Consider the following 57,671-nt stretch of genomic DNA (forward strand, 5'->3'; position numbering starts at 1 on the left):
ATGCGGATCGTCTTCAATAACCCGTACTGATTGAGATTGTCTGGATACCAATCCGGTGTATACTTGCCGCGAATATCTGCAAAATCCCCTGGGCTAGTCCATGTACCAAGCTCCACACCATTTAAGCTGAAGGTGATGTCTGACGGCCAGTTGTTATTGGAAAAAGGAAATTCAGACGAAACTTCCATTGAAATCTCCATCATTTCCAGTTTTTCTTCTCTTGCTAAGAAGTTTGGCGATTGGTATTCAACAAATCCTTTCGTAAACCACAAGATGCGGGCATCCATTCGTCGGGGATCCATGAAAAACTTCGGTTCATCCACCATTCCCACAAAATCAGCTGAAGTAGCAAGCCCGCACGTTGGTTCTACCGAATAATTTGTATAATGACCGATCGGTATCGCCGTTTCTTTTGTATCAAAGGCATTAAAGATTTTCTCAGGAAAGTTGATATCGATATGATCCACTCTTAAACTGGAAATCTTTTTTTGCCCCACACGCTCTGTTTTGATGATTTTGGCTTCTTCTAATTTTTTGATATGCATCGTAATGATGGCGCTGCTTAAGCCCAACTCCTGTGCCAACTCTTTGACATTCATCTTGTTTTTAGCCAGCAATTGAATGATTTTGATTCGCACGTTACTGGCAAGTGCCTCATAGACAGGCAATGCTTCTTGATTGATTTCTAATTGCATCGTGTCACCTCCGCTTAAACTGTTTGATTTACTTGAATGTTAACATATTTGCTAATTTGTGTAAATAGCGTTGTTTATTTCGCTAGTTATTAATATATTTATTAATTAATATAGATATTATCCTAAATAAATTAATCAAAATATTGTTGACAGCGATTACAAATCAAGTTATGATTTATTTGTAAATTGAAAGTGTTTGCAAACATCAATTTCTATGTTTTGTTTTTGTGAATTGTTTATAGGCTTCTTTATAGGAAATATCTTAGGTGTTAGGAATTATTATGAGCAGTTAGTAAGGTCTTTTTTAAGAGATGTCAATGAACAAATGTGATAACGTACCTGCAAATATCTATAAAACTTGAGAGGATGGAAAAGATGAACATCAAAAAGGTTATTTTTTCGGGAGCAGTTCTAGGTTTAAGTAGTTTGGTATTAGGGGCCTGCGGAAACAGTAATAATAGTTCAGGTGATGATAGCGGAAGTAAAGAAATTACGTTTATGTTTCGAGGCGGCGAGGACGAGAAGAAAGCCTATGAAACAGCAATTAAACAATTTGAGGAAGAAAATGATGTAAGCGTTAAGATTATCGCCACAGATGCTGATCAATATGCAACAAAGCTGCAAGCGGCAATCTCAGGCGGTAATATGCCCGATGTTTTCTATGTAGAACAAAGCAATCTAATGGCTTACGTTGATAATGGTGTTTTGCTAGATATTACGGATGAAATTGAGAATTCAGATTTTGATCTTTCAAACATTTGGGAATATGGGGTAAACAGTTATCGGTATGATGGTGAAAAAGTTGGTAGCGGTGCTTTGTATGGATTACCAAAAGATGTTGGACCATTTGCTTTAGGATATAACAAAGACATGTTTAAAGAAGCTGGTATTGATTTGCCAGATACAGATACGCCTTATACATGGGATGAATTCGTTGAAGTATCTAAACAGTTGACGAAGGATTCTGATGGAGATGGAAATCTTGACCAATGGGCAACAGGATTTAACGTAAACTGGAGTTTACAAGCTTTTGTTTGGAGTAACGGAGCAGATTGGATCAACGAAGCCAAAGATACCGTTACAGTCGATACACCAGAATTTGCGGAAGCATTGCAATGGTTTGCGGATCTGCAAAATGTGCATGAACTCACCCCTTCAATTTCTGATGCCCAAACATTGGATACGTATCAAAGATGGATGAATGGTGAGATTGCTTTCTTCCCTGTAGGACCTTGGGATATGAGTACGTATGCAGGATTAGATTTTGAGTATGACTTGATGCCTTGGCCAGCAGGCTCTACAGGCGAATCAGCAACGTATATCGGTTCTTTAGGAATTGGTGTTGCCAGCAAAACCAAACATCCAGAAGAAGCAGTGAAATTAGTTGAGTATTTAAGTGCATCTGAAGAAGGACAACAACAATTAGTAGACGCACAGATTCAAATTCCTAACCTGATTGATATGGCTGAAGAATGGGCTTCTGATACGGACAGTGTACCTAATAATAAACAAGAATTTATTGACATCGTCCAAGATTATGGTCGCGCTTTGCCAGTAGCAACAACCTACAATGCAGAATGGTACGATGAATTCTTTATCAATATCCAACCTGTGTTAGATGGAGATCAAACGGCAGCGGATTATTTAAAAGAAGTTCAACCTAAGATGCAAGAAAAACTAGACTCAGCGATTCGCCAACAAGAAACAGCAAGATAGACTCACTGGGGTCACATATCTATGTGACCCCAAAGATTTTTATGGAGGGACGCGTAATGGAACAAGTGGAAATAAAAAAAACAAAAAATAAAAATAGTCTTTATGCAAAAGAGCACAAAGTTGCTTTCTTGTTCGTTCTACTTCCAGTTTTAGGATTTATTTTGTTTTCATTGATACCTTTGGGCTATTCGGTTTATGCTGCCTTTACAGATTGGAACGGTCTAGGGCAAATGAATTTTATCGGTTTTGAGAACTTTCAGAAGCTTTTTAGAGATGAGTACTTCTATAAGACGATGTTTAATACCGTCTTTTTGATGTTAGGGATCCCAATCGGTTTGATTTTGTCATTTATGCTGGCATCAGCACTGAGCAGAGGAATTAAAGGAACGACGATTTTCCGAACGATCTATTATATTCCAGTTATCTCATCATTAGCAGCCATTTCGATTTTGTGGCAATGGGCTTACAATGGTGATTTTGGTTTAGTCAATCAGGTCTTGGATATCTTCGGTATCAGCGGCCCTAACTGGTTGCAAAACCCATCAACAGTCAAACCGGCAATTATTATTATGTCTGTTTGGAAGGGATTGGGCTATTCTATGCTCTTGTACTTGGCAGCGATTCAAAGTGTACCAAAAACCTTTTATGAAGCAGCAGAATTAGATGGTGCTTCTTCTTTTCAAAAGTTTCGCAATATCACTTGGCCGATGGTTAGACCAGTCACTTTCTTTTTAGTCGTTACGAATATTATCGGCGGCTCACAAATCTTTACGGAAATAAACATTATGACACCAACTGGCGGACCACAATATAGCAGTGCTACGGTCGTTTGGTATATCTGGCAAAAAGCTTTCAGAAATTGGCAAATGGGTTATGCAAGCAGTATGGCGTTGATTCTAGCAGTATTGGTTTTTGTGATAACAGCATTCCAATTCTATATGAACAATCGTTCAAGCTATAAATTAGATTAGGAGGGAAAAGAATGAAAAAACTGAAAGTAAGCAACGTACTCATTATTTTAATTCTCTCCCTTGGAGCAGTTATTATGGTGGGGCCGTTACTTTGGATGATCTCAACATCGCTAAAAGACCGAGCTGGCGTCTTCCAGCTGCCACCTCAATGGATTCCAGACCCAGTACAATTTGATGCGTACAAACGTTTATCTGAGCTGGACACTTTGTTCTCAGGAATTAAAAATACAGTGATCGTTTCACTTTCTGTGACTGTTGTAGGTACTCTGACATCCAGTTTAGCCGCCTTCTCATTTGCCAAATTACGGATGCCGCATAAAGATGCGCTATTTCTAATCCTTTTAGCCGCTTTGATGATTCCTTATCCAGCGGTGATGATCCCGCAATTTATGATGTTTTCCCAAATTGGCTGGGTTGATACGTTATTACCATTGATCATCCCAGGAATGTTTGGAAATATCACGATGATTTTCTTTTTACGACAATATTTATCTAATATTCCTGATTCGATCGTTGAGGCGGCGAAAATTGATGGTGCGGGCTATTTACAAACCTTTATCCAATTGATTTTTCCGTTGATTCGTCCAGCGGTTGCTGCTCAATTTATTTTATGGTTTATGGGCGCTTGGAATGACTACTTAGCACCCTTGATCTACTTGAATAGTCCAGAAAAACAAACATTGCAAGTAGTGATCGCAAACTTAAATGCCGCCTATGCAATTCAAACGGATTATCCGTTGATTATGGCAGCTTCCGTTGTTTCATTACTTCCGGTTTTGATCGTATTTATTATTTTCCAAAAGCAAATTATTGAATCAGTTGCACTTTCTGGAATGAAAGGGTGAGTAGATGTTTCTAAAAGCAATGAACTGGCTAAATGCATTGGTACTTCTGATAGAACTAAATATTTTGTGGCTTCTAGGTATTTTAGCTGGTTTTTTTGTGGTCGGCTTTGTTCCCAGTACTGTTGCTGTCTTAACCATTCTAAATAAAGAGGATCTATTTACAGGCTATTACTCTTATATAGAAGTATTGACTTTATTTTGGAAAAACTATGTGTCAGCCATTCGCTTATACAAATGGCGGGTCTTTATATTTCCACTTATTCTAGGCATTCTCTATTTGGAATTGCTGATTGTGCAGCAAAGTGATCTAATGAGAGCATTTTTCCAATGGCCACTTTTGTTTTTGTTCAGTTATGTGATTTTAGTATTGATCAATTTATCCTTAGTCACTCGATTGAGTAAAGATAAGTGGCGGAAAAAAGCCGTTTTTTCATTGACGAGTCCATTCTTGTTACCAAAAGAATCGCTTCTTTGTCTTTTGATGGTTCTCACATTTTCAATTGTTAGCATGGCGTATCATTGGTTCTTTTTTGTCGCAATTTCAATCTTTTTGTACAGTGCCAGCAAGTGCTTGTTGTCAGGCTATAGCAAGAAAGGATTGTTAAAATCATGATCAAAAAATTTCTTTTCTCGTGTGTTCCTCTAATGGTTCTTTTATCTGGCTGTACTGCTTCTGCAGTTGAAGAAGTCTTGTCCCCTCCTGAGTTTGCCGATGTTAGTGTCCATGACCCATCGGTGATCAAAGCGGATGATACGTTTTATATTATTGGATCACATATGCAATTTGCCAAGTCTCAGGATTTGATGAAGTGGGAGCAGATATCTAATTCAGTATCTGAAGATACACTATTTGAGAATATTCGAGAAGAATTGGCAGAAGAGTTTGAGTACGCACAGACAGATACTTTATGGGCTAGTGATATCCAACAGTTTAAGAATGGAAAATACTATTTGTACTATTGTTTGTGTCAAGGAACTTCACCGCTCTCCGTAATGGGAGTGGCGGTATCTGACTCTATTGAAGGTCCTTATGAAAAAGTCGAATCTTTTCTTTATTCAGGAACCTCTCCGCAGTTTGGTGAAGCGTACAATGCAGCGATTCATCCAAATGCGATCGATCCTCATGTTTTTTATGACAATGAAGGAAAATTATGGATGGTCTATGGATCATACTCAGGTGGGATTTTTATCCTAGAAATGGATGATGAAACGGGTTTGCCTAAAGATCGCAATTCATACGGAACACATTTGATGGGCGGAAATCACAGTCGCATCGAAGCACCATACATTCAGTATAATCAAGAAAATGGCTACTATTACTTGTTCACTTCATTTGGTGGGCTAGATGCAGACGGTGGATACAACCTTCGAGTCGCGCGGTCAAAGAATCCCGATGGTCCTTATGAAGACAGCCAAGGAAATCCAATGGCTGAGGTCAAAGGAAAATTTGGAACGGTTTTTGATGACGCAAGTATTCAAGACTTCGGAACTAAAATTATGGGGAACTTCCTATATACCGAAAATACGAGCAATGAAGGGGTTGGCTATGTTTCGCCAGGTCACAACTCGACCTATTATGATGAAGAAACCAATCAATATTACTTGATTTTCCATACACGTTTTCCAAATAGCGGAGAATACCATTCTGTGAGAGTCCATCAAATGTTTTTCACAGAAGCAGGCTGGCCGGTTGTTTCTCCATTGAGATACAGCGAAGAAACGATTGCTGACTATACAAAGAATCAAGTTACGGGTGCCTATACGCTGATTTCCTTTGACAAGTTTTTAACGGATGATTTGAAAGAACCACAGGAAATTACAGTTGAAAAAAATGGCACGATCAAAGGTGATCGCACTGGAACATGGGAACTAGCAGAAAAGAATAGTCAAGAAGATTCAAGTGTGGTTATCGATGACACTGTTTATAAAGGGAAGTTTCTTTCCGGCTGGGATGAAAATCAGCAAAAGCAAGTAATGACATTTACAGGTACCTCAGAAGCAGGAGTACCATTATTTATTGTTAGGAATGAGGAGTAAGGTATGGAAAAAGCAAATGCAGAGACAATACAAAATCCAATTGTGTACGAACGAGCAGACCCTTGGGTATATTTACATTCCGATGGTTACTATTATTTTACAGGTTCAGTTCCTGGGTATCAGTCGATTGAACTTAGACGAGCGAAAAGCCTCAATGAACTGGAAGATGCGGAAAGAAAGACAGTATGGCAGGCACATGAGTCGGGACCAATGAGTGAATTGATTTGGGCGCCAGAAATTCATTTTATCGCTGATAAGTGGTATATCTATTTTGCCGCGAGTGATAATGAAGAGATTAGAAATGAAAATCATCATCATCGAATGTTCGTGATCGAAAATAATGCAAGTGACCCTTTTGAAGGGGAATGGGAAGAAAAAGGACAGGTCATCACGCAATTTGAAAGTTTTAGTTTGGATGCAACGGTGTTTGAACATCAGGAGAAACTTTATTATGTTTGGGCGCAACAAGATCCAAGAATTCCAGGAAACTCTAATCTTTATCTATCAGAAATGGAAAATCCATGGACACTAAAAGGGAAGCAGCTTTTACTATCGATCCCTGAATACCCTTGGGAACAGATTGGTTTCATGGTGAATGAGGGACCAGCCGTGCTTAAGCGAAATGGTAAGATTTTTATCACTTATTCTGGCAGTGCTACAGATGAAAATTACGCTATGGGATTATTGTGGACAGACGAAAATAGTGATTTATTGAATGGATTTTCTTGGCACAAATCCCAAGAGCCAGTCTTTCAAACGTCAGAACGGAATTCTCAATATGGACCCGGGCATAACTCTTTTACAAAAGGGGCAGATGGTGAGGACATTTTAGTTTATCATGCAAGACCAGAAAAAAATCAGGCAGGCGATCCTCTGGCAAACCCGAATCGACATGCAGTTGCACAACCATTCACTTGGGATGAAAAAGGATTCCCAGTTTTTGGCGAGCCGGTCGCAAACAATAAATTAGAGATGAAGGTGAACTGATTGACGATCAACATTCAAAACACAAAATCAGGAACAACGATCAGTAAATATATCTACGGTCATTTTGCAGAGCATCTAGGCCGTTGTATCTATGAAGGATTATACGTTGGAGAAGATTCGCAGATCCCAAATAAAAATGGGATGCGGATCGATGTGGTTGAAGCACTGAAAAACATTCAAATCCCTGTGCTGCGTTGGCCAGGCGGCTGCTTCGCCGATGAATACCATTGGAAAGACGGGATTGGTCCTAAAGAAAACCGCAAAACGATGGTCAACACTCACTGGGGCGGCGTGACTGAAAACAATCATTTCGGGACCCATGAATTTTTTGAATTGATCAAGCAGCTGGAATGTGACGCGTATGTCAACGGCAATGTCGGCAGTGGAACGGTGCAAGAAATGTCGGAATGGGTGGAATACATCACGATGGATGGCATTTCTCCGATGGCTGATCTTCGCAGAGAAAATGGCCATGAAGATGCGTGGGAAATGAAATTCTTTGGCGTAGGAAACGAAAACTGGGGCTGCGGCGGCAATATGCGGCCAGAGTACTATGCGGATCTGTATCGCCGCTATCAAACCTATGTCCGCCAATACGGTGACAAAAAAATCTACAAAGTTGCTGGCGGAGCGAATGTCGCAGACTATCATTGGACAGAAACGCTGATGAAAAACGCCCATTGGTTGATGGACGGCCTAAGCTTGCACTACTACGTTCATCCGCAGGGCTGGGAAGAAAAAGGGAGCGCCTTGGAATTTGATGAGGCAGAGTGGCAAGTGACCTGTGAAAAAGCAGCCTACATGGATGAATTATTGACCCGCCACAGCGCGATCATGGACCAGTATGACCCAGAACAGCGTGTGGGAATCATTGTTGATGAATGGGGCACTTGGTTCTCAGCAGAACCTGGGACGAATCCAGGCTTCTTATACCAACAAAATACGATTCGTGATGCCATGGTCGCAGCGATCACCTTGAATATTTTCCATAAACATGCCAAGCGAGTGCATATGGCAAATATCGCACAAACCGTCAACGTCCTGCAGGCGATGATTTTGACAGATGGCGAACAAATGGTGAAAACCCCAAGCTATCATGTCTTTGATTTGTACAAAGTCCATCAAGATGCTGAAACCATTGATAGCCATGGAACTAGCAGTGATACCATTACGTATACGATTTCGAAAAAAGAGGATGCGATCCATCTATCGGTTTGTAATTTTGCTACCCAAGGCACGGAAGAATTAACCTTCTCCCTGGAAACAGCGATCAATGAAGTGAAAGAAGCTCGTTATATCGTGGGGGACAAAATGAACGCACACAATGATTTTGATCATCCTGAAGATGTGGTGATCCAAGACTTCACCGCTTACGATGTTGAAGAGAACAAAGTCAGCTTGCGGGTGCCAGCAATGAGTGTTCTAACGATCTCATTGACAGTCTGATCCCATGACTTGTAAAGGATGCGAAGTGAAAGATGCTGCTGCAGCAGCACAGGAAGACATTGAATCCTTGATTGCAGAACAACTTTCTTTAGAAAGCGACTTGGCTTCGCCGGAGATCGTCAGTAGGAGAATCGCTGTTTGTGAGACTTGTCCATTGCGATTGAATCATACCTGTACCAAATGCGGCTGCTTTTATCGGTTTCGCGCAAATTTAGCTAAGAAAAACTGTCCTGCAGGAATGTGGGAACAAACAGGACAGCTCGTCAAGTAGCTGTCCTGTTTTTATAAAATAGAATAAATCAATTAGGAGATGAGGGAAGACATGACAGCGATCAATGGGGTTCATGATCCTACGATTATTGAACATGAAGGTACCTTTTATTTATATTCAACAGACACACAACAGCCCAAAACGGCTGGTGTACCAATTCGTCGTTCAAAAGATTTGATCCATTGGCAATTTGAGAAACAGGCATTGTCAGAAATGCCTGAACCAGCAGTAAAATGGAGCAAAGCTCAAGGACTATGGGCACCGGAAGTTATCCGCTACAAGGACGAATTCCGTATGTATTATTCTGCTTCGACATTCGGCAGTACCACTTCTTTTATCGGCTTAGCTACAGCATCAGATCCTTTGGGCCCTTGGGAAGATCAAGGAGAGGTTGTTAAAACCAATGCAACTCTTGCACAGCATAACGCGATCGATGCCAATATTGTTTTTGACCGCTCGGGTGAGCAGTGGTTTGTCTATGGTTCTTTTTTTGGCGGAATCTATATTGCTCCATTGAACAAAGAAACTGGAAAACTTCAAGAAAAGAGTTATGGCCAACGGATTGCTTTTCGTCCGAAAACAGTTGATACTGCTATTGAAGGCCCATTTATCTATTATCATCCTGAAACCGATTATTATTATTTGTTTGTTTCTTTCGACTCCCTTAACGATTCGTATAACATCCGTGTCGCCCGAGCAAAAGAAATTACAGGGCCATATCTGGACTGGCATGGTACGGCCATGACGGATCAAGAAAAGACGCCAACCGAAGTAGGGACTAAACTGTTAGGCAGTTATCAGTTCTCAGAAGAACCAGTTGTATACGCTCCTGGTCATAACTCGATCTTTACGCAATCCAATAAAGAAAGCTTCGTTGTGCATCATGCACGGAGAAAACCATTCAGTGACCAATTCCATTTACAAATACGTAAACTCTATTGGCTGGAATCAGGCTGGCCAGTAATCTCTGCTTCAATCTATCAAGGAAGTGTTTCACGAATGCCAGAGCAGGAAACTCTGTTAGGGAAGTGGGAAATCATCCAATTTGATCATGAATCTCAAGTTATATCTTCTCAACTGCAAGAAATAACAGCATTAAAAAAAGAAGGACGAAGTTACTTGTGGGGAGAAAACGAATTTGTCCCATATTATGAGTACATCGACCAAAAAGAAAGGTTGTTTTTCTCTGGAATCAATGATCAAGGCGTTGCGTTTCTTGGTCGAAAAGTGTACGAAGAATAAAAAAATAATCAGCACAATGAGTAGGTTACATTGTGCTGATTATAAACGTATGCTGCTGCCCTTTTTACTAAATACTGCCTTTTAATAATCTGACACCATGAGTAGGAACCTCAGCATCGGCAATTGTTTGTTCTTTTTGTTGCCATAACTCAGTGCCGCTTTTAATTGGTAGGAAAGCAGCGATCGATTTTGGGATGGTTTGCGTTTGATCAGAAACATTGAAAATGGCATAGTAGACGGCTGTGTCGCTCAACGCCTCCCAAATGATCCACTCTTGATCACGATAGAACTCTTTTTTCGTATGGATTCTTCGATATATTTCTAAGACTTCAGTATTCGTCAATAAACGTAACGTAAAGGGATCGATGTCTGGTAAAGTACCACCGAACATCAATGGAGATTGGAAGATCGTCCATAAACTCATCAATAAGTATTGCTCGTCTTCCGTAAAACGTGTCCAGCTATCACCACCGCCACCATCAACTGCCCGAATGCCGATATGACCCAACGGCAGCATATCACAGTCAGGCCAGTTACCTGGACGGACGAAAGGTGCCCACTCTGCTGCTCGGTCAAACATGGCGTAAAGGGCGTCCCAATGATCCCAAAAGTCATCCGTCAAGCGCCACATATTGGCATGATTTTGAAAGAAACTACCATTTTTGAGGGCAGCTGGTCCGGGAGACAAAGAAAGGACGATCTCTCGACCCGATCGATCGATCGCACGGCGAATCGCTTTGATTTCTGCTTTATGGGCATCACCGTAAATTTTCGAATCGCCGATATCATCCACCTTTATAAAGTCAACACCCCAAGAAGCATATAATTCGAGCAAAGAATCATAATAAAGCTGTCCTTCAGGCAATGAAACATCGACCCCATACATATCGGAATTCCAAGGGCAGATTGAATTCATAGCAATGTCCCGTGCCCGTTTATCTGTTCCTTTGATCGGCGTATTTTGATGAACTGCTTGTCGTGGAATGCCGCGCATGATATGGATACCAAACTTCAGCCCTTTTTGATGCAGATAGTCACCAAGTTTTTTGAAACCAGCGCCATCTTTTGCTGAAGGGAAACGGTTCTCAGCAGGAATCAAGCGAGAATAGTCGTCCATACACAACGGATAAAAATCATTGTACCTTGTAGACTTTGCTTCTGGTTCGCTCCATTGAATATCCACGACGACGTACTCCCAACCATAAGCTTTCAAATGCTCTGCCATAAAATCTGCATGGGCGATCACTTCTGCTTCGGTTACAGAAGCGCCATAGCAGTCCCAAGAATTCCATCCCATTGGGGGTGTTTGTGCAAAATGTAAAAAAGACATTGATTTCCTCCTAGTACGTTTTTCTTATAGTATAGTAAGCAATAAAAAAGAGAGGGAAAGTTTTGTCTACTAGAAATAAAAAAGAAAGAAATCGTCAACTAATGAAAAAGGAGTTGATCAATGGTGTTTCCACAAGAAACAAACTATGCGAAGATTACAGCATACTATAGTGTTGCCCTTGAGCGTTTTTCCATGGATCCACATCAACACCCAGCGTGTGAGATCATGTTTGTGACCAAAGGGAAGTGTAAGATAAAGGTGCAAGATCAAGTAATTGTTCTGGAAAGAAATGATTTCGTTTTCATAAACGCGTTTGTGGAACACGCCTTACTCGTTGAAGGAGATTCCTGCACCTTACTGAATATTGAATTTCTTCTGAGTGAGACACCGTCCGGCCATTGTGTTCGTGATGTTTTTGCATACATCAAAGGAAATGTACAATTGAATGAGCCTTACGCGAAAAGTCGCGATGTCCGCCAATTTGGACAAGCGATCAAGTCATTGCTGCAGCTGCTAATGATCGATGATACTCAAGAGCAACCGTCTGCTGAACGGCAATTTACGATCGAGCTCTTGTTTAAGCGGATGTTGATGGAATTAGCCTTTTCATTACGTAAGAAAGAAACCAAACGGGGCAATTGCTATGTGAACGCTGCGGTCAACTATATTCAACAGCATTTTGATGAAGATATTCAAGTCTCCCAAATCGCAGCGGCTGTGGGGATTACGAAAGCCTACTTGCATAAACTCTTTCATGAGCAACTGGGAGTGACGGTCAACCATTTTCTCACCAGTGAGCGTCTGAAGCAGGCAGCATTTTTACTAAGCAATAGTCAGCTGCCAATCGTCGAAATTGCCGCTCAAGCAGGATTCAACAGTAGGCAGCACTTTACCAATACCTTTAAACAGAAAAAAGGCATGAGTCCTAAAGCCTACCAGCTCTTATATAAGCAAACGATCAAAGAGGAGGCAGGGCAACATATCACAGGAGATGATCCGGCCTTTTTATTAATGAAGTAAATATGAAACGAATGATCAAACATAAAAAAATAAAAGAACAGGAGAACGAAATGAAAGAATTCGCATTAAACAAGATCCAGCTCACGGACGAGTTTTGGCAAGGATACCAAGAGCTTGTTCGCAAAGAAACGATTCCTTACCAATACCAAGTCCTAAATGATGAAATCGATGTAGATGTTCAAGCAGAACGGGAAGATCCCAATTTGCCAGCTGGGAAAAGCCATGCATTGGCGAATTTTCGCATCGCTGCAGGGCAAATGGAAGGGGAACATTTTGGCTGGTTTTTCCAAGATAGTGATGTCTACAAATGGATCGAGTCGGCTGGGTATAGCTTGTTGAATACTAGCGATCCGCAATTGGAAAAGACAGTAGATGAAGTGATTGACTTAGTTGCTGCTGCGCAAGAAGCGGACGGCTACTTAAATACCTTCTTTCAATTGACCCGACCGAAGTTAAAATACCGTCAGCTGTATTTCAGTCATGAACTTTATTGTGCCGGGCATCTAGTCGAAGCGGCTATCGCTTATGATCAAGCAACAGGCAAGGATAAATTACTGACCGTGGCAGAGAAAAATATCGCCAATATTTGCACGTATTTTGGGCGGGAGCCTGGAAAAATTCAAGGTGCTGATGGCCATCAAGAGATCGAATTGGCTCTGGTGCGTTTGTATGAATACACCGGTAAACAAACCTATTTGACATTAGCTGATTTCTTTCTTGAAGTACGTGGGGAAGATCCTGCCTTTTACGAAAAAGAAATCTTGAAAAACCAAGCGGATGGCTTATCAGATGAAACGCCAAGGGTAGACCTCACCTATTTACAAGCCTACGATCAACCTAAAAAGCAGCATGAAGCCAAAGGGCATGCGGTACGAATGCTGTATATGGCAAGCGGGATGGCAAAAGTCGCCCAGCATACCCAAGATCAAGCATTAAGCGACGCTTGCGAAGCGATCTGGGAAGACATCGCCTGTAAGAAAATGTATGTGACCGGTGGCGTCGGCTCAACCGTTCACGGGGAAGCCTTTGTCGGTCCCTATGATTTGCCAAATGATACGATGTATTGTGAAACCTGTGCAGCTATTGCATTGGTCCAATTTTCTTTTGAGCTGTTCAAACTAACCAATGAACCAAAATATTTAGCGACGATGGAACGAGCGTTGTATAATAGCGTCCTTTCTGGTGCGGCAATTGACGGCAAACACTTTTTCTACGTGAATCCTTTGGAGGTCAATCCCCAACGAGATCAAGAAAATCCTGGCAAAGGTCACGTCAAAGCCCAACGACCTGATTGGCTCGGTTGTGCGTGTTGTCCGCCGAATTTTGCGCGGATGGTCGCTTCGCTGCAGCGCTTGGTTTACACTTGCGATCAGGAAAAGCTTTACGTGAATTTATTTGTGGCAAGCCGTTTAGAAGAACCTGATCAATTTACGTTTGAACAAACGGGCGGGTTTCCTTTTACAGAGGACCTCACGATTCGCTATCAAGGCATTCCAAAGACGCTCATCATCCACAAACCTAACGGACTAAGTAAGTTTCAAATCGATAGTGAACACGAATGGCAGGAGACGAACGAGGCAATCATCTTTGAGGCAGTCGAAAACGTGACGGCCAATATCCGTTTTGAACAACCATTGCAAATCTTGCGTGCGAATCCTCAGGTTATTCAAGCTATCAATCAAGTCGCATTGCAACGTGGCCCCTTCGTGTATTGCATAGAAGAAGCCGACAATGGTCAAGCACTCTGGCGTTGCCGCATCGACCCACAGGCGCTGGAGGCGACCTTTTCGAAAGAGGATACGTTGTTGCCAACTACTTTACGCTTGGCGATCAAAGGCTACCAAAGCGAAGAATGGTCGGGAACAACCCTTTACGAAGAACGAGCGGAAACGGTCATACCTCGTACGTGGCAACTGATTCCATACCATTTATGGGGCAATCGGGGTATAGGCGAAATGCGCGTTTGGCTGCCGCTCGTTGGAAAGAAGTAAGAAGTAAGCAGGGCCAAAGAGCTTCCCAAAAAGGAGGCTCTTTTTTTTCTAAACTCAACCTTCTTGGATTTGTTGCATGATTTCTTTAATTTGTTCCTATATTCCGGTCTTTGAAAGCGTTATCGTTTTAGTGTAGGAATGTTGGCGGGTTTATGTAAAACAAGGAGGAAGAAGTGTGACAAGGAAAATCAGTAAAGTTGGCGTATCTTTGTTGGTATTGGCAGCGGCAACGGCAATCGGTGGCTGCACCCAAAGTGAGGCGAAGACAACTGGAAAAGTCGTTTACCAAGAAACAGCCAAAAGTACGTTGGAAAAAGCGATGGACAATCAACCGGAGTCGTCTTATTGGTTCCCAGAGGATTTGTTGGCATGGTCTTTTGAAAAAGATCCAGATGCGAAATACAATACTAGCGTTGTTCCATTAGCGCAGCGGGCAGCTAAAGAGACGTTGCCGAAGATGAATGACACGCAAACGGCAGAAACCAAAGTCGTGGCGCTTTCGATCATGAATAGCAGTACGAGCGGCAATGCACCACGAGGGATCAATACCTTTGATGCCAATGTCTTTTCTTATTGGCAATACATTGATCAATTGGTTTATTGGGGCGGCTCTTCTGGCGAAGGGATCATCGTACCACCAAGTCCTGATGTGACAGATGCTGCTCATAGGAATGGCGTGCCGGTTTTAGGAACGATCTTCTTTCCGCAAACTGCCCATGGTGGGAAACTGGAATGGCTAGATACGTTTTTAGCTAAGGATGAGGATGGCAATTTTCCGATCGTAGAAAAGATGATCGAAGTTGCCAATACGTATGGCTTTGATGGCTGGTTCATCAATCAAGAAACCGATACGGCGGTCACTAGTTTTGATGATGCAGCGGAAGGTGTCGAACAATCGGGGGCTGATGGTAAAGGACTAAATGAAAGCCACGCCAAAGCGATGCAAGAATTGATCGCCCAATTCAAAGAACAAGCCGACGAGCATTTAGAGATCATGTGGTATGATTCCATGACGAGTGATGGGAAAATGGATTGGCAAAACGCTTTGACGGATAAGAACAAAGCTTATTTGGTGGATGCAGAGATGAACCCATTGGCAGATAGTATGTTCTTGAATTTCTGGTGGACCACTGACAAACTGGCGGACAAAGAGCTGTTGAAGGCCTCCAATGAAAAAGCCCGTGAAATCGGTGTCGATCCTTACGATCTTTTTGCTGGGATCGATGTACAAGAAAATGGCTATTCAACGCCTGTGCGCTGGGATCTGTTTACGGATGAAAGAGGCGTTCCTTATACCTCATTGGGCCTGTATGTGCCTAGCTGGACCTATTCTTCTGCTAGTACGCCGGATGATTTCCAAAGCAAAGAGAATGCTTTTTGGGTCAATAACACGGGCGATCCTCGGGAAAGCCAGCTGCCAGAAGCGACAGAGTGGCCTGGGATCTCCACCTATGCCCTGGAACAGACCGCTATCACAGAGCTGCCTTTTGTGACGAATTTTAGTCTGGGGAATGGCTACAACTATTTTATCGAGGGAGAAAAAGTGTCCAGCCGCAATTGGAACAACCGAAGCTTGCAAGCTGTTTTGCCGACCTATCGTTGGGTCTTTGATCATGGAAAAGACAATGATTTGGCTGTATCAATCAATTATGCGGATGCCTATAATGGTGGAAATGCACTGAAACTACGTGGACAGATGACAAAAGGCAGTACCAGTCACATGGCATTGTATCAGACAGCATTTCCTGTGACGAAAAAGACGAAGTTGACGACGACTGTCAAAGCAACGGTACCGACAGCTCTTGATTTGGTCGTGACTTTAGCTGATGGTTCAACACAAACGATCAAAGGAGACAAAGAGGTCGCAACAGACTGGACGACGATCACTTACTCATTGAAAGACATCAAAGGGGAAGTGACAGCGATCGGTTATGACATAACCACGAAAGAAACCAGTGATGTCTATGAGTTGAATCTAGGGCAATTAACGATCGGAGATCAGAAAGCGGAGAAATTCGCTGCCGAAGCATTGACGGTTGAGGATGTGCTCTTTGATGAAGAAGAGGGCAACTATGCGGGGGTCCGTTTAACGTGGGAAGCTGCCAAGGACAAGACAGCTGCGGTTTATGAGGTCTACCAATTGAACGATGACGGCTCACGCTCTTTCTTAGCAGCTACGCCAGCAACCAACCACTATTTGAATGCCGTTGAACGACCAAAAGGGACGAAAACCAAGTTCGCGGTGGTGGCAGTGGATCGCTATGGCAATCGCGGCAAGCTATCCGATACGGTGGAGATCACTTGGCCGAACAATCAGCTGCCAAAAGCAGCCTTTACAGCCTCTAAAACCTTAGCGGCACCGGGGGAAACGATCACCTTCACGAATACCTCATCTGCGAATGCCGAAGCATTTGAATGGACGTTTGAAGGCGGCGATATCACCAGCAGTACAGAAGAAAATCCCCAAGTGACCTATTCGGAACCAGGTACCTACAAAGTCACGCTTGTTGCCAAAAACGAAGCAGGAGAGACCCCTCTGGAAATGGCGGGATTGATCACGATTTCTGCTGATGCGCCAAAAGAGTTGCTGCTGCTTTCAAAAGATGCCGAAGCAACTGCTTCATCGTTTGTCAATGATGCCGAAGCACCAGCTTTTGCCCTCGATGGTGATTTGAGTACGAAGTGGTGTGCGACAGGCAATGCGCCTCATGAGTTGATGATCGATCTCGGTCGACCGCAAACGGTCAGTGAAGTACGCCTCGCCCATGCGGAAGCTGGTGGAGAAGGCCCAGACATGAATACGCGGGCGTATACGGTGCTCGTCAGTGAAGATGGCAAAGACTATGAGCCAGTTTCACGAACGTTGAAAAATGAAGCCGGCAATAGCACCAATACGTTTGCCGTCCAGAAGGTGCAATATGTAAAAATCAGTATCGATAAACCAACACAAGGAGCAGACTCAGCAGCCCGAATCTATGAAGTCGAAGTATACGGAATGGATAAATAGCAAAAAAGAGCAGGGCGTTAACCCTAAGAAGGGAAGCGTCTGAAGAGATACTTTTCTGAAAAATGACCGAACCAAAAAAGCCGTTGTGACCATTTATTGGTCACAACGGCTTTTGCTTTTTCCCAATAAGTTTAGCGTGACGTACGGCTGGCGGGATCTAAGCGGCGTTCAATAAAGCTTAGCCCAAGATCCGTAATGATCGCCATCAAGGCAGTTGGTAAAGCACCGGCTAAGATGATCGATGCACCATCTGTCGCATTGGTTCCGCGGATGATGATGTCCCCCAGTCCACCAGCACCAACGAAAGCGCCAATAGCGGTGATACCGATCGCCACGACTAAGGCGTTTCGAATCCCTGCCATGATCACCGAAACAGACAATGGCAATTCGATCATATACAATCGCTGCCAGCTAGTCATCCCCATCCCTTTGCCGACATCTAACGTATTGCGGTCGACTTGGCGCATGCCGGTATAGGTATTTTTGATGATCGGTAACAAAGAATAAAGGAAAATCGTTAAAATCACGACATTCACACCTAAGCCCATGCCGATCATTAAAATCGAGATCATCGCTAAAGATGGAATCGTCTGGATGATATTGGCGAAACGAATCACCCAATCTGCCAAACGCATTTTTTTAGAAATCAAGATCCCGATTGGAATCCCGACGATCGAGGCAAAAAGTACCCCGTAGATTGAAATCAAGAAGTGACGAATGAACTGGGCAAAAACATAGCCGCCATTTTCTTGAAAATAGAAAAGAAATTGTTGGAATAAATTCATGTCTGCCATTTCGTCACTCTCCTTCGAAGTAATTATTTTCTTCTAAGAAACGTTCGGCAACTACCGTTGGTTCTAGAAGGTCATTATCCACTTTGTAATTCAATTCTTGCATTTTTTCGGTATCGATTTTGCCTGCTAATTTGTTCAGGGCATCGCCGATTTCAGGTGTTTCTTTCAACAATTTGTCATCGACGATCGGTGCGGCATCATAAGGCGGGAAGAAGTTTAGATCATCTTCTAGCATCACGAGATCGTAACTGCCGATCCGGCCGTCGGTTGAGTACCCTAAAACGATATCCATTTTTCCGTTATCAACAGCATCATAGACGAGACCGATCTGCATCGGTAGGATATTTTGGAAAGAGAACCCATAGGCTTTCTGGAAGCCATCGTACCCATCGCCGACCCGTGTGATCCACGCGGTATCGACCCCTGCAACCAATTGATCTGCGACATCTTTCAAGTCACTGACTTTTTCCAATCCGTATTCTTCGGCAGTGTCTTTCCTGACAAGAAAGACATACGTGTTATCAAAGCCGTAAGAAGGGAACCAAGTCTGTTGGTACCGTTGCTCAAATTCTGATTTGACTTTGTCAAAGGCGGCTTGCGGATCAGATTCTGGCTCCAATCCTAACGTCGTGGTCAAGTCAGTTCCTGTGTAGCGAGCAGCTGAGATCGACGCATCGCCATTCATCATTGCTTGGTGATTGATGGTCGTTGTTGCTAAGTTGTTAATGACGGTTGTGTTTTTATCCGTATAGTGTTCGACCATACCGGCAACCACCGCGCCAAGAATTTGGGCTTCGGAAGTGATCCCACCTGTGATCGCCACGGTATTCTCATCAGAAGTCGAGGCTAAACCGGGAAAAGAACAGCCGGACAGTAAAGCGACACTTAAGGAAAACAACAGCGCTAATTTTGAAGTTTTTTTCATTACGCATCCCCCCTTAAGGCAGCTGGTGTCAGTTTGTTTTCTAACAAACCCAGTAACCAGTCAGCTAATAAAGCAAAGATCGTCACTGGAATCGTCCCAGCAAAAATCAAAGGCGGTTGGTAGTTGTTTAGTCCGCTAAAGATCAAATCACCAAGTCCACCGGCGCCAATGTAAGAAGCCAAGGTAGCCCAGGCTAAAACATACACGGCCGATAAGCGGATCCCTGCCATGATCGTTGGGATCGCTAGGGGTAATTCCACACTGATGATCGACTGCAAGTTGGTCATTCCCATCCCTTTGGCAACATCGCGGTAATTCCAATCGACTTTTTTCATTCCAATGTAGGTATTTCGCAAAATCGGCAACAAGGAATAAATGAAAAGAGCGACGATAGCAGGGACTTTTCCGACACCTAAAATCGGGATCATCAATGCCAATAGCGCCAAAGAAGGCACGGTTTGCAGCGCACTGGTGATGCCGATCACGACCGTTGCTGCTTTGGGGAAACGGGTCAAGATCACACCGATCGGTACAGCAACAAGAATCCCTAAGAGCAAAGCCGCAAAAGAGATATACAAATGTTCGAGACTTTTGGTGACCAATTGGCCGCCATATTCATTAAAGAAGCTTTGCATGCGCTAGACCTCCTCAGTTTCTTCAGGTTTCGCCGACTCAATGGCTTCCATGATCGATGGCTCATCGCCCCAAATCACGTCATAAACGATATCAACTAAGGAAGCACGGGTCAAAATCCCGACTAAATGTTTGTCGGCATCTACTACCGGCACATATTTTAAGCCGCGTTTTAAAATGCGTTGCAAGGTATCCCGCAACAAGGCGGTTTCACGAACGAAAAAGACATCTTTGTTCAAGATATCGCCGACACTAGTAACTTTGCCACGGTTGCGGTCGATGGATTCGACATCGATGTAGCCTTTTAACACGTTGCTATTGTCGGTAACCAGCAAGGTATCGACCCGTTTTTCCCGCATCAAATGAATCGCTTCTTGTAAGGATTTTTCTGGTGTGATAGCGATCGGGGTATTCAACATCACGTCTTTAACTGGCGTTGTGTCAGGTTTTGCTTGTAACAAGCGGTCTTCACCGATCAATTCTTCCACAAACGGTGTTGCTGGGTGTTGCAGAATATTTTCTGGTGTATCAAATTGAATGACTTTTCCTTCACTCATGATCACGATACGGCTAGCAAGTTTCAATGCTTCATCCATATCATGGGTAACGAAGACGACGGTTTTTCCAAGCCGTTCTTGCAAGTCTTTGACCAAATCTTGTAGGGAATCACGAGTGATTGGGTCTAGTGCGCCAAAAGGCTCATCCATTAAGATGACATCTTGGTCAGCTGCCAAGGCACGGACAACACCGATTCGTTGCTGTTGGCCCCCAGATAGTTCGTTGGGGTAGCGGTCGAGCATTTCTCGCGGCAATTCCACCAAATCGATCATGCGCTCGGCAGTTTTGTTGCGTTCTTCTTGGCTGACTTTTAACAATTTTTGAACCAGTGTAATGTTTTCCCGAATCGTCATGTGAGGCATCAAACCGATGCTTTGGATCACATAGCCGATTTGACGGCGTAATTCCACTGGGTTGATCTCTGTGACGCTTTTTCCATTGATCAAGATTTTTCCTTTAGAAGGATCCGTCATACGGTTGATCATCCGCATACAAGTCGTCTTTCCGCTACCACTTGTCCCGATGAAGCAAATGAATTCGCCTTTTTCAAAGGAAAGATTCACATCTTCAACAGCGACTTTACCACCTTTGTAAATTTTGGATACCTGCTGAAACTCAATCATGATGTCACCTCTATTTTTATTTAAGCAATCTGAATAATGGCTTAGAATCTGTACTAAGTATGCCGAAAAGTCCCTTGTTATTCAAATAATCTGCCCATTTTTTTCATAATTGTATAGACAAAACCGAAAATAGCGCCAGAAGCAAGTCCACATTAAGGAGCGGTGCATAGAGAAAAGAAACGGCGAAGATCTCCCGTTATTTTTCATTGGGAAAAAGGAGGTTTTTTTGCAGAAGGCCTTGGCAGCAGTCTCTTTATTTTTTTCTAAGAAAGGGCAGAATAAAAAGCTGTTTTTTCAATTTTTATAAAAACATGCTAGAATAGAGAAGAATTTAGGGAAAGAGAGGAACAACATGCTTACAACTGAAGATTTTGATTTTGAATTACCGGAAGAACTGATCGCCCAAACGCCATTAAGCGATCGCTCAAGTTCCCGTTTATTAGTGGTTGACCGTGAGACTGGTAAATTTGAGGACAAGCACTTCTATAACATCATTGATGAATTGGCACCAGGGGATGCTTTGGTGATGAATGATACGCGGGTATTACCAGCTCGTATCTATGGCGAAAAACAAGAAACAGGTGCCCATTTAGAAATCCTTTTACTGAACAATATTGAAGGGGATACGTGGGAAACCTTGATCAAGCCAGCCAAAAGAGCCAAAGTCGGCACGAAGATTACCTTTGGCGACGGACGATTAGAGGCAGTGGTGGAAGAAGAGCTCGATCACGGCGGCCGGATCATTCGTTTTCAGTACAAAGGGATCTTTTTAGAGATTCTGGAATCACTTGGCGAAATGCCGTTACCGCCTTACATCAAAGAACGGCTAGAAGACCCAGACCGCTATCAAACGGTTTATGCCAAAGAAAACGGCTCAGCTGCTGCACCGACTGCCGGCTTGCATTTTACCCCAGAATTGCTGGAGCAGATCGCAGCAAAAGGCGTCAAGCTGGTTTATCTGACTTTGCACGTTGGTTTAGGAACGTTTCGTCCAGTCAGTGTCGATAATATCGCTGATCATGAGATGCACAGCGAATTTTACCGTTTGACAGAAGAAGCTGCCGCTCAATTGAACGAGGTTCGGGCAAATGGCGGCAAGATCGTTGCAGTCGGTACGACTTCGATCCGTACGTTAGAAACCATTGGGACTAAGTTTGATGGGCAAATCAAAGCCGATAGTGGGTGGACGAGTATTTTTATCACGCCAGGCTATCAGTTTAAAATCGTGGAAGCTTTTTCTACCAACTTCCATTTACCAAAATCAACCTTAGTGATGTTAGTCAGTGCCTTTGCAGGACGCGACCTAACACTTTCTGCCTACCAACATGCCATCGATGAGCGGTATCGCTTCTTTAGCTTTGGCGATGCGATGTTCTTAAAATAAACAAAAAAACTGAGCGACGTAAGCGGCTCTTTAAGTTGAAACAATTTCTCAACTTTTAGAACTGCTTTTTTGTCGCCCAGCTTACTACTAGAGGAAGGTATAAGTGGTGGTCGCTTTTTGTGGTCCATGCAAAGCAATGTTTCTCGAAAATTTGTTTTCATTTACAAACTTACACATGTTTCGTGTATTCCGATACAAAATGAGACGTATCATTTTTCGATATGGAAATGTTCGATCCTTGTTACGTTTTTCTTCTTGTTACTTTACACGTTTGGTACTAGGTGAAACTTGTACGTTCAACAACTTTTAGTAGATTGAGTTTGCGATATTTACGAAAACCACCAACAGAGTTGCTACCTTCCTTACACGTATACTATAACACGAAACGGAAGCGTTTGCAAAAGAAAAAGGTCGTTTTCCTCAAAAAAAAGACCGGCGAACCGATCTTTTAAGCAAGTGCTCGTTTAGGTAGATTGTCATAAAACGCTGCTTTGGTTGCACTGATGTATGGCGTCAACCATAAGTAGCCGATTCCTGCTGTCATGATGGCCAAAATGTGCCAGCCGATGAAGCTCAGATCAAGGATGAACAGTTGCCCTTTGTAGCCTCTCATTAAATGACGGCTACCTGTGATGCAGCTGAGAAAATCTGGTCGCATGCCCGTTTCTTCATAGGTATCATAAAAGACAAAATATGCTTGAGAATAAGAATAAGCTTTAATGATCCCAGGAATGATAAACAGGAATGTCCACAACGTCGTGAAGATAGTCGACAAAATATAAATGACGATGATCCCTAATACGAAAGCACCACTGAAGCCACGAAAGACATCAGAAAAGGGTTGGATCGACTGTTTTTTACCGCGTAAAAGATCAAGGAAAGTCCAAGAGATCCCAGCACCGAATAAGGCAGAAAATAGACCGCTGATCAAACCGCCGCCGCCACTGCCACCACTGCCGCCAGCGGAATTGACTGCATCGGTAGAACCAAGATCATTGAACATACCGCTTTGATACAATGGAATAACAGTAAGGACGATAATGACGAATGCGATAGCGATCGAGATCAAAGTCGGTACAATACACATCAAAACACTGTCTTTCCAGCGTCCTCGCAGCATTGCTTTTGCTTCTGCTTTTAGTTCTCTATTTGATTTCATTTCAAAAAACCTCCCTTCAATATAAATAACATGATAGCAAACTTTCGCTAAATCTTCAAAAAAAAGTAATAGATGTTTCGCATGACTAGGAGAAAATACTCTTAGTTTCTTTAAACTTCCTTGCAAAATGTAAGGGCAACCCTTATCATAGATAGCGTTGCACAGTTAATCGAGTATAGAGAGAAAGTAGGGAAATGAATGACGGAACCAGCCATTCGTTATCGTCTGATAAAGAAAGAAAAGCATACCGGTGCCCGTTTAGGCGAACTGATCACGCCTCACGGAACCTTTCCAACGCCAATGTTCATGCCAGTCGGCACATTAGCAACGGTCAAAACCCTTGCCCCTGAAGAGTTGAAAGAAATGGGTGCAGGCGTCATTTTAAGCAATACCTATCACTTGTGGTTACGTCCAGGAGAAGACATTGTTGCAGAAGCAGGCGGCTTACATAAATTTATGAATTGGGATCAACCAATCTTAACAGATTCTGGTGGTTTTCAGGTCTTTTCATTAGCCGAAATGCGTAACATCGTCGAAGAAGGTGTCCATTTCAAAAACCATTTGAATGGATCGAAAATGTTTTTATCTCCTGAAAAAGCGATTGATATCCAAAACAAATTAGGGTCAGATATCATGATGAGTTTTGATGAGTGTCCGCCATTTGATGAAAGCTATGACTACGTCAAAAAATCGGTGGAACGGACGTCTCGCTGGGCGGAGCGTGGCTTGAAAGCCCATGCCAATCCAGATCGGCAAGGCTTGTTTGGGATCATTCAAGGTGCAGGCTTTGAAGACTTGCGCAAGCAAAGTGCCCAAGACTTGATCAGTATGGACTTCCCAGGGTATTCCATCGGCGGCCTGTCAGTTGGCGAACCAAAAGCGGAAATGAATCGCGTGTTGGAATTTACGACTCCTTGGATTCCAGAAAACAAACCACGTTACCTGATGGGCGTTGGGGCAGCTGACTCCTTGATCGATGGCGTGATTCGCGGTGTCGATATGTTCGACTGCGTTTTACCAACACGGATCGCAAGAAACGGTACCTGTATGACTTCAAAAGGTCGTTTAGTCGTGAAAAATGCGCAATATGCCCGTGACTTTCGACCAATTGACGAGAAGTGTGATTGCTATACATGTAAAAACTATTCTCGTGCGTACATCCGCCACTTGATCAAATGTGATGAAACCTTTGGTATGCGTTTGACGTCTTACCACAATGTCTACTTCTTATTGAATCTGATGAAAAATGTCCGTCAAGCCATCATGGATGACAACTTGTTGGAGTTCCGTGAGCATTTTATTGAAGAGTATGGGTTCAACAAGGAAAATGCGAGGAATTTCTAACATTCTCTACTAAAATGGTGGGAATAATAGAGGAATTCTGATAAAGTATCTTATAGGAAAGAAAATAAATCGAGGTGAAAAAAATGGCACAATCTTTACCAATGCTCTTTATGCTGGTTGCTTTAGTGGCAATGTGGTTCTTTATGAGTCGTTCACAAAAGAAACAACAGCAAGAGCGTAAAAATCTTTTAGAAAATATGAAAGCTGGCGATGAAGTCGTAACCATCGGCGGACTCCACGGCGTTCTTTCTGAAGTCAACACAGAAAAAAGCACCGTGATCATCGACTGTGAAGGAATTTTCTTAGAGTTTGATCGTTCAGCGATCCGCACAGTGAAACCTGGAACTGTTGCATCCGTTGAAACACAAATCGAACCAGCTGATGTCGAAGACGCAACGAGCATCCAAGACGAAACCAAAGAATAAGCACAAACGCACCGTCGCTTTCTCAGAAGCGATGGTGCATTTTTTTAGTACTCGGACAGTTTCTAAAATAAAACGAGCACCGCAGCAAAACAGAGATCGCTCGTTTTGCTGCGGTGCTTTGATTGCCTTGGTTACTCGATCGGAATCAGTTTCTTTGACGCTTGTTTGCCTTGGTCTTTTGGCAACGTCAATTTCAAAATTCCTTCAGCGTAAGAGGCTTTGATTTCATCCTCTTTGACGTTTTCTAACAGGTATTGCCGCCGAACGCTTGTCAAGCTGCGCTCGCTGCGAACCAGACGTCCTTTTTCATCTTCGGTCGCATGATCCGTCTGGTGTTGTCCCGTAATCGTTAAAACCCCATTTTCATAGGTTACTTGAATATTTTCTTTAGGGATGCCAGGCAGTTCTGCTTCAACGAGAAATTCCTTGTCATTCTCGTGAATATCGGTTTTGATCAGGTTCGATGGAAACCCATCAAAAAAACTGCGGCCAAAATCTTCAAAGAAATCAAAAGGTGTCATACTGTATGAATCTGAGCGGCGTGGCACAATCTCATGTGTCATAAGAATCATCCTTTCTTTATTCTTTTGTTTTTACACTTTTTATTTTATTCATTTTTTAGCGAATTTCAAGTGATTTACTCGCTTTAAAAAAATCTTAAAAAACCTTTGATACCAACGTTTTACTCCTTGATTTTGGCGTGTTTTTACCTTGCTTTGTTCCTGTTTTCCTCCTCATTTCGCCTGCTTTTTCTGCGTGACAGTATATACTTAATGATATATACTAAAAGCGAAGTGGAGGAGGAAAAAAATGGCACGTTATAGAAAACGAATGCTTGTTGCTTTGATCTATGCATTGCTGTCGTCGATTGCCCTAAATCTCTTTTGGCTGCCGGGAAATATTTATGCGAGTGGGATCACTGGTTTGTCGCAATTGTTGTCGCAGCTTTTAGATGAGCAGTTGAATCTGCAGCTTTCGATCCCGCTTTTGGTGCTTTTTTTTAATGCGCCATTGTTAGCGGTTGCTTGGGTCAAAATCGATCGAGAATTTACCATCATGACGGTTTGTACCGTCGTCCTGTCTTCTGTTATGATGAAGGTGGTTCCGGTCATTGCTTTAACGACCGATCCGGTGATCTGTGCCGTGTTTGGCGGATTGCTGCACGGGGTGTCGGTGGGCTTGACATTGAACGACGATTTTTCAACGGGTGGGCTTGACATTTTAGGGATTTTAGTGAAAAAAGCCACTGGTAGAAGTATCGGCAGTTTCTTTATCGGCTTCAATGTCAGTTTGCAGCTAGCAGCTGGGCTGATCTTTGGTTGGCCTTATGCTTTTTATAGTGCCATTTCCTTCTTCATCAGTGGGCGGATGGTCGACTACGTCAACCTGAAGCAGCGGCGTGTACAGCTGCTGGTCGTTACAGAAAAAGCAGAACCCGTCATTACGACGTTGCAATGTGCCTTGCAGCAAGGCATCACGGTCATCAACGATGTCGAAGGTGGATTTGATCATCAACAGAAAAAACTATTATTACTGGTCATTTCCCATAGAGAACTCAAGACCGTCGAAGGCATGATCCAAGGAATCGATGAACATGCGTTTGTCAGTGTTTCTTCTGGCGTCAGTGCCAATCGATCGTTTTATGAATGGTAGCAAAGTGAAAGAAAGTAGGAGAGACGTTGAAAAAACAAGCAGTATTTCAAGAAGTTGCCCAGCAGATTGCGCAACGGGTTCATGAAGGTACGTACGTGACGAGCCAAAAGCTTCCTTCCGATTATGATTTAGCAGAGGAATTTCAGTGCAGCCGTTTAACGGTGCGCAAAGCCATCGATCTATTGATTGGCCAGAATTTGTTAGTGAAAGAAAAAGGCAAAGGAACCTATGTCATGAAACAGCCCAAGATCCAAAGCGGCTCTGGCGGGCTCCAAAGTTTTACCGAGACCGCCAAAATCCAAGGGAAAAAGACCCGTACGGAAGTTTTGCATATCGAAACCGTCAAAGAGCTCCCGATAGAGATTGGTCAGCTGTTTGGCGATTACGCCAAGGAACCAATCGTTTATTTGGTGCGCTTGCGCTACTTTGATGATGAGCCGATGACGGTGGAAAATCTTTACGTACTGAAACGCTATCTGCAAGAAGACACCTCAGAACTCACGAAAGCTCAATTAGAGTCGTCTTTGTATCAAGTCATTGAAGCCAACATCGAGATTGGTTATTCCCATCAAGAGGTGGAAGCTGTGAAAAGTCCTGCCGATATTGCGAAACTTTTACAGGTGCCTCAAGAGGAACCGATGCTTTTGGTCCATTCGATGACCTATTCCGCATCAGCCAAACCGATCTTATACGATACATCCTATTACCGAGCAGACAAATATACCTTCAAAAATACATTAGTGCGTCAAAAATAAAATCAATCCTTTAGAGGTGAAGACAATGGATCCACTCACAGCAAGTATTGAAGCCAATTGGTCAGAATTTCTCACGCTTTTGAGCGAGGTGATGCAGATCGCAAGCGTCAAAGGTGAGCCGGCGCCTCATGCGCCTTATGGCACAGGACCACGAGAAGTGTTAGCATACGTCATGGAAAAAAGCGCAGCATACGGGTTTCAAACAACGGTCATCGATGATGCGATCGGCTATGCCCATTGGGGACCAACGGATACCGACTATATCGGTGTGTTAGGACACTTGGATGTCGTCTCGGCAGGTTCTGGCTGGAGCTACCCACCGTTTGCACTAACTGAAAAAGACGGCAACTTTTATGGCCGAGGGATCTTAGATAACAAAGGCCCGATCATCAGCTGTTTGTTTGCCATGAAAGTATTGAAAGACCTTGGTCATCAACCGCAATTACCGCTGCGGATCATTTTCGGTACAGATGAAGAAAGCGGCATGTCGGATATCCCGCATTATCTAGCGGTTGAGCAGCCACCGCGTTTTGGTTTTACGCCAGACTGCAAGTATCCAGTGGTTTACGGCGAACGGGGTGTCGTCAATGTGCAACTTGATTTTCCATTGCCTGTCCAAGAACAGCAGCTGTTAGCTGCGTTTTCTGGCGATCAATTCCGCGATCATGTGCCAGACCACCTGTCGGTAACCGTAGGCAGCCAGTCCTTTGAAGCACTAGGCAAACGCTCCCCTAGCAATGCCCCTGAGCTAGGGGACAATGCCATTACAAAACTTGCGCAGCAAGCGGCACCGCGACTGGCGGCGACACCGTCATTGCAAGCAGCTTTGCAGTGGATCACCCAAAGTTTTCACCAGCAGCACTATGGCGAAGGCATTGATTTGGTACTAGAAGATGCCGACTCAGGAAAATTGATCTTGACCCCTGTGGTTCTCCAAAAATCCGCCAGTGGACTAGCGTTAGAAGTGGCCTTTCGCTATCCTGTATCGGTAACGGAGGAACAAGTGCTCGCTGGGGTGCAAAAGGCATTGCCAAAAGGGGCAAGCCTTACGATCCTTCGCAGCATTCCAGGGTTCTGCCGATCAAAAGATGCCCCCGAAATCCAAAAGCTATCGACAATCTATCACCAAGTAACGGGCAATGATCCAACCCCCGTGACGACTACAGGAGCAACCTACGCCCGCAAGATGCCAAACATCCTTGCTTTTGGTCCGTCTTTTCCAGGGCAAAAAGGGATCGCTCATAACCAAGATGAGTACATGGCGGTTGCCGATCTACGGACGAATCTTGAAATTTATTTGCGCAGCTTACAAGCACTGACAAAATAAGCGAAGACACGAACGAAGAAGAGTTTTTCCAATTTTTTTGAGAAACTCTTTTTTTAGTATAGACATAGTAGTATATACCGTATAGAATATACTTGAAAGCGCTATGAAAAATGGAGGGATAGTTATGTGGGGAATGATTGCTACATGGCGGATGGCACACGATGGCGTGCTCGCTGCTAAAGCAATATTAGAGCAACAAGGCTCCTGCCAAGATGCAGTAGAAACAGCCATTAAAGCAGTGGAAGATTATCCATTTTACAAATCGGTGGGGTATGGCGGACTGCCCAACGAAGAAGGCGTGTTGGAAATGGACGCTGCCTTCATGGATGGTGATACCTTCAAAATTGGTGCCGTCGCTGGGATCGTCGATGTGGAAAATCCTATTTCCGTGGCACGCAGCCTAAGTGAGGAGAAATTCAATAGTTTTCGGATCGGCCAAGGAGCGGTCGCTTATGCGCTTGCCGAAGGATTCCAGCCCAAAGAGATGCTGACACCCCGAGCCAAAACCATTTGGGAAAAGCGCAAAGCAGAGATTGCTGCCAACAACCTCGATCCCTATGACGGCCACGATACAGTGGGAGTAGTTGCGCTGGATGAACACCAAAGCATGGCAGCAGGAACCTCTAGTTCTGGTTTATTTATGAAAAAAAGCGGTCGTGTTGGCGATTCACCTTTATCTGGATCTGGTTTTTATGTGGATAGTGAAATCGGCGGTGCCGCTGCCACAGGGTTAGGGGAAGACTTGATGAAAGGCTGCCTTTCCTACGAGATCGTCCGTTTGATGGGAGAAGGGCTAGCACCGCAAGAAGCATGTGATCAAGCCGTTTACGACTTTGAAGCGCGATTGAAGAAGCGCTACGGCAAAGCCGGCGCCTTCTCGCTGATCGCCTTAGATAAACAGGGTCGCTGGGGGGTGGCAACCAATGTAGAATTTACCTTTAGTGTCGCAACCACCAATCAAGAGCCTGCTATTTTTATGGCAACGCCAGGACCTGAGCAGACAACCGTGATCGAACCCATCACGAAAGAATGGTTGGAGGCGTATGAAGAACGGATCAAAGCACCAGTCTGATCAAGGAATCAACCAGCTTTACCATGAAAGACACAAGATGAAAGGAAGAATGGAATGTTCAATAAAATTGAAAATATTTTGATGCCTCTGGCAGTCAAACTCGGACAAAATAAAGTCTTGATCGCTGTACGCGATGGTTTTTTAATCACAACGCCGCTGGTAATCGTTGGCTCGATCTTCTTGCTGTTTGCCAATTTCCCGATACCAGGATGGTCAGAATTTTGGGCAGGTCTTTTTGGCAGCGGGTGGGAATCATGGGTGACTAGAGTTTCCGGTTCTGTCTTTAATACGGTCGGTTTTTTCTCCTGCTTAGGAACAGCCTATGCCTACGGAAGAGAAAAGAAGACCGACCCAATCCAAGCAGCTGCCGTTGCCGTCATCGCCTTTTTGATCTTAACGCCGAATAAATTGGTAGTTGAAGGCGTTGCGGACCCAATAAGCGGGCTTTCTTTCAATCATTTAGGAACAAACGGTATTTTTGTCGGCTTGCTGACAGCGATCCTTTCTGTTGAAATCTATGCCTATACAACGAAAAAAGGGTGGACGATCAAAATGCCAGATGGGGTTCCGCCTGCTGTTACAAAATCATTTGCCGCATTGATTCCGAGTGCCCTCGTTATGCTTTTATTCTTTATTATCAACATTTTATTTGGATTGACCGCGTATGGTACCGTACATGACTTTATTTTTAATGTCTTGCAAATGCCTCTCAAGGGAGCGGGCAATACCTTGACTGCCCAATTGATTTACAGTCTGGCATGTACGATTTTCTGGTTCTTCGGCATCAATGGTCCAGCAGTCGCCAATTCCGTCTTTTCACCGATTTTGCGTATTTTAACGATGGAAAATCTAGATGCATTTCAAGCGGGACAAGCGTTACCGAATATCTTTACCGATCCATTTTCAAACTTCTTTACCAATTTTGGCGGCGGCGGTTCGACGTTGTCACTAGTCATCATCATGGTGCTGTTTTGTAAATCAAAACGAATCAAAGAATTAGGGAAACTTTCACTAGTGCCGGGGATTTTCGGGATCAATGAACCAATCATTTTCGGCTTGCCGGTCGTATTGAACCCAATTATCATTATTCCCTTTATTGCCGTGCCGATGATCAATCTTTTGCTGTCGACTCTCGTAACGAATCTTGGATTGATTCCTTATACAACAGGGGTATCTTTACCATGGACAACTCCGATCGGTTTTTCCGGCTACTTGAGTACCGGTAGTCTGGTAGCGTCAATCTGGCAGTTTGTTTTGTTAGCCATTGGATGCTTGATCTATTATCCGTTTATTATGACGCTGGACAAACAATATCTGAAGGAAGAACGTGAAGCAGAAAAAGCCAAAAATGACGCTTTGGAATTATCTTTTGATGATCTTTCCATCGATCATTTGCTTTAGAAAGGATGCAACCATGAAAATTATTTTTCTATTAGATCAGATTCAAGCAGGATTAGGCGGCAAGGAGCATGGTGATCAGCCGCTTGGCGGACAAAAAACGGCGATCGGATCAGTCAAAATGTTTGAGAAATTGCTGAAACAAAAGGAAATCGATGTTCTCGCCACTATTTATTGCGGAGATGACTATTATTTACAAAATCCGAAAGAATCGTCACTAAAAATTGCTGCTATGGCTCAAAAACTCGGAGCAGATGCGGTCTTATGTGGACCTTGTTTCAACTATGAAAAGTATGGCGAAATGGCTGCCCAAACAGCGCAGATCATTGAAGAAAAAGTACAGATCCCAGCAGTTGCCGCCATGTCGCCAGAGTGCCAGCAGGCAATTGAAACATATAAAGACCAAGTCACTATCGTGAAGATGCCGAAAAAAGGCGGTACTGGATTGACCGAGGCAATGAATGATATGCTGACGCTTTGCCAAATGAAAGCAGCACACCAAGAGATCACTGCCTTCGCTGAACAGCACTGCTATTAGAAAGGGCGAGAATATGGAAGAATTAATGCGTCAGTTAGAAGAAGTCGTTTATACACCTGGTGTTTCCGGACGAGAAAAGCCGATAGCCGCATTACTGGCAAAAAAGTATGCGCCTTATTGCGATGAAATCATCTACGATAATCTAGGATCTATTTATGCCGTCATTCGATCAGAAAGACCGGCGGCTCCTAAAGTGCTGGTGAGCGCTCATATGGATGAAGCAGGCTTTTTCGTGAAAAAAATCGAAGCAAATGGACTGATCCGCGGACTCATCATGGGAAAAATCGAAGCCAACAGCTTGCTGGGGCAAGAAGTTCGGCTAATCACCCGTAGCGGTGAAAAGTATTTTGGGGTGGTTTTAGGCATCGATAAAGACAATCATGGCAAAAGTCAAAAAGATGAAGTACTGTTGGATTTTGGTTTTTCATCAAAAGATGCGGTTTTAGCGGAGGAAATCACTTTAGGCGACATGGTGACCTTTGCGCCGAAAATGAAAGAAACCAGCAATGGACAAGCATGGATTGCGTCCAATTGGAACGGGCGCATCAATGTTAGTCAAACCATTGATTTAGTCAAAACAATGGCAGCTGCTAGTGTCAAATTGCCCTACGATCTGATGATCGGCTGTACGGTGCAGGAACAAGTCGGTACCAGAGGAGCTCAGACAGCAGCCAATGTAACAGCACCGGATTTTACGATCGTTCTTGATACTGCCCAGGCAATGGATTACCAAAACGAACAAGAAGATCAGCAAGGTTTTTTGGGTAAAGGCCTTCTGCTGACGTATTACAATCCGACCGTTTTGCCAAATCGCTTGCCGCTGGAGCGGTTGAAAGCAGTTTGTCAAACTGCGAATCTGCCCTGTCAGAGTTATTTTTCCTTTGAAGCATCAGATGGGGCTTGGTTCAACAAATTGCGTACTGGATGTCCTATTTTGTTAGCGAGTTTGTCTGTGCGGAACAAGAACACTGCTTCTCAAGTCGTTGCCCGCCGCGACTATGAAACAGCACTGCAAGCATTGGCGCGTTTTTTGACTGAGCTTGACGAAGAAGCAATCCGTTCTTTCAAAGAAGAAAACCGCTAGGAGACGATTTTAATGACAAATCAAACAATAGATATTCAGCTTCTGAAAGCCCTAAGTGAAGCTGATGGGATAGGCGGGCGGGAAAAAGAAGTGTCTCGTATCGTCAAAGCATATACACAGCCATATGTTGATGACTTGTTCTATGATGCCTTAGGTTCGCTGATCCTCGTCAAAAAAAGCACACAGAAAAATGCACCGAAAGTCATGCTTTCTGCTCACATGGATGAGGTAGGTTTTATGGTAAAAGAAATCACAGATGCGGGCTATCTAAAACTTCTGCCGGTAGGCGGATGGTGGGGACACGTCATGCCGGCACAGGAAATGCGTGTCACCACAGTATCTGGAGAGAAATTTGTGGGCGTCATCGGAAGCCGTGCGCCTCATGGTATGCCGACAGATGAGAAAAACAAAGTCATTCCGGCAAATCGTTTTTACTTAGACCTCGGTGTGGCCTCAGCAGAAGCTGCAAAAGATCTGGGGATTGCCATTGGGGATATGGTCACGCCGCATACGATGTTTCGTGAAATGAATGATCCTGATTTTTTGCTGGGTAAAGCTTGGGATGATCGCGTTTGCGTAGCAGCTTGTATCGAAGTAATGAAAAACTTAGCTTCTTCAGAATTGGCAGTGGATGTTTATTTTGCTGCTACAACTCAAGAAGAAGTCGGTATTCGCGGTGCACGCACGGCCGCACACCAAATCAAACCGGATTTAGCGATCGCATTGGATGTGACGACAGCTGAAGATACCTTGTTTGATCAGGGCGGATTGACATTAGGCGGAGGGACCGTGCTTTCCGTACTTGATTCATTGACGATCGGCAATCCCGGTCTTGTGGCAAAAATGGAAGAACTCGCTTTTGAGCAGCAGCTATCTTTCCGACACGATTTTATGACTGTTGGCGGCACCGATGCCTGTAATATCCACAAAGCAATGAAAGGCATCCCAGCAATGACCCTGTCGATCCCCACCCGCTATATGCATTCTTCCCGCTTGGTGATTCATAAAGAAGATTATCGTCAAACCATTCACTTGCTATGCGCCTTCTTGAATGTACTTTCAGCTTCCGATATTCGTGAATTTAAAGAATCAGCGGGGGTTTTTCCTTCAGGCGATTAGGCAATTAATAGAAGACTGCTGGCGATAGAGGATTCGTCAGCAGTCTTTTTGGTTCATCGACTAGAAATGCAAAAGCAGCGGATAAAGCCAAACTTGGCAATCTGTTGCTTCTTGCTTCTGGAAGATATATGATCAATAAAAGGAGTTGAGAAGATGTACCATACCGCATTTGGAGTATATGGAATTTTGTTTCAAGGCAACTGCTTGGCCGTCATCAAAAAGAAGGCGGGACCTTATCAAAACCGCTATGATTTGCCAGGCGGCAGCATGGAGGCAGGTGAATTGCTGGAAGACACGCTGTGCCGAGAATTTAAAGAAGAAACCGGCATGACCGTCACTAGCTATCATCAATTAGGAACAATTAATTTTCTCTATCCTTGGCGATACAAAGAGACAACAATGAACAATCATATCTGTGTTTTTTATCAAATCGAAGAAACAGCAGGAGCACCAATTTCACATGCCCCGCAGTTTGATGGACAAGATTCGTTAGGCTGTGTCTTTTTGCCGCTGGAACAATTTCACGCCGCCAATGCCTCACCGCTAGTGTTGAAGGCTTGTGAGTATGGACGTAAAAAGCAATTCATTGAGAAAGGGCAGCGGATTACGGAATGGTCCGTTTTAAGTAAGCCACATGTTCACGAATCTTTATAAATAATTTAGATATTGTTCAATATAACACATTTAGTTTTCTTTCTGCCTAGGACAGTTTTTCAAGGAATATTGCAGTTAAAAACGATGAAAACGCTTAATTTAATGGGAGTTTAATAAAACTGTGAAAAAAATCACAAAAACTATTTACAAACGAAAAAAGATGTTGTATGATCTGTATGTGAAGTAGTTAACAAACAAAACATGTTTAAAAACTAGGAGGACATACAATGGCTAAGACATTGGAAAAAGAAGTGACAATCGACGTACAAGCGATGATCGACGATTTAGCAACGAAGGCAAATGTGGCGTTAAAAGAAATGGAAAGCTTTGATCAAGAAAAAGTGGACCACATTGTTCATGAAATGGCAATGGCAGCATTAGACAAACATATGCCTTTAGCTAAAATGGCAGTAGAAGAAACTGGCCGTGGTATCTATGAAGATAAAGCGATCAAAAACATGTACGCTTCAGAATATATTTGGAACAGTATCAAACATGACAAAACAGTCGGCGTGATCAATGAAGACAAACAAAAAGGCTTGATTGAAATCGCTGAACCAGTTGGTGTCGTTTGTGGGGTAACACCAACAACTAACCCAACATCTACAACGATCTTTAAAGCAATGATCGCTTTGAAAACACGTAACCCGATCGTTTTTGCTTTCCACCCATCTGCACAAAAATGTTCAGCAGAAGCTGCACGTATCGTTCGTGATGCAGCCATCGCTGCTGGGGCACCTGAAAACTGTGTGCAATGGATCGAGCATCCATCAATCGAAGCGACTGGCTTATTGATGAACCACCCAGGAATTGCGATCGTATTAGCAACTGGTGGCGCTGGCATGGTCAAAGCAGCATACTCAACTGGTAAACCTGCATTAGGTGTTGGACCAGGGAACGTACCTGCTTATATCGAAAAAACAGCGAAAGTGAAACGAGCAGTCAATGACTTGATCGTATCAAAAACTTTTGATAACGGAATGATCTGTGCCTCTGAACAAGCAGTGATCGTTGATAAAGAAGTCTATGCCTCTGTGAAAGCAGAATTTGAAGCACATCAAGTCTATGTTGTAAAAGCAAAAGAATTACAAAAACTTGAAGATGCCGTGATGAACGAAGGGAAATATGCCGTAAATCCAGCAATCGTTGGACATTCAGCAATGGAAATCGCGAAATTAGCAGGCATCAACGTACCAGAAGGAACAAAATTATTGATCGCTGAACTTGACGGTGTCGGTGCTGATTACCCACTATCAAGAGAAAAACTTTCTCCAGTTTTAGCAATGATCAAAGCAAACAACACAGAAGACGCGTTCGAAAAATGTGAAGCAATGCTTGATTTAGGCGGATTAGGCCATACAGCTGTGATCCACACTGAAAACGAAGACTTGCAATTAGCATTCGGCCTACGCATGAAAGCTTGCCGTATCTTAGTTAATACACCATCTGCAGAAGGTGGTATCGGAAATATCTACAACGAAATGATTCCATCATTGACACTTGGTTGTGGTTCATACGGGAAAAACTCTGTATCACGAAATGTTTCTGCTGTGAACTTGATCAACGTGAAAACTGTAGCGAAACGGAGAAATAATATGCAATGGTTTAAATTGCCACCAAAAATCTTCTTTGAAAAGAACTCTCTAATGTATTTGGAGAAAATGGAAAACGTTGAACGTGTCATGATCGTTTGTGACCCTGGTATGGTTCAATTCGGCTATTGCGATACGGTTCGTGAAGTACTTGCTCGTCGTAAAAATGACGTGAAAATCGAAGTCTTCTCTGACGTAGAACCAAACCCATCAACAAACACCGTTTACGCTGGAACAAAAATGATGGTTGATTTCAAACCAGATACAGTGATCGCCCTTGGTGGTGGATCAGCAATGGATGCTGCCAAAGGCATGTGGATGTTCTATGAGCACCCAGATACTTCATTCTTCGGCGCGAAACAAAAATTCTTAGATATCCGTAAACGGACATACAAGATCGACAAACCAGAAAAAACGCAATTCGTTTGTATCCCAACAACGTCTGGTACTGGTTCTGAAGTAACCCCATTTGCGGTTATCACTGACAGTGAAACACACGTGAAGTACCCATTAGCTGATTACGCATTGACACCAGATGTTGCAATCGTTGACCCTCAATTCGTAATGTCAGTACCTGCTTCTGTTACAGCAGACACTGGAATGGACGTTTTGACTCATGCGATCGAATCTTATGTGTCAGTAATGGCATCTGATTACACTCGTGGATTGAGCTTACAAGCAATCAAGTTAGTCTTTGACTACTTAGAAAAATCAGTGAAAACACCTGATATGGAATCTCGCGAAAAAATGCATAATGCCTCAACAATGGCAGGTATGGCCTTCGCCAATGCATTCCTAGGTATTTGTCACTCTGTAGCTCACAAAATCGGTGGTGAATATGGTATTCCTCACGGACGTACAAATGCGATTCTTTTACCGCACATCATCCGTTACAATGCCAAAGACCCACAAAAACATGCAATGTTCCCTAAATATGACTTCTTCCGTGCCGATACAGATTACGCAGACATTGCGAAATTCTTAGGCCTTAAAGGCAAAACAACGGCTGAATTGGTTGAAGCATTGGCAACAGCTGTTTACGAATTAGGACAATCTGTTGGTATCGACATGAGCTTGAAAGCGCAAGGCGTCACTCAACAAACACTAGATACAACAGTTGATCGCATGGCTGAATTGGCTTATGAAGACCAATGTACAACAGCAAATCCAAAAGAACCACTAATCTCTGAATTGAAACAAATCATCGTTGATGCCTATAACGGCTAAACAATGAATCAAGAACACCCTGCGGTATCTTAGCTGCCGCAGGGTGTTCTTTTGTCGTCTCTTTTTTTGGAAAAGTAAGCCGGCAGTTGCCGCCTTTTTGCCCAGATCAGTTAAGAATGCGAAAAATAGCAAGTGAACAGGGGGGATCATAAAAAAGGAGTGGATTTCTCCACTCCGTAAAAGTCTCGTTTTTTCAGGATGTCACCAAGGCTGCTGCTTTTTTTTGCTTAAACAGATATACTCGTTACTTGCTGCCGTTTTTCTTCAAGCGTAGCATCTGGAAGCTTTGTTTTTCCAAGACGACACGCAAAATGCCGTCATTCAATTCCGCTGTTTTTCCATTGACGGGCACAACGTTGTTCGGGGTTGCTTCGGTATTGACGGCATGCAAGTCTGGGTGGTGCAAGACTTGATGGGTAGCGATTTGCAATGAATCATATTGACGCAAGTCGCAAGTGAATTCATTGGCATCCTGCAAATCCTTATTTACTAAGAAAAAGGTCAAATAGTCATCTTCATTTTCGATCGCAATGGCATCCACATAAGAAGCTTTTCCGTGGCTGCTATCGAAATCAGCCCCTCGAAGAATACTATGCAACACGTGACCGCGACCATAGTTGCTGATCATTTCATAGGGATAAAAAATCGTTTGTTTCCAAGCGGCAGTATCGGAAGTCATGATCGGTGCGATCACGTTGACCAGCTGTGCCATGCAGGCGATTTTAACGCGATCTGCGTGATGAAGCATCGTGATCATCATGCTTGCGACGAGTAACGCATCTTCAAAGTGATAGACGTCTTCTAATTGTGGTGGGTGTTGACTCCAAGGTTCAATTTTTTGATCCTGTTCATTTGAGTGATACCAGACGTTCCATTCGTCGAAGGAAATATTGATCGTCTTCTTGCTTCGGCGTTTGGCTTTCACTGCATCACAGATTGCTGCGACTTGACTGATGAACTGATCCATTGCGACATTGCTTGCTAGATAATCTTGGCTATCGCCGTTACGGTTGCCATAATATTGGTGCATGGAAATGTAGTCGACTTGATCGTAACAATGACTTAATACTGTATCTTCCCACATGCCAAAGGTCGGCATCGTGAGAGAAGAACTACCACAAGCGACGGTTTCGATCGTTGGGTCCACCAAACGCATCGCTTTGCCAGCTTCTTCTGCGAGACGGCCATATTCATCGGCTGTCTTATGTCCTTCTTGCCAAGGACCGTCCATTTCATTGCCTAGACACCAAAGTTTGATGTCATGAGGATCGGCCACCCCATGGGCACGCCGGAGGTCACTATAATAGCTGCCGCCTTTTAAATTGGTATATTCGATCAAGTTTTTCGCTGCTTCGATTCCTCGTGTCCCAAGATTGATCGCCATCATCGGTGCCGTATTGACTTGCTTGGTCCAATCCATAAATTCGTTTAAGCCGAACTGATTGCTTTCGATTACCCGCCAGGCCAAATCGATTTTTGCTGGCCGTTGCTCTTTAGGGCCGACGCTATCTTCCCATTTATACCCAGAGACGAAATTGCCTCCTGGGTAACGGACGATCGGCACATTCAACTGCTTGATCAAGGCAGCGACATCTTGACGAAAGCCTTGCTCATCGGCAAAAGGACTTTCTGGTTGATAGATCCCTTCGTACACACAGCGCCCTAAGTGCTCCACAAAAGAGCCGTAGATCCGTTCGTCGACTGGTGCCAAAATAAAGTGTTTGTCTAAATACATCGTAGTTTTCTTCAATTTTGCAACCCCTTTCTTTTCTTTCATTGTAGCGATAGTCCATGAAAATAAACACTACATTCTGTCTTATTCTATTGACGTTTTGTCCGTTTTCTTTATACTAAAGGCAAGTAGGAAGGAGTGAGAAGTTGAACGTAACCTATTCAGGATTTCAAATGCACAATGCTGTTTCCGATCATATTTATCGCCCCTCTGGCTTAAAGCATTATCTTTTCGTGTTGACGTTGTCTCCAATGGTTTTCACTTTTGAAGATGGTCATCAAGAAACTAGTGAAAAAGGTAGCTGCATTCTTTTTCCTCCAACCGTCTATCAAGATTATCGTGGCAAAGAAGATTTTTTTAATAGCTTTGTTGAGTTTCAAACGGATCAGGTGATCGAAGAAACCTATGCGATCCCTTGTAACCAACTGTTCCAGCCGAAAAATATTCAACAAATCAACAAATTGATCCAAAAGATCAATCATGAATCCTTGTTGCCACAACGGCACACGGAAGAATTGATCGCGGCGTATATGACAAATTTATTGGTCTTACTTGAACGCAATTTTGAAGAAAGCATCCCGCAACCACAAAACGAACACTATCAACTGTTTCAAGCGATGCGGTTGAAAATGTTAGTCAATTGCGAACAGCAATGGGATTTTTACCAGTTTAGCCGAGAGCTTTCCATCGGTAAAAGCCAATTCTATAAGCTCTATCAACAATTTTTTCATACCACGCCCAAAGAAGATTTATTGCAAGCTCGGTTTCAAAAGTTTTTTTATTTACGCAGTAACGAAACACTAACGATTCGAGAGGCGGCGTTTCAATCTGGGTTCCAAAACATCAACCATTTTAATCGGCTCTTTGCGAAGCGCTATGGCTGCGCACCGACAAAGTACCAACAGGAGCAATAGGCAGGTCTGATCGGTAAAAACGCAGAAAAAAGTCCGACGAATTCTTGACGGATGAAAGAGAAAACGGGACAATGTCATTAGGAGGTGGCGTATGGATACAGAAACGATCGTAAGCGAACTTTCTAAACGTTCAAGCGAATTGGAAGCGCTACAAAGAAAATTGAGTCAAAGCCAATTAATGAATAATGAAGCGGCACAAACGTTCATTTTTGACTTAAAGGATTATTTAGATAGCTTAAAGCTCGTAACGGATTTAGTACCGTCAGCGGCAACTACAGCAGCGGAAGTTGACCAGTTGTCGTACGTCTTAGGTGAACAAAATCAAAGCATCCAGCAGCTGCTGGTTATTTTGGAAGAAGCCGAAGCAAATGACGACCAGCGCTTTTTCGGCAAAAGTGCGGGAGAAGTGCGGCGGATGATTGGCAGTCTGTCTGGGATCCTGGAACTAAACGGTCTGTTGCTGCAAGACAATCGTGGCTTTCAGCAAGTCGTGAAGGAAACTGGACCGCTTCAGGTGACTGAAACAAAGGAAGTCCCTGAGAAAAAAGGGTTTCTCCAAAAGCTTTTTGGGAAATAAGCACTGATCGTCGATCGCAATACGTGTACTTGTATCTCAAACGGTTCTCCATAATGCGTGAAGAACCGTTTAAGGAGACGACTTTTTTTAGGAGAAAGGGGGGCTTGAAGATGGCAGAAACAGTCACACTTCAACCGATTACGGAAGAAATGATTGCTGAACTTTGGTCGATCAGCTATGGGCCTAAGGCAGATTTAGAATGGAAAAAATGGGACGGACCGTATTTCCAAGACCCCGTGTTGACGTGGGAAGAATTTCGAACGGGGTTTGGTGCTAGCTGCATCGACAACCCGTTACGTAAAGCGATCAGCTATCAAGGAAGAATCGTGGGGATCGCGACCGCTTACTGGGAAGACAATACCTTGCAGCAGTGGTTGGAATTCGGGATAGCCATCTATGATGCTTCCCTTTGGAATCAAGGGATTGGCAGCCAAGCAATTCGCCAGTGGATCAATGAGTTGTTTGAATCACAGCCTCATATCCAGCGTGTCGGTTATACCACGTGGTCGGGCAATCACCGCATGATGAAACTAGGAAAAAAGCTAGGGATGACCAAAGAAGCCCAGATCCGCAAAGTCCGTTTCTGGGAAGGCACCTATTATGATTCCATCAAGTATGGCATCTTGCGAGAAGAATGGGCACAGCAGAAGTGAAGGTAGGGGATGCGGCAGCCAATGTCGTATTCCTTTTTTTATTACAAAAAATTAAAAAATTTCTAGCATTACAGACAATAACCATGTACTATCTCTATGTAATACTTTATAATAATTCCAATGTACAGATTAGAAATATTTTAAAAAAGTCGGGAATAGCGTTTGAAGTTCATTCTCAATTAGTCTAAAATAGTGAGAAAGAAAAGATACTGGAGGGAAAGAAATGTCAGTTTTAGAAATCAAAAATCTACACGTCCAAATCGAAGATAAAAAGATCTTAAAAGGCGTTGACTTAGTGTTAAAAACTGGAGAGATCCATGCCATCATGGGACCAAACGGTACAGGGAAATCAACCTTGTCCGCTGCCATCATGGGTAACCCGAATTATGAAGTGACAGAAGGGGAAATTTTGTTCGACGGCGAAAACGTCTTGGAAATGGAAGTGGATGAGCGAGCTCGTTTAGGTCTGTTCTTGGCGATGCAATACCCAAGTGAAATTCCAGGCATCACCAATGCGGAATTCATGCGGGCAGCGATCAATGCCAAACGTGACGAAGACGACAAAATCTCTGTCATGGATTTCTTGAAAAAATTAGATGAAAAAATGGATTTATTGAATATGCCAGAAGAAATGGCGGAACGCTATTTGAATGAAGGCTTCTCTGGTGGAGAAAAGAAACGAAATGAAATCTTACAATTGTTGATGCTAGATCCAACCTTTGCGATTTTGGATGAGATCGACTCTGGTCTAGATATTGATGCCTTGAAAGTCGTAGCAAAAGGCGTCAATGAAATGCGCGGCGAAGGCTTTGGCGCTTTGATCATCACCCATTACCAACGTCTGTTAAACTACATCACACCAGACGTGGTTCATATCATGATGGAAGGCCGTGTCGTGATGACCGGTTCGGCAGATTTAGCCAAACGCCTAGAAGCAGAAGGCTATGCTGGGATCAGTAAAGAGTTAGGGATCGACTACAAAGAAGAAGAAGCGTAAGGAGGCAAGGTAAATGGCAAAATTACAGGATTATCTTGAACAAGTCAACGTTTTTTCAGCGTTAAAAGAAGAACCTGAATGGATGTTGGAATTACGCCAAGCAGCCCTTGCGAAAGTGGATGAACTTGCGTTTCCAAAAATCGAGCGGGTGCGTTACGAGCGTTGGCCATTGTTCAATATCGACGAACAAGCACTTGCTGGTGAGTACGCTTTGCCAGAAGAAGAAGTGGCAGGCGCAGTTCCCGCCTTTGACACGATGGATAACCATCCGACTCTCGTTCAGTTTGATGACACCACCATCTTTGAGCAATTACCGCAAGAGCTGATTGACAAAGGCGTGATCTTCACCGACTTGTTTACAGCAATGAAAGAAGTACCAGAGTTGGTCAATCAATACTACATGACCAAAGCAGTACCAATGGATGAAGACAAAATGACCGCAGCACATGCGGCGTTTATGAATAGCGGCATGTTCTTGTATGTACCAAAAAACGTGGTGATCGAAGAACCCCTTGAAGCGATTTTCTATCACAATGGCAATAGTCAAGTGCATTTCTTCAAACACATTTTGATCGTTGCTGATGAGCACAGTGAGTTCAGCTACTTGGAACGTTTCCAAACCAAAGGCGACCAAGCGAAAAAACTGTCTGGCAATATCGTAGTGGAAGTGATCGCCAAAGCAGGTGCGAAGGTCAAATTCTCTGCGATTGATCAGTTAGGTGTCAACATCACTACGTACATGAATCGTCGCGGCTACGTGTTGCGAGATGCGATGGTAGATTGGGCAATTGGAGTCATGAATGACGGCGACGTCGTGGCGGACTTTGATTCTGATCTTGTAGGCGAAGGCGCGCATTCGGAAGTCAAAGCGGTCGCAATCAGTGCTGGGCGTCAAACACAAGGAATCGACACTCGCGTCACCAACAAAGCACCGCATTCCATTGGCCATATCCTGCAACACGGCGTCATTAGAGAACGCGGCGTCTTAACCTTTAACGGTATCGGACACATTTTAAAAGGAGCAAAAGGGGCGGACGCGCAACAAGAAAGTCGGGTCTTGATGCTTTCTGACCAAGCCCGGGGCGATGCCAACCCAATCCTTTTGATCGATGAGCACGAAGTAACCGCCGGACACGCAGCCAGTGTGGGACGGGTCGATCCAGAAGAAATGTACTACTTGATGAGTCGTGGGCTGCGCAAAGCAGAAGCGGAACGTTTGGTGATTCGTGGCTTCTTAGGCTCCGTCTTGACCGCGATCCCAGTCAAAGAAGTGCAACAAGAATTGGTTGCCGTTATCGAAGGGAAGTTACTCGCATGATCGATGCCCAAAAAGTGAAACAAGCGTTTCCCATCTTGGATCAGCTCGTAAATGACGAACCATTGATCTACCTCGACAATGCCGCCACTACGCAAAAGCCAGAGGCGGTGCTGCAGGCGATCACCGATTATTACCATCAAGACAATGCCAATGTTCATCGTGGGGTCCATACCCTCGCAGAACGGGCGACCCATTCCTATGAAGGCGCACGGGAAAAAGTGCGCAGCTTTATCCATGCGAATGAAACGGCGGAAGTGCTGTTTACTCGAGGGACGACCACTGGTTTAAATTGGGTCTCCCGCAGCTACGGCGACCGTTTTGTCAATGAAGGCGATGAAATCGTGATTTCCTATATGGAACATCATTCCAATATCATCCCTTGGCAACAATTAGCAGCCCGAAAAAAAGCTACCTTGAAATATATCCAGCTGACGCCAGAAGGCACCTTGGACATGGAAGATGCCAAGAAACAGATCACAGAAAAAACCGCTATCGTTTCGATCGCTCACGTTTCCAATGTTTTAGGCGTGATCAATCCGATTGCGGAGCTAACCAAATTGGCGCATCAGCACCAAGCCGTCATGGTAGTGGATGGTGCTCAGGCTGTTCCACATATGACAGTTGATGTCCAAGCACTGGATTGTGATTTCTATGCCTTTTCTGGCCATAAAATGTGCGGACCAACTGGCATCGGTGTCTTATACGGCAAGCGGCAATGGCTGGATCAGATGGAGCCCGTCGAATTTGGCGGTGAAATGATCGATTTTGTCCATCTGCAAGAAAGCACGTGGAAAGAACTGCCGTGGAAATTTGAAGCTGGTACACCAAATATTGCTGGTGCGATCGGTTTAGGTGCAGCGGTGGATTACTTAACAGAAATCGGCTTAGAAAACATCCACGCCCATGAAGCAGACTTAGCTGCTTACGTTTTGCCAAAACTGCAAGCCATTGAAGGCTTGACCATCTATGGCCCCCAAGAAGCAGCAAAACGCACGGGAGTGATCGCCTTTAATCTAGCAGGCATCCATCCTCATGATGTTGCCACCGCTTTAGACATGGAAGGCATCGCGGTACGGGCAGGTCATCATTGTGCCCAACCCCTCTTGAGCTATTTGCAAGTCCCAGCGACTGCACGGGCCAGCTTTTACCTGTATAATACAAGAGAGGACGCCGATCGACTGGTTGACGCCATCAAGCTGACGAAGGAGTTTTTCCAACATGGCACTAACGAAATTAGATAATTTGTATCGACAAGTCATTCTGGATCATTCCAGCCACCCACATCATCGGGGCACCTTGGATGATTCAACGTACAAAGTCGAATTGAATAACCCTACCTGTGGCGACGTGATCCACTTGGAGCTCGCTGTCGAAGGAGACACCATCAAAGACATCGCGTTTACTGGCGAAGGCTGTTCCATCAGTACCGCCAGTGCATCCATGATGGGGGATGCGATTATCGGTAAGACACTAGCAGAAGCTGGTGAACTATCAGGCTTGTTTTCTGAGCTCGTCCAAGGAAATGACATTCCCCAAAGCGATCGCTTAGGCGATGCTTCCATGCTTGGGGGGGTGGCGAAGTTTCCTGCACGCATCAAGTGTGCGACTTTAGCTTGGAAAGCATTAGAAAAAGCCATTGCTGCCGACAGTACACAAGCATCTATCAGTCACAGCCACGCCAATGAATCTGACACTGAAGAAACCAGCGAATAGACAACCGCACTACAAAAGGAGTGAGAACCATGGGTGTACCCGAATTAGAAGAATATAAATTTGGCTTCCACGATGACGTGCAGCCTGTTTTTAGTACCGGCGAAGGATTGACCGAAGACATCGTCCGTGAAATCTCACGGGTCAAGCAAGAGCCAGAATGGATGCTTGAGTTCCGCTTGAAGTCTCTTGAAGCCTTCAACAAGATGCCCATGCAAAACTGGGGCCCAGACCTGTCTGACATCGATTTTGATGCCATCAAATATTACCAAAAACCAAGTGATCGTCCTGCCCGTGATTGGGATGACGTACCAGAAAAAATCAAAGAGACCTTTGAGCGCATTGGTATTCCAGAAGCCGAGCGGGCATACCTGGCCGGCGCTTCTGCCCAATACGAATCAGAAGTCGTTTACCACAACATGAAAGAAGAGTTTGAAAAACTTGGCATCGTCTTTACCGATACCGATTCAGCCTTGAAGGAATACCCTGAGCTGTTCAAACAATACTTCTCAAAATTAGTCCCACCAACCGATAACAAGCTTGCTGCTTTAAACTCAGCCGTTTGGTCAGGTGGTACCTTTATCTATGTACCAAAAGGCGTTCGTGTCGATGTGCCATTACAAACCTATTTCCGGATCAATGCCGAAAATACCGGTCAGTTCGAACGAACATTGATCATCGTTGACGAAGGCGCCAGCGTTCATTATGTTGAAGGCTGTACCGCCCCAACCTATTCAAGCAATAGTTTGCACGCAGCCATCGTTGAAATTTTTACCCTAAAAGACGCTTACTGCCGCTACACCACCATTCAAAACTGGTCAGACAACGTCTACAACCTAGTAACCAAACGGGCCAAAGCCTTAGAAGGTGCTACCGTTGAATGGATCGATGGTAACCTAGGTGCCAAAACAACCATGAAATACCCAAGTGTGTATCTTGATGGCAAAGGCGCACGGGGCACGATGCTTTCCATTGCCTTTGCAGGTGCCAACCAAATCCAAGATACTGGTGCAAAAATGATCCATAACGCACCAAACACCTCCAGCTCCATCGTCTCAAAATCAATTTCTAAAGACGGCGGTGCAGTAAACTATCGTGGACAAGTCACCTTCGGCAAGAAGAGCGCAGGCTCTATCTCCCATATCGAGTGTGACACCATCATCATGGATGATCTATCGAAGTCCGATACCATCCCATTCAATGAGATCCACAACAGCCAAGTGTCCCTAGAACACGAAGCCAAAGTCTCCAAAATCTCAGAAGAACAACTGTACTACCTAATGAGCCGCGGTCTCTCCGAAAGCGAAGCAACCGAAATGATCGTCATGGGATTCGTCGAACCATTCACCAAAGAATTACCGATGGAATACGCAGTCGAATTGAACCGGTTGATTAGTTATGAGATGGAAGGTAGTGTGGGTTAACAACTATTTCATTGCTCGAAACGTTGATGTTAAAGCGTTTCGAGCGTTTTTTTATTTGTATTTTAATGGTTGGCTACGTTTTTGGCTACGTTTGGAATTATTCGCCCATAAATTTTGCAAATCGGTCACCAGTTTTCTTAACAGATTGTGGTGTGACATGAGCATAGATATTCATGGTAGTTTTAATATCTTTGTGACCTAATCGTTCTTGTACTTCTTTTATCGACGCACCACTTTCAAACAATAAGCTACAGTGGGTATGCCTAAATCCATGTGGAGTAATTTGAGGCTCCATCGGTGTCTTTTTGTAAATCCAGTCTAACCAATCGTTTACTACTTGGGGGTAGTACAACTTGTTTGTGTTTGTAGTGAAAAGAAACTGTTTTGGCGAATTCGTGTTATAGCCATATAAGATCATTATTTTCATTTGTTCTTGTTGCCAAATACGCAGTTGTTTAAGTGTAAAATCATCTAGCTGAATCGTTCTTGATGAATTTTTAGTTTTAGGTACTTGTAGCACTACATGATTAAACTCGTCTTGAGCGATAGTTTTACCAATTGTCACTGTTTTATTGAAATAGTCTATATCTTCCCATTGTAGCGCCAATGCTTCACTTTTACGCATTCCTGTATAAGCTAATAAACGGAAAAAAGTGTACAGTTTAACTGAATTATTTTCTTTAGTATTCTGTAAAAATAGTTGTAATTGATCTTTCGTGTAAAACTTCAAGGGTTGTTCGTCTTCAATTTTTCTGGGAAGCAATGTTTTAGACATAGGATTATCCTTACAGACTTCCATTGCTACCCCAAATTTAAATATTTGAGCAGTTGTTTTTCTCAAGAAACCATATTGTTTTAATGTTTTGTGCCATTCATTCACCTGTTTTTGACAATAACTAACACTTATTTTATCCAATCGTAATTCCCCAAAAGCAGGTAATATATGGTTCTTGCAAAAACGTTGAGCAACGGCAACGGAAGACGGTTTTACTCTTGTTCTGTAGTTATCAATCCATAATTCATACAACTCTTGAAAAGTTGTAACATTGATTTTAAACTCTTGTTTTTCTTTAAAGTCTACAAGTAGTCTATTAAGTGCTGTTTGCGCCTCAGCTTTTGACTTGAATCTTCTACGCTTTGTACGTATATCTTTTCCAGTCTTGGGATCTTTCCCTAAATAAGTTTCAAATCCCCAATATTTTTCGCCATTTTGTAATTTATAACTAAAAAATGTTGCCATTTGATTCTCTCCTTACTTCATGATTGCAGGTAGAGAAGTTATTTGAAGAATCAATTGTTTTTAAATTTATCGTGATTATCAGTTAAAAATTTTGCGATTATACTATTTTTCTCATATGGGAAATTGTATTTTTTACTAAGATCTGAAATAAATTTTTCTGTTTCAAATTGGTTTTTAGTAATTTTATAAAAGAAATCCTCGACAGATGAATACTTTTTTTTTGTAACTGAAGTATCAGAAATACGTAAGTGGTTTAAACATATTTTTTTGACCTTGTTTATATCATCTATATCAATTTTATTTGTTAAAACATCATCATAGAAATTATTAAATATTTTTTTTCTTTGTACATCCGATAGCTCTCCTGAATAATTATCATGTATTAAATTATCAAAAATAGTACGTAATATTTTTAATAACTCCTCCAAATATAATTTTTTGAATTTCATTTCAATTGATCTGTTAAATTTTGAGTAATCCTCATCTAAAGAATATTGGGTAAAATCTATAGAGTGACTTTTTTGAATGTCTTTTGAAATAATATCAGCGATATATTGCCTATTACTAATGTAATTGGAATAACCAAGAAAAGAAATATATTCATTTATATACTCCTCAAAATCTCCCCATTTTATCCAATCTTCATTCACTTGCCCTAACTTCGCTATCTGGCTCATCTTTTCTTTTGAAGGAAGGTTACCACCATGTTCCCATGTTGACACAGTGCTTCTAGGAGAATTAGAAACCTTGTGCCCAAATTCCTGCATAGTAAGTCCTAATTTTTTTCTGATGAAATTAATTCTTGAGCCAACTTTAATTGCATCTGGTTTCATTTTATTTCACCTCGTCTCTTAAGTCATAGTATATCATATTATATTTAGTTTTGTACGGTTTTTGTATTGACAAAAAAAGACTCTATGATAGACTGTTGTTGTACGGTATTTGTACGGGTAGAGAAGTTATAGAATAATTAATTAAAAGGAGAGAGTTCAATGGAAGCAATAAAATTAATGATCTCAGAGGAGCAAGAGGAAATGTTCCTAAAACAGTTTTATCACATTGCTACAAAAGCGATTGAGAAGGCTCAAGAAAATGCGGGTATGACAAGAGAATATCTAAATCAAAAGGAAATGGCAGAATACTTAAATGTGAGCGAAAACTTTTTAAAAAATGCTGTGAGAAATGAGGGATTACCTGTTGTTGAATTAGGGGCAAGAAAATTTTATTCGAAAAAGGCAGTTAATGAGTTTATGTTTGCTCGAATGAAAAGAGGGGTAGATATTGAAAGATGATGAAGTATCAGAGTTGTTTTTTAAAGAAATCGAGATTTATCTTCAATTCGATTTAATGCGACGTGACTATGCAGAACAAGCTGTTAAACAAGTTTTGAAAAAAATGAAAAAGAGTGCACCCGATAGTTTTGCAGACAAAGGGGAACACTCGACAATAAAGTTCTGAGAAAACTTTATATGAATTCATTTTAACATAAAAATGAATTAGGTGATTATATGACAAAAATACGAAGAGGAAAGATAGATAGCCATTTTACTATTCTATCAAATGAAGTTCTTCGTGATAGTAAACTTTCATACAAAGCAAGAGGTTTGCTAGCTTATATGCTTTCTTTTTCAGAGGATTGGATTTTTTATACTAAAAAGCTTACTAATGATAGTGAAAAAGATGGAAGAGAATCAGTAAACACGGGAATTAAAGAGTTGATAAAATATGGATATTTGATCAAAGAGCAGAAACGAAATAGTGATGGGCGCTTTGATACTGTCGAATGGGTATTGTTTGAAACACCGCAAACGGGTTTTCCGGTTACGGATAAACCGTTTGCGGGAAATCAGCAACTAAGAAGTAACAAATTAAAGAAGAACAATTTTAAGAAAGAGGAAGATGACATATTTAAAGATATTTACGATACGATAATTGTTCTTTATGAAAAAAATAATGAAAATGGTCGAAAATTATTGCAAGTGTATCAATATTTGAAAAACGCTAATGTAGATATAAAAGATATCAGAAAAATCATTGAATTTTTATATGAAAATACCCAGTATCTTAACGCGCAATGCATTATAACACAACATAAAGCATGCGTTTTTCAAGCAAAAACAGATGAAGGACTATTCGATTACGCAAAATTTTTTCTAAATGGACTTCAAATTAGATATAAAAATCAGCTTTTAGAAAATATAGAGACTACAGATCAATTCAATTATGCATTCGAAATTAAAGAGTTACCTAAAATCCCTATGCATAATTGGTTAGAAGGAGAAAAAACATGATTAAAAATCGTCTAATAGATCAAAAATGGTGTCTTGATTAAAACACTGATACTCTCGAACTAATCGAGAGTATCTGCTTCAACACAGTGGTTCTCGATTTAAGATCTGAAAATGACAAATGTGTAACTCATATCATAATTGACAGAAAAATAGCTCAGAAACTCTCTGAGAGTCTCAGAAAATGGGCTGAGGGAGGTAACAATGAAAGTAATTAAGAGAAAAATTAATTGGTTGTCGATTAGTTTTCTTGTTCTCATAGCTATGATTATTTTTACGAGTAACGTTGCAGAAGGCAGTATTTTCAATTGGTTTGATGATACTGAGAGTCAAACTGAGTTTTTAACTAATCCGCTTTACCAGAATTATTTGAAAAAATACAACGGAAATTTTTACAGCCAGTTCGGTATGTGGATAGGCTGGTCAGTTATAAAATCAATGTTCGCTGTTGTCGACGGCATTCAAAATATGATTCCCGAGGTTTTAGATTTGTTTAGCTTTGTAGAAAGTACCGGATTGAACAAAGTCTATCAGTCAGTTTTAAGTACCATTGTTGTTGGCTTAATGATACTTTCACTAGTGAATATTGGTTATAAAATGATTACAGGTAAAGGAACAGTTGATCTAAAATCTGTTGGAATGAATGTTGTAATGTCAATTTCATTGATTCTTTTAATGCCAACTTTGATTCACAGCGGAATAGAGTTTTCTAAAACATTTTATAATGATACGACTACGATTACAAATTCGGACGAAGGCGTGGCGTGGTCGCTGATTGAACAAGGGGTCACTGATTTAGCTTATATCAATAAAACAGATCAGTATTCAATGATTAACAAAACGAATGACCGGAATAATCTAACAAAAGAAAATTTTTGGAAAACGGATCTTACGCAAGTATTGACAGATAATGTAATTGATAAAATGGAAAAAGAGAACCCAACAGCTGATAACCTGCGTTATGAATTAGTTGAAAATTCTGATAATGAATTTGTTGCTACTAAATTTTCAGATAATTTTTTGTCAACCTTTGTTGATGGTATCAAATCAGGATATTATCGCTATCAAGCGAATCTGTGGGGAATTTCAGTTGGATTGATTGCTTTAGCGGTAGCGTATGTTTTTAGTGCTTTCATTATAATTACAGCAATACTCGAGCTAGCATTTAAACGTGTGTTAGGTGTTATTGTTTTTGCTACTGACTTAGAGACAGGTCAACGATCAAAACAAGTTTTGTCAGATATTTTACAGTGTTATTTGACAGTCGGATTTCAAGGATTCGGATTGTCTATGTTTGCAATGTTCATAAATTATCTAAACGCTGGCGAAGGTATCTCAACAAATATTTTTATAAAAACAATTGCTTATATCTGTGCCGTGTTCGTTCTAATAAAGGGTAGTGGAACAGTCATGCGTTACTTTGGCGTGGATATTGGTTTAAAAGAAGGCTATGGCCAGCTTGCTTCAGCATTCGGCATGGGCGCTATGCTATTTAGAAAAGGATCAAATGGATTTAATCGTGCCAAGGGAAGTGGAAACGGAAATGGATCAGACAGCGGAGAAGGAGAAAATCGAAAACCAGAAAAGAATTTCGGCGAAACTCTATCAAAAAAAGCTGGCAAAACTGGAAGAGTTTTGGGATATGCCCATGAACGTGGATTATCAGGTTTAGCTTCAGATGGAGCTACAATGGCTAGTGAAAGAGCAACAAAACCATTTAAGAGTATGCGTGATATGGCTAATGATACCAAGAGTAAGTTCAAAGAAGGTTTAGATGATGGTACTGTGTCCGCTATTAATAAAAATAGCAAACCTATGTTAGCTAAAAATAAAGAAGATGAAACTGGAAAATATGCTGATTCCATGCCAATACGTCTTTCGGATAGAAAAGATGGTGCTAAGGTTGAAAATACCGATAGAATTATGTCTAGTTCTGAATGTATGCGTGAAGCAATGAAAAATAATGCTGAATCGAATAATAATCCTGCAAGTGCAATTCAGCAAAAAGTTCAACAAGATATTGAAGAACGAAAAAATGCTATGCACGGTCAAGCTAAGTCTGCTGAAGAATTAATTAATCAGAAGCGACAAGAAGCGAAATACACGCCTGAAGCAATGAATCGTGAGGAAATGTTAAGGAAACGTGTAGAAGGACGTACAGGCGCTAATATGGACGAAAAAGAAGCATTGATCAAAGAAAGAATCCAAGAAGCTAAAAATTCAAATACCGGATTAGAAAAATTGGTCAAAGAAAATCTACAAAATTCTACAAGTAGTCAAGGGTTTAAATCAGTGGACGTCCGAGAGAATGTGCAAGTCAGCAGTGCAGGTCAACCAAAAACAGTAGATGTCCGAGAAAATGTACAAAGTTCTACAAGTAGTCAAGGACTCAAAACAGTAGATGTTCGGGAGAACGTTCAAAAAGATAGTGGAGAAATGAAAGAAAAAACACAAAAAATCAATATCGTTGAAGACAGAAAGTCAGCGAAAAAATTTGATTCAAATCATGAAACAGTGATTATTGATAATGAAATTCGTGAAAATGATAAGGGATCAAAACCAAGACGAAGATTCACTTATGAAGATAACGAATTATTCAGAGATACACTTAATGATCCTAATCCGCTTTTCGATAATCTATTAAAAAAATAAAAGGGGGGATTGTCATGCAATTAATTCTAAAGATTAGTACGCATGATTTCTTAGAACTTGACGAATTATGTGAATCAGTAAAGAATGCAACAAATGAAAAAATCACGGTCACTAATTATATTGAACTGATGATTCAAGAAGAATTGAAGATAAAACATGAGATAAAAAACAACCTGAAATATTGTTATCCAGAAAAAAGTTAAGAGAAAATCCATGAATTAAATGTTTTTTGAAAATTGTATTTGACATGGATTTATGATAAAGAATTATTGGGGATTAAGCTGTTATTCTCTTCCAGTTCAGTGAAAGAATGGGTAAAAGAGTTAGAATATGTAGAGCAATATTGACAACATATAAAGGAGCTATTGTTTAAAATTGGAGTAACAAAAAAATAAAGAGAGGTTTACATCTGTCAGATTAAAAGTGATAGTATGTCCCATGAAACTTGCAAAAGAGTTGAACCGATATACACTAGGTTCAACTCTTTTTATTTGTATATTGAAAAAATATCACCGAAGTGACGAATGAAACTATAACCAAAGTAAGCAAGAAAATAAATTTTGTAAATAAAATAAAGTAGTGTAAAAAGATATTTATAAAGCCAATCAAAACTTAAAATTTCAAACGCTAGATAATCAAATAGATAAAAAAATGAAATCGGTTCTATGCGTACGACTAATAAAAATAATAAATTTTCAATAGAAGAAAATGGAAATGAAATCAAATAATTATGAAGAAAAAACAAAGCACTTAGAAAAGTCTGCAAGCAAATTTGAGTAATCGAGATCTAATTTTTTTAAGGAAGTTTAGCAAAAATATGTAATTCTATTGTCACTATTAAAGAGAAAGTTGGAGCGGAATATAATGAAAAGAGAAAAGCGATTAAACGCAAAAAATGTAGAACTTAAAAAATATAAAGAGGAACAACCGTTAAAATTAGGAATGATGTAGTGTAAACATTGTAATTGCTATGATATAAATGAAGTGTTAAAGAAAGCAAATTTAAACCAATTTTGTGAAGAGAAAAGAGAGTGGCAAGCTTTATTTTGCCACTCTTTTTTTGTGCGTAAAAGCTTTAGTCACTATGACCAAAACTACGGACGAAACTATGACCAAAAGTAGGTACTATATTATGACCGAAAATAGGTCCAAAATGGATTTTTTTGTGATATCAAAAAATATGAAGTGATTTTGAAAGAAAACCAGTTGGGACAGCCAACTTAGCAACCTTCCTGTAGGAAGGTGCTATCAGTTTTCCCTTATGCTCTTTTCTTTCTTTTTTGTTTCATATGTCAAATGCCATTTTGAAATGTACCATCTTAAGAAATTTAACCTTAAAAACAATTGCGTTATTGGATAAAAAGATGCTACATTATCTTAAAAAAGGAATCAAATATGATGAATTTAGTGGCTAGCATATCGTGTGATTAAGATGCTTTATAGTGTAAGTTGAAGGAGAAAAAATATTTAAAATATACTTCCCATTTCAGTGGGAAGTAAAATTAATCTTGTTGTTTCTACTAGTAATGTATCTTTTTGGAAACTATGTAACAATGTAAACAAGATTTTTTTCAGAAGAAAAAACGATAAAAGTTGTGATAAACGATTTAAAAAATAGGAGAAAATATATCAAGCGCATGGTATGAAACGCACATTTAAAAAGATTCGACTAACTAAAAAAATAAGTTTACAAAGCATTGTTGTGTATTACAAGTGATCTATACACTGAAAATGATAGAGAAAATCTGATACGTCCGCAACAATGGACAATTGAAAAAGAAAGTGAGGAAATTGGAAGAATGGTTGATGAAAATAAAGTTGTTCCGCTTGAAACACTAGTGATAAATAAGGAAGAGTTTGAGCAACTTTTTCTTGATTTTTTTGTTCAATATGACAGGATTTATGATTTTAGTTCGTCACTAGATTTATTTGAATTAGAGGCAGAAATAATAGAAAACAGTCGAGAGGAGAATGGTAAAATCATCATTTCAGTAGAAAAATTCAATGAATTATTCTCAGAAACATTTGAAATAGATACAGATTATTATCAACCACAAGAAGTTTTCCAATCATTTAGAAATCAGATTATTCGCTCAGGTAAGACCGTAAACTGAAAAACAATAAAAGAAACGTTGAAAGAATAATTATTCCTTCAACGTTTCTTTCAGACTGTAGACAAACCTTATACAAACATGAGGTTTGTCTTTTTTCTATGTAATATTCTATGGATAATCGATAGATTAGGCAGTTTTCCTTTAGGAAAACGCCTCTTTTGCGCTCTGATCCTTTTTATTTTTGCTAGCTTTTTCATATTAAGACACGCAAAAGTAAGCCCAATTTTCATGTGCATTTTTTCAATTCCTATTTGATTGGTATAACGTAGCCCAAGAAATTCTTTTGCTGTCCCAAAAATTCGTTCAATGGTTTCTTTTCTCTTTTTATAAAGTTCTTTGAACCAACTTAGATGGCGTATCTCTTCACAGGTCTCTATAGCTTCAGCCCAAATGTGTCTAGTGATTACTTTGGTATGATTTTTTGAGTTGGTACACTTAGCTAAGAAAGGACAATTTTTACAATCCTTGGGATTGCTTTTGTATTCGATATATCCTTTGCGATTGGTAGTGGTATAAGAGAGTATTTTATTATTGGGACAGATATAAGAATTATAGTAATCGTCATAAACATATTCATGTTTCTTGAAATAGCCTTTTTTAGTCATAGGACGTTTGTATGGGAAAATTGGGGTCAATTTATGTTCGAGTAGTAATTGTGCAATTGCTGGTGTCTTATACCCAGCGTCCATAATTAATTTTTCTAGGGGAAAGGCTCCTTTGAGCTTGTTAAATAAAGAAACAAACGTACGACTGTCATGAAAGTTCCCCGGGTGTGTAGTATAACCTAATATCCATCCATATTGATCACACGCCACTTGTGAGCTATAGGCAAAAAACTTCTTTGTGTTCACCTTTATGAAACCAACCACTTTCAGGATCAGTCGTACTTCTTTTTTTCAAGGAAGTTTTACTTTCTATGTTTGTTTTTTTTAAGGGCTTTTTTAAATGTTTTTCTCGATTCTTGGTGATTTCTTTTGTCAGCTTATCTGTATAAAAAACAGCTTGTTCCATTACTTCGACAGATTCTTTTTTGTTACGATTCGCATGTGCTTTAATATGCGTACTATCAATAAATACTTCGGAAGTATCTACGATACCTTCAGCGATACATTGTTCTAGAATTTCATAAAAAATTTTTTCAAAGAGATCTGTTCCTTTGAACCGTCGCGTATAGTTTTTACCAAATGTTGAAAAATGAGGAACAGGATTTTCTAAACTCAAACCTAAAAACCAGCGATAAGCGATATTCACTTCTATTTTTTTAATTGTTTGTCTCATACTTTTAATACCAAATAGATATTGAATCATTGGTAATTTAATTAGAAGAATAGGATCCAAGCTAGGACGTCTTTGGATTTCATCGTATTTCTCTTTAACCAATTCATAAATAAAGGAGAAATCAATACATTGATCTATTTGCCGCAATAAATGGTCCTGTGGGACCAAGTCTTCAAGAGAAAAGAAACCGATTTGTGCGCGTTTACTCATATCTTGTTTTGAGAGCATCTGGATACACCTCCATTTGATACTCTTATTTTAACGGATAAAAAAAGACAAAGCACTAAAAACTAGTACTTTGTCTATAGTCTGAAACAAATACTAAGGATTTGTTTTTTCTTTTATTATAAGAGTTTTCCACAGCTAAGATATTTATACACAGCAGTAGAGTAAACAAGTTTAGTAGTGTTTTATTATGCTAATTGCATAACAGGAACTAATGCTTTACATAAATCCTTATTACACATGTTGTATTATTCCACCCCACTTGTAACAACCTTCACACGCCTTACATGTTCTATCTAAATCATCAATAGGATTCTTCTTTTTTTTTTGCATGGACCAAAATAATTTCTATATTATAGTCTGGGTATTCTGAGTCTTAAATAAGGTGAAGTTTCATTCTCTGTTTTAATACTGTTAAATGCTTCACCAGATTGTATTATTAAATCTCCTTCTTGCTTAGCGATAGCAGCTTCAAAATCAAAATATCTATCATCGTTTTTAAAACTGATACCATATTGATTGATCTTTTCTAGTAACTCTACTGCAAATTGTGGCACTTCAGAATCACTAGAGTGTTCTTCATCCACAGCTGAAATTGTAGGGTTAAATACTAGTATTATAAAAAGCATTCCAAAAAAAAAACAAGTATCTTTCTCATAATTATAAATTTCCTTTCATCTTCAAAAATTTGTACCAAAAAACAACAAAATAAATCCAATATAAAGGA

Annotated in this window: 51 protein-coding genes and 2 pseudogenes (1 of these 53 running past the window's edge); 40 read left to right on the forward strand and 13 right to left on the reverse strand. The window is 41.7% G+C overall.

The features are described from left to right. Window positions 1-695, reverse strand: the 5' portion of a protein-coding gene (locus IGI73_RS02150) for an ArsR/SmtB family transcription factor (RefSeq protein WP_005227282.1). It extends 196 nt beyond the left edge of the window; only the first 695 of its 891 coding nucleotides appear in the window; it begins with the start codon at window positions 693-695; the stop codon falls past the left edge of the window. Between the two features lie 375 nt (window positions 696-1,070). Between IGI73_RS02150 and IGI73_RS02155 the strand changes: the two genes are divergently transcribed. The 9 genes from IGI73_RS02155 to IGI73_RS02195 are packed head-to-tail and all read left to right on the forward strand — an operon-like array spanning window position 1,071 to window position 10,210. Continuing rightward, on the forward strand, window positions 1,071-2,411 hold the full coding sequence (locus IGI73_RS02155; RefSeq protein ID WP_015508887.1) for an ABC transporter substrate-binding protein: 1,341 nt from the start codon (window positions 1,071-1,073) through the stop codon (window positions 2,409-2,411). A gap of 56 nt (window positions 2,412-2,467) precedes the next feature. Beyond that, window positions 2,468-3,382 carry a carbohydrate ABC transporter permease gene (locus IGI73_RS02160; protein WP_015508888.1) on the forward strand — a complete coding sequence of 305 codons (915 nt, stop codon included), beginning with the start codon at window positions 2,468-2,470 and terminating at the stop codon, window positions 3,380-3,382. Window positions 3,383-3,393: 11 nt separating this feature from the next. Beyond that, entirely contained in the window at window positions 3,394-4,227 is an 834-nt protein-coding gene (locus IGI73_RS02165; protein ID WP_428206861.1) for a carbohydrate ABC transporter permease, read from the forward strand. A 4-nt stretch (window positions 4,228-4,231) separates the two neighbouring features. Then, complete coding sequence (locus IGI73_RS02170) at window positions 4,232-4,840, forward strand: DUF624 domain-containing protein (RefSeq protein ID WP_061053696.1); 609 nt, start codon at window positions 4,232-4,234, stop codon at window positions 4,838-4,840. Continuing rightward, on the forward strand, window positions 4,837-6,264 hold the full coding sequence (locus IGI73_RS02175) for a glycoside hydrolase family 43 protein (RefSeq protein ID WP_015508890.1): 1,428 nt from the start codon (window positions 4,837-4,839) through the stop codon (window positions 6,262-6,264). The genes IGI73_RS02170 and IGI73_RS02175 overlap by 4 nt, the downstream gene beginning before the upstream one ends. Before the next feature lie 3 nt (window positions 6,265-6,267). Next, complete coding sequence (locus IGI73_RS02180) at window positions 6,268-7,251, forward strand: glycoside hydrolase family 43 protein (protein WP_428206859.1); 984 nt, start codon at window positions 6,268-6,270, stop codon at window positions 7,249-7,251. Then, window positions 7,252-8,697, forward strand: coding sequence for an alpha-N-arabinofuranosidase (locus tag IGI73_RS02185; protein ID WP_375819049.1), 1,446 nt, complete (start codon window positions 7,252-7,254; stop codon window positions 8,695-8,697). It begins immediately after the preceding gene. A 4-nt stretch (window positions 8,698-8,701) separates the two neighbouring features. Beyond that, entirely contained in the window at window positions 8,702-8,968 is a 267-nt protein-coding gene (locus IGI73_RS02190; protein WP_005227303.1) for a DUF6171 family protein, read from the forward strand. A 51-nt stretch (window positions 8,969-9,019) separates the two neighbouring features. After that, window positions 9,020-10,210, forward strand: coding sequence for an arabinan endo-1,5-alpha-L-arabinosidase (locus IGI73_RS02195; RefSeq protein WP_428206858.1), 1,191 nt, complete (start codon window positions 9,020-9,022; stop codon window positions 10,208-10,210). Window positions 10,211-10,277: 67 nt separating this feature from the next. Here the strand turns inward: IGI73_RS02195 and IGI73_RS02200 are convergent, their stop codons facing one another. Next, on the reverse strand, window positions 10,278-11,540 hold the full coding sequence (locus tag IGI73_RS02200; protein WP_438759025.1) for a glycoside hydrolase family 27 protein: 1,263 nt from the start codon (window positions 11,538-11,540) through the stop codon (window positions 10,278-10,280). Window positions 11,541-11,660: 120 nt separating this feature from the next. Between IGI73_RS02200 and IGI73_RS02205 the strand changes: the two genes are divergently transcribed. The 3 genes from IGI73_RS02205 (at window position 11,661) to IGI73_RS02215 (ending at window position 17,558) form a co-directional block, all read left to right on the forward strand. Further along, window positions 11,661-12,560, forward strand: a complete 900-nt coding sequence (locus IGI73_RS02205) for an AraC family transcriptional regulator (protein WP_428206855.1) — start codon at window positions 11,661-11,663, stop codon at window positions 12,558-12,560. A gap of 50 nt (window positions 12,561-12,610) precedes the next feature. Then, window positions 12,611-14,551 (forward strand): glycoside hydrolase family 127 protein, encoded by a 1,941-nt coding sequence (locus tag IGI73_RS02210; protein WP_428206854.1) that lies wholly within the window; start codon window positions 12,611-12,613, stop codon window positions 14,549-14,551. 175 nt (window positions 14,552-14,726) lie between these two features. Beyond that, complete coding sequence (locus tag IGI73_RS02215; protein ID WP_428206853.1) at window positions 14,727-17,558, forward strand: endo-beta-N-acetylglucosaminidase; 2,832 nt, start codon at window positions 14,727-14,729, stop codon at window positions 17,556-17,558. Between the two features lie 131 nt (window positions 17,559-17,689). On the opposite strand, the gene IGI73_RS02220 is transcribed toward IGI73_RS02215, so the two are convergent. Genes IGI73_RS02220 through IGI73_RS02235 form a run of 4 tightly spaced genes read right to left on the reverse strand, consistent with a single transcriptional unit; the run spans window position 17,690 to window position 21,091 of the window. Continuing rightward, window positions 17,690-18,352, reverse strand: coding sequence for an ABC transporter permease (locus IGI73_RS02220; protein WP_005227316.1), 663 nt, complete (start codon window positions 18,350-18,352; stop codon window positions 17,690-17,692). Window positions 18,353-18,356: 4 nt separating this feature from the next. Then, complete coding sequence (locus IGI73_RS02225; protein WP_428206852.1) at window positions 18,357-19,277, reverse strand: osmoprotectant ABC transporter substrate-binding protein; 921 nt, start codon at window positions 19,275-19,277, stop codon at window positions 18,357-18,359. Continuing rightward, window positions 19,277-19,912 (reverse strand): ABC transporter permease, encoded by a 636-nt coding sequence (locus tag IGI73_RS02230; RefSeq protein WP_016609633.1) that lies wholly within the window; start codon window positions 19,910-19,912, stop codon window positions 19,277-19,279. The genes IGI73_RS02225 and IGI73_RS02230 overlap by 1 nt, the downstream gene beginning before the upstream one ends. Window positions 19,913-19,915: 3 nt before the next feature. Next, the gene (locus IGI73_RS02235; RefSeq protein WP_005227327.1) at window positions 19,916-21,091 is read right to left on the reverse strand and encodes a betaine/proline/choline family ABC transporter ATP-binding protein; all 1,176 of its coding nucleotides are present in this window, start codon (window positions 21,089-21,091) and stop codon (window positions 19,916-19,918) included. Between the two features lie 352 nt (window positions 21,092-21,443). Between IGI73_RS02235 and queA the strand changes: the two genes are divergently transcribed. Continuing rightward, entirely contained in the window at window positions 21,444-22,475 is a 1,032-nt protein-coding gene (queA, locus tag IGI73_RS02240) for a tRNA preQ1(34) S-adenosylmethionine ribosyltransferase-isomerase QueA (protein ID WP_010748742.1), read from the forward strand. 448 nt (window positions 22,476-22,923) lie between these two features. On the opposite strand, the gene IGI73_RS02245 is transcribed toward queA, so the two are convergent. Continuing rightward, complete coding sequence (locus tag IGI73_RS02245) at window positions 22,924-23,634, reverse strand: DUF975 family protein (protein ID WP_015508900.1); 711 nt, start codon at window positions 23,632-23,634, stop codon at window positions 22,924-22,926. A 198-nt stretch (window positions 23,635-23,832) separates the two neighbouring features. Between IGI73_RS02245 and tgt the strand changes: the two genes are divergently transcribed. Together tgt and yajC are read left to right on the forward strand one after the other, a co-directional pair. Then, window positions 23,833-24,978: a tRNA guanosine(34) transglycosylase Tgt gene (tgt, locus tag IGI73_RS02250; RefSeq protein WP_005227333.1), complete on the forward strand. Its 1,146-nt coding sequence runs from the start codon at window positions 23,833-23,835 to the stop codon at window positions 24,976-24,978. Window positions 24,979-25,061: 83 nt separating this feature from the next. After that, entirely contained in the window at window positions 25,062-25,403 is a 342-nt protein-coding gene (gene yajC, locus IGI73_RS02255; protein WP_005232170.1) for a preprotein translocase subunit YajC, read from the forward strand. Between the two features lie 131 nt (window positions 25,404-25,534). On the opposite strand, the gene IGI73_RS02260 is transcribed toward yajC, so the two are convergent. Next, a complete protein-coding gene (locus IGI73_RS02260; RefSeq protein ID WP_005227339.1) occupies window positions 25,535-25,966 on the reverse strand; it encodes an Hsp20/alpha crystallin family protein in 432 nt (143 codons plus the stop codon). Between the two features lie 247 nt (window positions 25,967-26,213). On the opposite strand from IGI73_RS02260, the gene IGI73_RS02265 reads away from it, so the two are divergent. From IGI73_RS02265 to adhE, 10 genes are all read left to right on the forward strand, one after another. Next, entirely contained in the window at window positions 26,214-27,056 is an 843-nt protein-coding gene (locus IGI73_RS02265) for a YitT family protein (RefSeq protein ID WP_428206850.1), read from the forward strand. Between the two features lie 26 nt (window positions 27,057-27,082). Further along, window positions 27,083-27,811, forward strand: a complete 729-nt coding sequence (locus IGI73_RS02270; protein ID WP_428206849.1) for a GntR family transcriptional regulator, LSA1692 subfamily — start codon at window positions 27,083-27,085, stop codon at window positions 27,809-27,811. A 25-nt stretch (window positions 27,812-27,836) separates the two neighbouring features. After that, on the forward strand, window positions 27,837-29,138 hold the full coding sequence (locus IGI73_RS02275) for a Sapep family Mn(2+)-dependent dipeptidase (RefSeq protein ID WP_428206848.1): 1,302 nt from the start codon (window positions 27,837-27,839) through the stop codon (window positions 29,136-29,138). A 124-nt stretch (window positions 29,139-29,262) separates the two neighbouring features. After that, a complete protein-coding gene (locus tag IGI73_RS02280) occupies window positions 29,263-30,210 on the forward strand; it encodes a N(4)-(beta-N-acetylglucosaminyl)-L-asparaginase (protein WP_005227347.1) in 948 nt (315 codons plus the stop codon). Between the two features lie 54 nt (window positions 30,211-30,264). After that, window positions 30,265-31,611 carry a PTS sugar transporter subunit IIC gene (locus IGI73_RS02285; protein ID WP_010748749.1) on the forward strand — a complete coding sequence of 449 codons (1,347 nt, stop codon included), beginning with the start codon at window positions 30,265-30,267 and terminating at the stop codon, window positions 31,609-31,611. Between the two features lie 13 nt (window positions 31,612-31,624). Then, window positions 31,625-32,146: a GrdB-related putative oxidoreductase gene (locus tag IGI73_RS02290; RefSeq protein WP_010748750.1), complete on the forward strand. Its 522-nt coding sequence runs from the start codon at window positions 31,625-31,627 to the stop codon at window positions 32,144-32,146. A gap of 13 nt (window positions 32,147-32,159) precedes the next feature. Beyond that, window positions 32,160-33,230 carry a M42 family metallopeptidase gene (locus tag IGI73_RS02295; RefSeq protein ID WP_271771212.1) on the forward strand — a complete coding sequence of 357 codons (1,071 nt, stop codon included), beginning with the start codon at window positions 32,160-32,162 and terminating at the stop codon, window positions 33,228-33,230. A 12-nt stretch (window positions 33,231-33,242) separates the two neighbouring features. Further along, window positions 33,243-34,349, forward strand: a complete 1,107-nt coding sequence (locus IGI73_RS02300) for a M42 family metallopeptidase (RefSeq protein ID WP_010748752.1) — start codon at window positions 33,243-33,245, stop codon at window positions 34,347-34,349. Window positions 34,350-34,502: 153 nt separating this feature from the next. Continuing rightward, window positions 34,503-35,003 (forward strand): NUDIX hydrolase, encoded by a 501-nt coding sequence (locus tag IGI73_RS02305; protein ID WP_087626854.1) that lies wholly within the window; start codon window positions 34,503-34,505, stop codon window positions 35,001-35,003. A gap of 227 nt (window positions 35,004-35,230) precedes the next feature. After that, window positions 35,231-37,822 carry a bifunctional acetaldehyde-CoA/alcohol dehydrogenase gene (gene adhE, locus IGI73_RS02310; RefSeq protein ID WP_010748754.1) on the forward strand — a complete coding sequence of 864 codons (2,592 nt, stop codon included), beginning with the start codon at window positions 35,231-35,233 and terminating at the stop codon, window positions 37,820-37,822. Between the two features lie 244 nt (window positions 37,823-38,066). Here the strand turns inward: adhE and arfA are convergent, their stop codons facing one another. Beyond that, on the reverse strand, window positions 38,067-39,599 hold the full coding sequence (gene arfA, locus IGI73_RS02315; RefSeq protein WP_010748755.1) for an arabinosylfuranosidase ArfA: 1,533 nt from the start codon (window positions 39,597-39,599) through the stop codon (window positions 38,067-38,069). A gap of 101 nt (window positions 39,600-39,700) precedes the next feature. Here arfA and IGI73_RS02320 point away from each other — a divergent pair, with 101 nt between their 5' ends. The 8 genes from IGI73_RS02320 to sufB all read left to right on the forward strand — a co-directional run bounded on the left by IGI73_RS02320 (window position 39,701) and on the right by sufB (window position 47,147). Continuing rightward, complete coding sequence (locus tag IGI73_RS02320) at window positions 39,701-40,468, forward strand: AraC family transcriptional regulator (RefSeq protein WP_015508907.1); 768 nt, start codon at window positions 39,701-39,703, stop codon at window positions 40,466-40,468. A 91-nt stretch (window positions 40,469-40,559) separates the two neighbouring features. Then, window positions 40,560-41,045 carry a hypothetical protein gene (locus IGI73_RS02325; RefSeq protein ID WP_060792616.1) on the forward strand — a complete coding sequence of 162 codons (486 nt, stop codon included), beginning with the start codon at window positions 40,560-40,562 and terminating at the stop codon, window positions 41,043-41,045. Window positions 41,046-41,155: 110 nt separating this feature from the next. Next, entirely contained in the window at window positions 41,156-41,698 is a 543-nt protein-coding gene (locus tag IGI73_RS02330) for a GNAT family N-acetyltransferase (protein WP_128487850.1), read from the forward strand. A 223-nt stretch (window positions 41,699-41,921) separates the two neighbouring features. Next, a complete protein-coding gene (gene sufC / locus IGI73_RS02335; RefSeq protein WP_005232112.1) occupies window positions 41,922-42,695 on the forward strand; it encodes a Fe-S cluster assembly ATPase SufC in 774 nt (257 codons plus the stop codon). Between the two features lie 13 nt (window positions 42,696-42,708). Beyond that, entirely contained in the window at window positions 42,709-44,013 is a 1,305-nt protein-coding gene (gene sufD / locus IGI73_RS02340) for a Fe-S cluster assembly protein SufD (RefSeq protein WP_428206845.1), read from the forward strand. Further along, a complete protein-coding gene (locus IGI73_RS02345; RefSeq protein WP_015508911.1) occupies window positions 44,010-45,254 on the forward strand; it encodes a cysteine desulfurase in 1,245 nt (414 codons plus the stop codon). Before sufD ends, IGI73_RS02345 begins: the two co-directional genes overlap by 4 nt. Then, a complete protein-coding gene (sufU, locus tag IGI73_RS02350; RefSeq protein ID WP_128489713.1) occupies window positions 45,232-45,726 on the forward strand; it encodes a Fe-S cluster assembly sulfur transfer protein SufU in 495 nt (164 codons plus the stop codon). The genes IGI73_RS02345 and sufU overlap by 23 nt, the downstream gene beginning before the upstream one ends. 29 nt (window positions 45,727-45,755) lie before the next feature. Continuing rightward, window positions 45,756-47,147 carry a Fe-S cluster assembly protein SufB gene (gene sufB / locus IGI73_RS02355; RefSeq protein WP_005232103.1) on the forward strand — a complete coding sequence of 464 codons (1,392 nt, stop codon included), beginning with the start codon at window positions 45,756-45,758 and terminating at the stop codon, window positions 47,145-47,147. Between the two features lie 97 nt (window positions 47,148-47,244). Here sufB and IGI73_RS02360 read toward each other — a convergent pair whose 3' ends face one another. Further along, complete coding sequence (locus tag IGI73_RS02360) at window positions 47,245-48,387, reverse strand: tyrosine-type recombinase/integrase (RefSeq protein WP_005227377.1); 1,143 nt, start codon at window positions 48,385-48,387, stop codon at window positions 47,245-47,247. A 50-nt stretch (window positions 48,388-48,437) separates the two neighbouring features. Further along, window positions 48,438-49,220, reverse strand: a complete 783-nt coding sequence (locus tag IGI73_RS02365; RefSeq protein ID WP_005227379.1) for a helix-turn-helix domain-containing protein — start codon at window positions 49,218-49,220, stop codon at window positions 48,438-48,440. A 159-nt stretch (window positions 49,221-49,379) separates the two neighbouring features. Between IGI73_RS02365 and IGI73_RS02370 the strand changes: the two genes are divergently transcribed. The 7 genes and pseudogenes from IGI73_RS02370 (at window position 49,380) to IGI73_RS02400 (ending at window position 55,441) form a co-directional block, all read left to right on the forward strand. Next, the gene (locus IGI73_RS02370; protein WP_005227381.1) at window positions 49,380-49,679 is read left to right on the forward strand and encodes a helix-turn-helix domain-containing protein; all 300 of its coding nucleotides are present in this window, start codon (window positions 49,380-49,382) and stop codon (window positions 49,677-49,679) included. Continuing rightward, window positions 49,669-49,845, forward strand: coding sequence for a hypothetical protein (locus IGI73_RS02375; protein ID WP_225582109.1), 177 nt, complete (start codon window positions 49,669-49,671; stop codon window positions 49,843-49,845). Before IGI73_RS02370 ends, IGI73_RS02375 begins: the two co-directional genes overlap by 11 nt. A 50-nt stretch (window positions 49,846-49,895) precedes the next feature. Then, window positions 49,896-50,678, forward strand: a complete 783-nt coding sequence (locus tag IGI73_RS02380; RefSeq protein WP_005227383.1) for a hypothetical protein — start codon at window positions 49,896-49,898, stop codon at window positions 50,676-50,678. Beyond that, window positions 50,675-50,893: pseudogene (locus IGI73_RS02385) on the forward strand (hypothetical protein). The gene IGI73_RS02380 and the pseudogene IGI73_RS02385 overlap by 4 nt, the downstream one beginning before the upstream one ends. Then, window positions 50,880-53,327, forward strand: coding sequence for a pLS20_p028 family conjugation system transmembrane protein (locus IGI73_RS02390; protein ID WP_438759030.1), 2,448 nt, complete (start codon window positions 50,880-50,882; stop codon window positions 53,325-53,327). Before IGI73_RS02385 ends, IGI73_RS02390 begins: the two are co-directional and overlap by 14 nt. A gap of 14 nt (window positions 53,328-53,341) precedes the next feature. Continuing rightward, window positions 53,342-53,530 (forward strand): hypothetical protein, encoded by a 189-nt coding sequence (locus tag IGI73_RS02395; protein ID WP_117474733.1) that lies wholly within the window; start codon window positions 53,342-53,344, stop codon window positions 53,528-53,530. A 1,596-nt stretch (window positions 53,531-55,126) separates the two neighbouring features. Then, window positions 55,127-55,441 (forward strand): hypothetical protein, encoded by a 315-nt coding sequence (locus IGI73_RS02400; RefSeq protein ID WP_034868824.1) that lies wholly within the window; start codon window positions 55,127-55,129, stop codon window positions 55,439-55,441. A 68-nt stretch (window positions 55,442-55,509) separates the two neighbouring features. Here IGI73_RS02400 and IGI73_RS02405 read toward each other — a convergent pair. Then, window positions 55,510-56,947 (reverse strand): annotated as a pseudogene (locus IGI73_RS02405) (IS1182 family transposase). 350 nt (window positions 56,948-57,297) lie between these two features. Further along, complete coding sequence (locus tag IGI73_RS02410; protein ID WP_231435509.1) at window positions 57,298-57,531, reverse strand: hypothetical protein; 234 nt, start codon at window positions 57,529-57,531, stop codon at window positions 57,298-57,300. Between the last annotated feature and the right edge of the window lie 140 nt (window positions 57,532-57,671).

The organism is Enterococcus sp. DIV0755f (assembly GCF_051713725.1).
GTDB classification, from domain to species: Bacteria; Bacillota; Bacilli; order Lactobacillales; family Enterococcaceae; genus Enterococcus_D; species Enterococcus_D casseliflavus.

What these genes read in the sequence shown, in the direction of transcription:
- IGI73_RS02155 (WP_015508887.1), top strand. Translation starts at nt 1,071, where the DNA reads ATGAACATCAAAAAGGTTATTTTTTCGGGAGCAGTTCTAGGTTTAAGT.
- IGI73_RS02160 (WP_015508888.1), top strand. Translation starts at nt 2,468, where the DNA reads ATGGAACAAGTGGAAATAAAAAAAACAAAAAATAAAAATAGTCTTTAT.
- IGI73_RS02165 (WP_428206861.1), top strand. Translation starts at nt 3,394, where the DNA reads ATGAAAAAACTGAAAGTAAGCAACGTACTCATTATTTTAATTCTCTCC.
- IGI73_RS02170 (WP_061053696.1), top strand. Translation starts at nt 4,232, where the DNA reads ATGTTTCTAAAAGCAATGAACTGGCTAAATGCATTGGTACTTCTGATA.
- IGI73_RS02175 (WP_015508890.1), top strand. Translation starts at nt 4,837, where the DNA reads ATGATCAAAAAATTTCTTTTCTCGTGTGTTCCTCTAATGGTTCTTTTA.
- IGI73_RS02180 (WP_428206859.1), top strand. Translation starts at nt 6,268, where the DNA reads ATGGAAAAAGCAAATGCAGAGACAATACAAAATCCAATTGTGTACGAA.
- IGI73_RS02190 (WP_005227303.1), top strand. Translation starts at nt 8,702, where the DNA reads ATGACTTGTAAAGGATGCGAAGTGAAAGATGCTGCTGCAGCAGCACAG.
- IGI73_RS02195 (WP_428206858.1), top strand. Translation starts at nt 9,020, where the DNA reads ATGACAGCGATCAATGGGGTTCATGATCCTACGATTATTGAACATGAA.
- IGI73_RS02200 (WP_438759025.1), bottom strand. Translation starts at nt 11,540, where the DNA reads ATGTCTTTTTTACATTTTGCACAAACACCCCCAATGGGATGGAATTCT.
- IGI73_RS02205 (WP_428206855.1), top strand. Translation starts at nt 11,661, where the DNA reads ATGGTGTTTCCACAAGAAACAAACTATGCGAAGATTACAGCATACTAT.
- IGI73_RS02210 (WP_428206854.1), top strand. Translation starts at nt 12,611, where the DNA reads ATGAAAGAATTCGCATTAAACAAGATCCAGCTCACGGACGAGTTTTGG.
- IGI73_RS02220 (WP_005227316.1), bottom strand. Translation starts at nt 18,352, where the DNA reads ATGGCAGACATGAATTTATTCCAACAATTTCTTTTCTATTTTCAAGAA.
- IGI73_RS02225 (WP_428206852.1), bottom strand. Translation starts at nt 19,277, where the DNA reads ATGAAAAAAACTTCAAAATTAGCGCTGTTGTTTTCCTTAAGTGTCGCT.
- IGI73_RS02230 (WP_016609633.1), bottom strand. Translation starts at nt 19,912, where the DNA reads ATGCAAAGCTTCTTTAATGAATATGGCGGCCAATTGGTCACCAAAAGT.
- IGI73_RS02235 (WP_005227327.1), bottom strand. Translation starts at nt 21,091, where the DNA reads ATGATTGAGTTTCAGCAGGTATCCAAAATTTACAAAGGTGGTAAAGTC.
- queA (WP_010748742.1), top strand. Translation starts at nt 21,444, where the DNA reads ATGCTTACAACTGAAGATTTTGATTTTGAATTACCGGAAGAACTGATC.
- IGI73_RS02245 (WP_015508900.1), bottom strand. Translation starts at nt 23,634, where the DNA reads ATGAAATCAAATAGAGAACTAAAAGCAGAAGCAAAAGCAATGCTGCGA.
- tgt (WP_005227333.1), top strand. Translation starts at nt 23,833, where the DNA reads ATGACGGAACCAGCCATTCGTTATCGTCTGATAAAGAAAGAAAAGCAT.
- yajC (WP_005232170.1), top strand. Translation starts at nt 25,062, where the DNA reads ATGGCACAATCTTTACCAATGCTCTTTATGCTGGTTGCTTTAGTGGCA.
- IGI73_RS02260 (WP_005227339.1), bottom strand. Translation starts at nt 25,966, where the DNA reads ATGACACATGAGATTGTGCCACGCCGCTCAGATTCATACAGTATGACA.
- IGI73_RS02265 (WP_428206850.1), top strand. Translation starts at nt 26,214, where the DNA reads ATGGCACGTTATAGAAAACGAATGCTTGTTGCTTTGATCTATGCATTG.
- IGI73_RS02275 (WP_428206848.1), top strand. Translation starts at nt 27,837, where the DNA reads ATGGATCCACTCACAGCAAGTATTGAAGCCAATTGGTCAGAATTTCTC.
- IGI73_RS02280 (WP_005227347.1), top strand. Translation starts at nt 29,263, where the DNA reads ATGTGGGGAATGATTGCTACATGGCGGATGGCACACGATGGCGTGCTC.
- IGI73_RS02285 (WP_010748749.1), top strand. Translation starts at nt 30,265, where the DNA reads ATGTTCAATAAAATTGAAAATATTTTGATGCCTCTGGCAGTCAAACTC.
- IGI73_RS02290 (WP_010748750.1), top strand. Translation starts at nt 31,625, where the DNA reads ATGAAAATTATTTTTCTATTAGATCAGATTCAAGCAGGATTAGGCGGC.
- IGI73_RS02295 (WP_271771212.1), top strand. Translation starts at nt 32,160, where the DNA reads ATGGAAGAATTAATGCGTCAGTTAGAAGAAGTCGTTTATACACCTGGT.
- IGI73_RS02300 (WP_010748752.1), top strand. Translation starts at nt 33,243, where the DNA reads ATGACAAATCAAACAATAGATATTCAGCTTCTGAAAGCCCTAAGTGAA.
- IGI73_RS02305 (WP_087626854.1), top strand. Translation starts at nt 34,503, where the DNA reads ATGTACCATACCGCATTTGGAGTATATGGAATTTTGTTTCAAGGCAAC.
- adhE (WP_010748754.1), top strand. Translation starts at nt 35,231, where the DNA reads ATGGCTAAGACATTGGAAAAAGAAGTGACAATCGACGTACAAGCGATG.
- arfA (WP_010748755.1), bottom strand. Translation starts at nt 39,599, where the DNA reads ATGAAAGAAAAGAAAGGGGTTGCAAAATTGAAGAAAACTACGATGTAT.
- IGI73_RS02325 (WP_060792616.1), top strand. Translation starts at nt 40,560, where the DNA reads ATGGATACAGAAACGATCGTAAGCGAACTTTCTAAACGTTCAAGCGAA.
- IGI73_RS02330 (WP_128487850.1), top strand. Translation starts at nt 41,156, where the DNA reads ATGGCAGAAACAGTCACACTTCAACCGATTACGGAAGAAATGATTGCT.
- sufC (WP_005232112.1), top strand. Translation starts at nt 41,922, where the DNA reads ATGTCAGTTTTAGAAATCAAAAATCTACACGTCCAAATCGAAGATAAA.
- sufD (WP_428206845.1), top strand. Translation starts at nt 42,709, where the DNA reads ATGGCAAAATTACAGGATTATCTTGAACAAGTCAACGTTTTTTCAGCG.
- IGI73_RS02345 (WP_015508911.1), top strand. Translation starts at nt 44,010, where the DNA reads ATGATCGATGCCCAAAAAGTGAAACAAGCGTTTCCCATCTTGGATCAG.
- sufU (WP_128489713.1), top strand. Translation starts at nt 45,232, where the DNA reads ATGGCACTAACGAAATTAGATAATTTGTATCGACAAGTCATTCTGGAT.
- sufB (WP_005232103.1), top strand. Translation starts at nt 45,756, where the DNA reads ATGGGTGTACCCGAATTAGAAGAATATAAATTTGGCTTCCACGATGAC.
- IGI73_RS02360 (WP_005227377.1), bottom strand. Translation starts at nt 48,387, where the DNA reads ATGGCAACATTTTTTAGTTATAAATTACAAAATGGCGAAAAATATTGG.
- IGI73_RS02365 (WP_005227379.1), bottom strand. Translation starts at nt 49,220, where the DNA reads ATGAAACCAGATGCAATTAAAGTTGGCTCAAGAATTAATTTCATCAGA.
- IGI73_RS02370 (WP_005227381.1), top strand. Translation starts at nt 49,380, where the DNA reads ATGGAAGCAATAAAATTAATGATCTCAGAGGAGCAAGAGGAAATGTTC.
- IGI73_RS02380 (WP_005227383.1), top strand. Translation starts at nt 49,896, where the DNA reads ATGACAAAAATACGAAGAGGAAAGATAGATAGCCATTTTACTATTCTA.
- IGI73_RS02390 (WP_438759030.1), top strand. Translation starts at nt 50,880, where the DNA reads ATGAAAGTAATTAAGAGAAAAATTAATTGGTTGTCGATTAGTTTTCTT.
- IGI73_RS02395 (WP_117474733.1), top strand. Translation starts at nt 53,342, where the DNA reads ATGCAATTAATTCTAAAGATTAGTACGCATGATTTCTTAGAACTTGAC.
- IGI73_RS02400 (WP_034868824.1), top strand. Translation starts at nt 55,127, where the DNA reads ATGGTTGATGAAAATAAAGTTGTTCCGCTTGAAACACTAGTGATAAAT.